This window comes from Marinigracilibium pacificum, from assembly GCF_012926615.1.
In the GTDB taxonomy this organism is placed as follows: Bacteria; Bacteroidota; Bacteroidia; order Cytophagales; family Cyclobacteriaceae; genus Mangrovivirga; species Mangrovivirga pacifica.
This window is the reverse complement of the sequence record NZ_JABBNU010000006.1, coordinates 1-57671: the sequence shown is the minus strand read 5'-3', so window position 1 is coordinate 57671 and position 57671 is coordinate 1. Positions and strand designations below refer to the sequence as shown.

General features: G+C 34.6%; 39 protein-coding genes (1 of these 39 running past the window's edge). 8 read left to right on the top strand and 31 right to left on the bottom strand.

The genetic code is table 11. The features are described 5' to 3' along the window. Together HH304_RS10425 and HH304_RS10420 are read right to left on the bottom strand one after the other, a co-directional pair. On the bottom strand, positions 1-942 hold the 5' portion of the coding sequence (locus tag HH304_RS10425) for a cystathionine beta-synthase (protein WP_169681145.1). It extends 429 nt beyond the left edge of the window; the window shows 942 of its 1371 coding nt (coding positions 1-942); it begins with the start codon at positions 940-942; its stop codon lies beyond the left edge, outside the window. Positions 943-1049: 107 nt separating this feature from the next. Next, the gene (locus HH304_RS10420) at positions 1050-2486 is read right to left on the bottom strand and encodes a pyridoxal phosphate-dependent decarboxylase family protein (protein WP_169681143.1); all 1437 of its coding nucleotides are present in this window, start codon (positions 2484-2486) and stop codon (positions 1050-1052) included. A gap of 152 nt (positions 2487-2638) precedes the next feature. Here HH304_RS10420 and HH304_RS10415 point away from each other — a divergent pair, with 152 nt between their 5' ends. Then, complete coding sequence (locus HH304_RS10415) at positions 2639-3220, top strand: hypothetical protein (protein ID WP_169681141.1); 582 nt, start codon at positions 2639-2641, stop codon at positions 3218-3220. A 71-nt stretch (positions 3221-3291) separates the two neighbouring features. On the opposite strand, the gene HH304_RS10410 is transcribed toward HH304_RS10415, so the two are convergent. The 9 genes from HH304_RS10410 to HH304_RS10370 all read right to left on the bottom strand — a co-directional run bounded on the left by HH304_RS10410 (position 3292) and on the right by HH304_RS10370 (position 15225). Next, positions 3292-3780 (bottom strand): Lrp/AsnC family transcriptional regulator, encoded by a 489-nt coding sequence (locus HH304_RS10410; RefSeq protein ID WP_169681139.1) that lies wholly within the window; start codon positions 3778-3780, stop codon positions 3292-3294. Positions 3781-3939: 159 nt separating this feature from the next. Continuing rightward, on the bottom strand, positions 3940-7455 hold the full coding sequence (locus HH304_RS10405; RefSeq protein ID WP_169681137.1) for a PKD domain-containing protein: 3516 nt from the start codon (positions 7453-7455) through the stop codon (positions 3940-3942). A gap of 9 nt (positions 7456-7464) precedes the next feature. Next, the gene (locus HH304_RS10400) at positions 7465-8592 is read right to left on the bottom strand and encodes a polysaccharide pyruvyl transferase family protein (RefSeq protein WP_169681135.1); all 1128 of its coding nucleotides are present in this window, start codon (positions 8590-8592) and stop codon (positions 7465-7467) included. Then, positions 8585-9718 (bottom strand): glycosyltransferase family 4 protein, encoded by a 1134-nt coding sequence (locus tag HH304_RS10395; protein ID WP_169681133.1) that lies wholly within the window; start codon positions 9716-9718, stop codon positions 8585-8587. The genes HH304_RS10400 and HH304_RS10395 overlap by 8 nt, the downstream gene beginning before the upstream one ends. Continuing rightward, complete coding sequence (locus HH304_RS10390; protein WP_169681131.1) at positions 9694-10941, bottom strand: glycosyltransferase; 1248 nt, start codon at positions 10939-10941, stop codon at positions 9694-9696. The genes HH304_RS10395 and HH304_RS10390 overlap by 25 nt, the downstream gene beginning before the upstream one ends. After that, positions 10934-12142 (bottom strand): glycosyltransferase family protein, encoded by a 1209-nt coding sequence (locus HH304_RS10385; RefSeq protein WP_169681129.1) that lies wholly within the window; start codon positions 12140-12142, stop codon positions 10934-10936. Before HH304_RS10385 ends, HH304_RS10390 begins: the two co-directional genes overlap by 8 nt. Beyond that, on the bottom strand, positions 12142-13530 hold the full coding sequence (locus HH304_RS10380) for an oligosaccharide flippase family protein (RefSeq protein WP_169681127.1): 1389 nt from the start codon (positions 13528-13530) through the stop codon (positions 12142-12144). Before HH304_RS10380 ends, HH304_RS10385 begins: the two co-directional genes overlap by 1 nt. After that, a complete protein-coding gene (gene wecB, locus HH304_RS10375) occupies positions 13531-14670 on the bottom strand; it encodes a non-hydrolyzing UDP-N-acetylglucosamine 2-epimerase (protein WP_169681118.1) in 1140 nt (379 codons plus the stop codon). Positions 14671-14700: 30 nt separating this feature from the next. Continuing rightward, positions 14701-15225, bottom strand: coding sequence for a class I SAM-dependent methyltransferase (locus HH304_RS10370; protein ID WP_169681116.1), 525 nt, complete (start codon positions 15223-15225; stop codon positions 14701-14703). 349 nt (positions 15226-15574) lie between these two features. On the opposite strand from HH304_RS10370, the gene HH304_RS10365 reads away from it, so the two are divergent. Further along, entirely contained in the window at positions 15575-16642 is a 1068-nt protein-coding gene (locus HH304_RS10365; protein ID WP_169681114.1) for a glycosyltransferase, read from the top strand. Here the strand turns inward: HH304_RS10365 and HH304_RS10360 are convergent. The 16 genes from HH304_RS10360 to HH304_RS10285 form a co-directional block, all read right to left on the bottom strand. Beyond that, on the bottom strand, positions 16635-17966 hold the full coding sequence (locus HH304_RS10360; protein WP_169681112.1) for a hypothetical protein: 1332 nt from the start codon (positions 17964-17966) through the stop codon (positions 16635-16637). The two genes, HH304_RS10365 and HH304_RS10360, sit on opposite strands and share 8 nt — an antisense overlap. Next, positions 17966-18598 carry a NeuD/PglB/VioB family sugar acetyltransferase gene (locus HH304_RS10355; RefSeq protein WP_169681110.1) on the bottom strand — a complete coding sequence of 211 codons (633 nt, stop codon included), beginning with the start codon at positions 18596-18598 and terminating at the stop codon, positions 17966-17968. Before HH304_RS10355 ends, HH304_RS10360 begins: the two co-directional genes overlap by 1 nt. An 8-nt stretch (positions 18599-18606) precedes the next feature. Next, a complete protein-coding gene (locus tag HH304_RS10350) occupies positions 18607-19809 on the bottom strand; it encodes a tetratricopeptide repeat protein (RefSeq protein WP_169681107.1) in 1203 nt (400 codons plus the stop codon). A gap of 91 nt (positions 19810-19900) precedes the next feature. Next, positions 19901-21034: a DegT/DnrJ/EryC1/StrS family aminotransferase gene (locus tag HH304_RS10345; RefSeq protein WP_169681104.1), complete on the bottom strand. Its 1134-nt coding sequence runs from the start codon at positions 21032-21034 to the stop codon at positions 19901-19903. Beyond that, a protein-coding gene (gene prfB / locus HH304_RS10340) for a peptide chain release factor 2 (RefSeq protein WP_271711586.1) occupies positions 21031-22144 on the bottom strand; the annotation gives its coding sequence in 2 pieces (ribosomal slippage) (positions 21031-22092 and positions 22094-22144; 1113 coding nt in all). Before prfB ends, HH304_RS10345 begins: the two co-directional genes overlap by 4 nt. Positions 22145-22222: 78 nt before the next feature. Next, positions 22223-22732: a hypothetical protein gene (locus tag HH304_RS10335; RefSeq protein ID WP_169681099.1), complete on the bottom strand. Its 510-nt coding sequence runs from the start codon at positions 22730-22732 to the stop codon at positions 22223-22225. Between the two features lie 137 nt (positions 22733-22869). After that, positions 22870-23934 carry a branched-chain amino acid aminotransferase gene (locus HH304_RS10330; RefSeq protein WP_169681097.1) on the bottom strand — a complete coding sequence of 355 codons (1065 nt, stop codon included), beginning with the start codon at positions 23932-23934 and terminating at the stop codon, positions 22870-22872. Between the two features lie 204 nt (positions 23935-24138). Continuing rightward, positions 24139-24687 (bottom strand): cob(I)yrinic acid a,c-diamide adenosyltransferase, encoded by a 549-nt coding sequence (locus tag HH304_RS10325; protein ID WP_169681094.1) that lies wholly within the window; start codon positions 24685-24687, stop codon positions 24139-24141. Positions 24688-24689: 2 nt separating this feature from the next. After that, complete coding sequence (locus HH304_RS10320) at positions 24690-25403, bottom strand: ABC transporter ATP-binding protein (protein ID WP_169681091.1); 714 nt, start codon at positions 25401-25403, stop codon at positions 24690-24692. Between the two features lie 92 nt (positions 25404-25495). Beyond that, positions 25496-28393 carry a tetratricopeptide repeat protein gene (locus HH304_RS10315; RefSeq protein ID WP_169681089.1) on the bottom strand — a complete coding sequence of 966 codons (2898 nt, stop codon included), beginning with the start codon at positions 28391-28393 and terminating at the stop codon, positions 25496-25498. Continuing rightward, a complete protein-coding gene (gene gatC, locus HH304_RS10310; protein WP_169681087.1) occupies positions 28393-28680 on the bottom strand; it encodes an Asp-tRNA(Asn)/Glu-tRNA(Gln) amidotransferase subunit GatC in 288 nt (95 codons plus the stop codon). Before gatC ends, HH304_RS10315 begins: the two co-directional genes overlap by 1 nt. Next, complete coding sequence (locus HH304_RS10305) at positions 28677-29438, bottom strand: lysophospholipid acyltransferase family protein (RefSeq protein WP_169681085.1); 762 nt, start codon at positions 29436-29438, stop codon at positions 28677-28679. Before HH304_RS10305 ends, gatC begins: the two co-directional genes overlap by 4 nt. A 6-nt stretch (positions 29439-29444) precedes the next feature. Beyond that, on the bottom strand, positions 29445-30341 hold the full coding sequence (locus HH304_RS10300) for an MBL fold metallo-hydrolase (RefSeq protein WP_333908751.1): 897 nt from the start codon (positions 30339-30341) through the stop codon (positions 29445-29447). A gap of 20 nt (positions 30342-30361) precedes the next feature. After that, positions 30362-31726 (bottom strand): M24 family metallopeptidase, encoded by a 1365-nt coding sequence (locus HH304_RS10295; protein WP_169681083.1) that lies wholly within the window; start codon positions 31724-31726, stop codon positions 30362-30364. Positions 31727-31796: 70 nt separating this feature from the next. Continuing rightward, positions 31797-33146 (bottom strand): MATE family efflux transporter, encoded by a 1350-nt coding sequence (locus HH304_RS10290; protein ID WP_169681080.1) that lies wholly within the window; start codon positions 33144-33146, stop codon positions 31797-31799. Beyond that, on the bottom strand, positions 33143-33691 hold the full coding sequence (locus HH304_RS10285; protein WP_169681078.1) for an NUDIX domain-containing protein: 549 nt from the start codon (positions 33689-33691) through the stop codon (positions 33143-33145). The genes HH304_RS10290 and HH304_RS10285 overlap by 4 nt, the downstream gene beginning before the upstream one ends. A 134-nt stretch (positions 33692-33825) precedes the next feature. On the opposite strand from HH304_RS10285, the gene HH304_RS10280 reads away from it, so the two are divergent. The 3 genes from HH304_RS10280 to HH304_RS10270 are packed head-to-tail and all read left to right on the top strand — an operon-like array spanning position 33826 to position 37035. Next, positions 33826-36099: a TonB-dependent receptor gene (locus tag HH304_RS10280; RefSeq protein WP_169681076.1), complete on the top strand. Its 2274-nt coding sequence runs from the start codon at positions 33826-33828 to the stop codon at positions 36097-36099. Positions 36100-36118: 19 nt separating this feature from the next. Continuing rightward, on the top strand, positions 36119-36727 hold the full coding sequence (locus HH304_RS10275; protein WP_169681074.1) for a ribonuclease HII: 609 nt from the start codon (positions 36119-36121) through the stop codon (positions 36725-36727). Further along, a complete protein-coding gene (locus tag HH304_RS10270) occupies positions 36724-37035 on the top strand; it encodes an antibiotic biosynthesis monooxygenase family protein (protein WP_169681072.1) in 312 nt (103 codons plus the stop codon). Before HH304_RS10275 ends, HH304_RS10270 begins: the two co-directional genes overlap by 4 nt. A gap of 50 nt (positions 37036-37085) precedes the next feature. On the opposite strand, the gene HH304_RS10265 is transcribed toward HH304_RS10270, so the two are convergent. Genes HH304_RS10265 through HH304_RS10255 form a run of 3 tightly spaced genes read right to left on the bottom strand, consistent with a single transcriptional unit; the run spans position 37086 to position 53065 of the window. Next, positions 37086-43286, bottom strand: a complete 6201-nt coding sequence (locus tag HH304_RS10265; protein ID WP_169681070.1) for a S8 family serine peptidase — start codon at positions 43284-43286, stop codon at positions 37086-37088. Positions 43287-43322: 36 nt separating this feature from the next. Then, positions 43323-49499, bottom strand: coding sequence for a S8 family serine peptidase (locus tag HH304_RS10260; RefSeq protein ID WP_169681068.1), 6177 nt, complete (start codon positions 49497-49499; stop codon positions 43323-43325). 41 nt (positions 49500-49540) lie between these two features. Beyond that, positions 49541-53065 (bottom strand): discoidin domain-containing protein, encoded by a 3525-nt coding sequence (locus HH304_RS10255; RefSeq protein WP_169681066.1) that lies wholly within the window; start codon positions 53063-53065, stop codon positions 49541-49543. A gap of 614 nt (positions 53066-53679) precedes the next feature. On the opposite strand from HH304_RS10255, the gene gcvT reads away from it, so the two are divergent. Continuing rightward, positions 53680-54771 carry a glycine cleavage system aminomethyltransferase GcvT gene (gene gcvT / locus HH304_RS10250; protein ID WP_169681064.1) on the top strand — a complete coding sequence of 364 codons (1092 nt, stop codon included), beginning with the start codon at positions 53680-53682 and terminating at the stop codon, positions 54769-54771. 3 nt (positions 54772-54774) lie between these two features. After that, positions 54775-55482, top strand: a complete 708-nt coding sequence (locus HH304_RS10245; RefSeq protein ID WP_169681062.1) for a 2-phosphosulfolactate phosphatase — start codon at positions 54775-54777, stop codon at positions 55480-55482. A 259-nt stretch (positions 55483-55741) separates the two neighbouring features. On the opposite strand, the gene HH304_RS10240 is transcribed toward HH304_RS10245, so the two are convergent. Beyond that, positions 55742-56104, bottom strand: a complete 363-nt coding sequence (locus HH304_RS10240; RefSeq protein ID WP_169681060.1) for a single-stranded DNA-binding protein — start codon at positions 56102-56104, stop codon at positions 55742-55744. Positions 56105-56354: 250 nt separating this feature from the next. Between HH304_RS10240 and HH304_RS10235 the strand changes: the two genes are divergently transcribed. Further along, on the top strand, positions 56355-56933 hold the full coding sequence (locus tag HH304_RS10235; protein ID WP_169681058.1) for a PhnA domain-containing protein: 579 nt from the start codon (positions 56355-56357) through the stop codon (positions 56931-56933). Positions 56934-57671: the final 738 nt, after the last annotated feature.

Genomic DNA, 57671 nt, shown 5'->3' with positions numbered 1-57671 from the left:
ATAAATCTTACCTAGGTATCTGGTTCCATGATCAGGAAGAATGATAACCATAAGATCATCTTCTTTCAGATTATCTTTAGCCCAGTCTAAGGCACCCTTAACTGCCGAGCCACAAGACCAACCTACAAATAGCCCTTCCTCTCTTGCTAGTCTACGGGTCATTATGGCAGCATCCTTATCAGTAACTTTCACAAAATGATCAATCAGACTGAAATCAACATTTTTAGGTAAAATATCTTCTCCGATTCCCTCAGTTAAATAAGGGTAAATTTCCTTTTCATCAAATATTCCCGTTTCCTTGTATTTTTTGAATACAGAACCATAACTATCAATACCAACAGTAACAATATCAGGGTTTTGTTCTTTCAAATACTTAGCAGTTCCACACATCGAACCTCCTGTTCCTACACCAGCTGCATAATGAGTTATTTTTCCTTCAGTATCATTCCATATTTCAGGCCCTGTAGTTTCATAATGCGCTGCTGCATTTGATAAATTATCATACTGATTTGGGAAGAATGAATTTGGGATATCCTCATTCATTTTTCTAGCAACAGAATAGTAAGATCTTGGGTCATCAGGACCAACATTAGTAGGACATACAATAACCTCTGCACCCATTGCGCGAAGAATATCTATCTTTTCTTTAGATTGCTTATCAGCCAATGTGAAAATGCACTTATATCCTTTGGCTATAGCACCAAGAGCAAGTCCCATTCCTGTATTCCCTGAAGTACACTCAATAATTGTACCTCCTGGTTTTAAAAGACCATTTTTCTCAGCATCTTCAATCATTTTCAATGCCATTCGGTCTTTCATTGAGTTACCAGGATTAAAATACTCTACTTTTACAGCAACAGTACCTTTTATTCCTTCAGAAACTTTATTCAATTTAATTACAGGTGTATTACCTATTGTATCGATTACTGAATTATAAATCATTGTATTATTGAAGTTTGCACAAAATTAGATAATCAGACAACAACCAGCACATTGATTGGCCCTTTTTACTTACTTATACGTAAATGAATTAAGTTTAACTACAATTTCTAATTGTCTTCTACTTCATTTATCACTTCAGGCAGTGTTTTTTCTATTAAAGCAATAAGAGATTCTATTTGTTTCTCGGTAACATTTGTCTGACCAATAACCACTCTAATGGTATATTTCCCTGAAAGCTTTGTGTGTGTCAGAAAAAAATCACCTGTCTGATTCACTTTACTCATCAATAACGAAGAAGCTCTATCGGCTATCTCTTCAGTCCAGCCAAGCTTAAAGACTCTGAAACAAACTAAATTTGCTACAACTGGTGCGAGTATTTCGAAATTTCCATTCCTTGCAATGAATGATTCGAAATTTTTGGTCAATTTTATATGGGCTGAAATTTTCTTTTTCAATCCTTCAAGTCCAAAACTTCGCAATACAAACCAAAGTTTTAGTGCCCTGAATCTTCTTCCTAGCTGTATCCCCCAATCTCTATAATTATTAACCTGCTTATCAATATCAGTTTTAAGATATTCAGGCATTATTGAAAATGTCTTTTGCAATAGATCTGTATCCTTAACGTAATAGGCAGAGCAATCAAAGTTCACCATCATCCATTTATGAGGGTTGAAAACAAAGCTATCTGCATTTTCAATTCCATTAATCAAGTAACGGTATTCATCTAATATCAATGCAGTTCCTAAATAGGCAGCATCCACATGATGCCAGATATCGTAGGCTTTTGCGATCTGTCCAATTTGATCTATTGAATCACAAGCAGTAGAACTGGTAGTTCCCAGAGCAGAGACAATACATAGTGGTCTGTACCCTGATTTCAGATCCTCTTCAATTTGTTCCTTAAGAGCATCAATATTCATTGAAAAATCATCATTCACAGGGACTTTTATAAGGTTTTCTTCTCCAATACCTGCTATTCTTACAGCCTTATCAATACTGCTATGTACTTGGTTTGAAGAATAAACCCTAAATTTTTCTCGACCGGTAAATCCACTTTTATTTACTGCGAAATGAGAATACTTTTCTCTGGCAGAAAGAATTGCCACTAAAGTTGCTGTAGAAGCTGTATCCTGAATTACACCAGTAAATTCATCAGGTAGACCTATTGCTTTTCGCAACCACAGCATCATGAGTTCTTCGAGTTCTTCAGCTGCTGGTGAAGTAAGCCAGACCATACACTGCGCTCCCATTCCTGCGGTCAGCATCTCAGCCAAAATAGATGGAAAACTATTATTAGCCGGAAAATACCCCATAAACCCAGGGTGCTGCCAATGAGTCATTCCTGGAACAATTTTCTCTTCAAAATCTTTAAATATATCATCAAAAGATTCGGGTTGCTCAGGAAAATCTGTAGCTATCTGAGATTTAATTTCTCCCGGCTGAATATCCGGCTTCACAGGAAAAGATTCAATATTTGTAAAATAGTCTGCAATCCAATCGACTATCTTATAACCCCTTTCTCGAAATTCTTCAGGTGTGTTCATTTAATTGATATTTTAAAAGCTTGAATTTAATCATTACCAGTTAATCATAGGTGTTTATAAATCCAGATAATAAAAAAATTAAAATAACTAATTTTAATATTAGAAAAATACTATTAAATTAGTTCTGTATATCATGAAAACTATCTCCCAAAATGCCAACAAACCACCACACTAACAACATTAAAGTGACCACTCTGAGTGAGAGCTTTAGTCAGGAAGACCTATATCGCGAAATCAATAAATCACAATATGATAACGCTTTACTTTTAGGTTTGCCTTCCATGCTACTTCATTATCCAAGTATTCTAATGACCAAAGATGTGATTAATGTTTTTGACAATACTTCAGTTGAAAACTACAATCAATTTTGCAGCCTGCTTGAAGATCTTGAATCTATAGGATACAGAAACTTATTTGGAGGTGAAATGCATGACTCAGATGAGCTAATAGCCTATGATTACAGTTGCTCAATTATGTATACACTTTGGGCTTATGATAATAAAATCATTGACGAAAGAGAAAACAAAATTCTCGCATGTGACTATGGGTATAAAATCAGACAGGTATATAAATCGACACAAAAATTTATAGATCAATTCTTTCTGGTTGCATATATAGCAGGTTTCAGCAAAGAACTCATTGCTATCCAAAAAAATAAATTAATGAATAAGCAAAATGGAATGCTTAAGGATTTTAACCTGAAGAAAATAAAATTTTCTCAAGTATTATCTTAAGGGGAATTTGATTTCACTCTCTACATATAAATTAAAAAGCCGATGACAATCATCGGCTTTTTAATTTGATATTATTTTAAAACAGCATCAGGAATTGGCATTACTTTACTGTCTTTAAATGTCGATAGTATAACCATTGACTGCAAATTGTCTACAACCTTAATTGCAGAAACCCTTTCCAACATTAACTGCTGGTAAGCGGCAATATCACCAGTTATAATTTTTAAAATAAAATCACCTGAACCTGTTATATGGTGACACTCAATTACCTCATCAATTTTGTTGATCTCTTCAATAAAGATTTCGATAATATCCTTATTGTGACCAGTTAAGCTAACCAATACAAATGTATTAACTCCTAACCCTATTTTGGCAGGATTTAACTGCGCATGGTAAGAATGAATTACTCCCGATTGTTCTAATTTCTTAACCCTCTCGAGTGTCGGTGCCGGTGAAAGACCAATTTCTTTCGACAATTGACTATTTGTGATCTTGGCGTTTGCCTGAAGAATCTCTAATATCTTTCGATCAATTTTATCTAATTTGACTGGTATGCTCATTTAACTCTCTATTTATTACCAAATGTTTGGCAAAGATATAAACAATAGACTAACTAAGCGAATAAATATTTAGTAAATTGTTAAATATTAAAATATTATTAGGTAGCTGATAAATTCACAGTAATAAATTTGCATTAAATTTATTACCTCTACAACTAATTATTGTTTTATAAATTTCAAAACTATCTTTTGGCCATCAACAACTATTGAGATCGGATAAACACCCGGAGATAACTTTTCTGCTTCAAACATTAAATGATTCATTCCAGTTATTAAGTTATATTCCCGATCATACAGTATTGCTCCTGAATATGAAAACACGCTAACTTGCGCTTCACTATTTACTTTACTTGACAATAAAATAAATGCATTATCTGCAGAAGGGTTTTTTGAGAAGTAAGCATTAATAGTGTGATCATTTAAATAAAGACACAGTCTATTATTAGATGGATTCAGGTCATTTGATTCTGACCCAAATGATAAATTTGCACATAGGGTTTTATTATCATTCAAAATTTCATCATTAACCGGGAATAAATAATAATTATTAGAACCTATTTCTATTGGAAATGGCACTACCTTGTTGATTAATTCTCCATTCCCGAGATCCAATTCAACAATAACATTCTCTTCTCTGGTATTTCCATTATTTCTAATTTCTATTGATAGAAATTTACCTTCTTGGTTATTGACTAATTCAATAGAACTTATTTGAAGATCAACCTCAGGATTCACAACAGAAAGATTTATATATCCGGTGCTTTCACACCCATCAGGTGATATGCCTGTTAAGCTAACCTTATAATTCCCTCTAAATTCATATAGATGGGTTGGCTTTTCAATATTACTTTTTACTTTACCATCACCTTCCAGGTCCCAAATAAATGATTCTGCATATTTGCTATTGTTATCAAAACTTACAAGAAAAGGAGCACCTCCCACCTTATTAGCTACAGAAAACTCAATCTCCGGAACTTTATTAATATCAACAATTTTAGTTAAAGTATCCGTACATCCATTATCTGACACAACTACATGTGAAACATTATGATTACCAGCCTTAGAAAACGTCCAATTGACCAGACTCCCTTCTTTTACAACTTGATTATCAAAAATCCAATGGTATCCAACAACATCATTTGCCTCCGAAATAAAATTTGATTCTTCTCCTTCACATGGATTTTCATAACTAAAGGCTGAAATTGGTGATTGCCCAATGTTAAACGTTTTTGTAATTTCATTCACACACAGGTTACTGGAAACAACTCTAAGGCTTGCATAATATTCTCCAACATTAGAATAAAATCTTTTGACATCTTCACTTAAGTACTCCTTCCCATCAATTGTCCACAGCCAACTTTTTATACTATCCTCCCCTACCGAACTATTGTCTAAAAAACTAACATAGCTGTCGGAACAGGCATTTTCAATTTCAAAGTCAACATTTGGAGTATCACTAATTGTTACATCTCTTATTACTACTGATTCACATCCAAACTGTGACTTAACTGTTAATCCTATTTGATATTTTCCAGATGAATCAAATGTTAACGATGGCCTTTTAGAAGAAGAGGCCAATTCATTGTTTATTGTCCATTTCCAGCTTACAATTTCATCTTCATTGATTTTAGTTTCATCATTAAACTGAACAGGCACATTTTCACAAAGTAAGGATGATACAAATGACGGAACTGGATTATCATGAACCTTTAATGTATCATATTTTATATTTTCACATCCATTTTCACTCAATACTTTTAGAGAAATTGCATAATAGCCATCCTCTTTATAGTAAATTTTTGGATTTAGATTTGTTGCCATATCTCCATTCCCAAAACTCCACAATCTTGAAAGAATATTGACACCTGAAGATTTATCCGAAAAACTAATAAATGAATCCTCACATTCTTCCTTGAAAGTAAAGTTAGCTTTCGGCCCTTCATTTACCTCAACCTGAATTGAAGCAGAATCAGAACACCCCGGAATTGAAGTAATCAATTTAACTTCATGAAAACCTGAAGAAACAAACTTATAATCCAAATTTTCATCTTCAGAAATTTTTAATTCATCTACAAACCATGAAAAGCGCTCATTACCTTCGGCCCCTTCAAGAACTGAGCTATTAACAAATGAAACGGTATTGTTTGAGCAAATCAAATTTTCAGAGTATCCAAAATCAGCAACAGGTTTTGGAAAAATCATAACCGTATCAAATACAATATTTTTACAACCGGTTACAGAATTGGCAACATCTAGTCTAATTGGGTAAGAACCATCTGCTTGATATTGATGAACTACATTTTGACCAGAAGAAGAGTTTCCATCACCAAACTGCCACTGCCATGAGTCAACACTGTTATCAGGATACCCACTCAACTCAACATTTGTCCCAATGCAATTTAGAGAATCCATTTTGATGCTGACTTGTGGAGAAATATCTTTACCAACATCAATTGAATCAATTTTATATTCAACATCGCCATTTCCATTTAAATATTTAAAAATCAAATACTTTCTCCCTGCAAAATCAAAACTATTGATTTTAAAACCATTCTGATCAATGAAGGATTTCTCAGCTGTATTGGGAGAATCATAACTGACTCTAACCAGCTGTCGACTTTTTAAATCGATTACAAAAAGATACCATTCCGAATTATCCTGAATCACCTCCAGACTAAATCCTTGATCAGAAGTTGGCAAATTCAATTCTTCATTAGTCAAATTACTTTTAGAAATATCATCTCCAATTTTAACCCGATATGTATTTCCTAAGGCACCCTGAATGAATGCAAAGTATCCTCCAATTTCGTATTTAATATCTATGGAAGCAGGGAAATACAATTGACTTCCTGAAAGATTAATTTTATTTACTTCAGGCTGCGACATTAAATCTGACCCAAAATCCAGCTTCAAAAGTTGATTTTTCGAGTAGGAAAGGACATAACCAGTATAAGTACCACAAAGATTAATAAAATCAATTCCCCGAAGAGTATGTCCTGTCAAAGAATACTTATTTGAAAGAGGGTCATTAGCAATTCCATTTTGAAAATCAATAATCAACAATTCTTCATTACCAGTGACAGCAACATATATATTCTTTCCATCATATTTGATAAATTTTATATCATTTGGAGAGTTAACAGGAGTTTGAACATTGACTTCAGAAATTGATAAATCATTTGAATCTAGTCCCTGGTTAAACTTTACTTTTAAAATATTATTTTTAGTTGTATTGGCAATTAACATAAACCAAATACCATCAACTTCTAATAAATCAAACCCAAAAGGCCCCGATAATAACCCTTGATTATTGTCTATATATGATATCTTGGGGACGTTTTCTAAACTCGGACCAAAGTTTAGTCTTATTATTTTATTACTTGTCTGACTTATAGCAAAACCAACATAATTAGAACCATCCTTTACTATTTTTAATGATCTCGCCCGATAAAATTCATTATCATTTAGAATAAAATCTGTATTTAATTGACCATTTAAAAAATCTCCTGCAGAATAATCAATTGAATAATGATATTGTTGATCCGTAGATGAAATTTCAAACACCTCATTTATACACACAATTTCCGGTGTATCAAAATTTAGATCTTCACATTGTGAAATCACTTCATTCGAAAAAACAACTAAAAAAAGTATTACAACAAAATAATTTCTCATCACCAATGATCACCAATTTTCTTTTACTGCATTAATTAGTAGCTCACCTTGACTTCTATTTATGTCAAGATCTTTATCTACCCCGGAATTTAATGCTTCAATATTTTTAAGAGATTCATCTATCAAATATTTCAATTCCCCATTACCCAATTGATTCAACTTAATTAGTTGTGAAGAACTCTTCAACATTTCATGAACATTCCTTAGTTTTTCTTCAATTTCAATTATGATTGAAGGAACACCTAGATTTGCAGGAATGATAGCACCATGAGCTCTAGAAGTAATTAATAATTTATACTCACTCAGCTTTTGTAAAAAATACGACAAATCACATTCCGGGCTTAATGGATTCCAAACTATAAGCTCATCAAAATGACTTTTATATTTAAATAAATCTTCATCGTAATTCTTATCAAACAGGATTAATGAAATATTGTAACCAAGCTCCTTTACTTGTTCTATATCTTTCAATATAAGATCAATATATTGATTACCTTCATCCCAATTCCTTAAAATAAACCCAATTTTGTCACTGCCTTTATATTGATCTGATTTAGAAGTATTTGGTAACCAAAAGTCCTTTAAAAATGCCAGATCTATTCCTTCGAATAATTTTGTATTCAAGTTATAATCATTGATTCTTTTAAAACTACGCTTATCTCTTACAGCCATAAAGTCAAAAGAACCTAACTCTACCGCTGAATCTCTGAACTTCCTTGAAGACGAAGTGAAAGAACCAACTCCAATGCCAAGACCTAACCTCCTGTAACATGTAATTATTGATCCACCGGTTCTTCTTTTAACGGTATAAAAGAATTTTGAATAGTTATGAAGCCCGAAAATTCTAATAATAGAATTGATAAAAAGGTCTTTTAATCTCCCTTCTTTAAAATCAAAATAAATCCCTCCCCCTCCATGAACTATATAATCAAAATTACCAGAGTAGCGCCAATCAATTATTTCAAATGGATATACAATTAACCTTTCAAGATATTCATTTTGCTTGCTATTAGAAAAAACATACAACTCAGCTTCCGGGCATATTTCCTTGATTAAATTAATGGTAGTGACCATCAACACATCATCTCCAAAATTTCCAAAGCCATAATATCCTTTTACCAGTATTTTTTCAGGCATAACTATCTGAATAAATTTTATAAATCTCGTCTATTGTATTGTCAAGGCTAAATTTCAATTTAACTCTTTCTAATCCGGCTCTACCCATTTTCATTCTCAATTCTTTATCCGCATATAATTGATACATTGCTCTTGTTAATTCATCAATACCATTTTTACCAACCAGGACACCATTTTTTCCCGATTCGATTAACTCTTCGGGGCCTCCACACCTTGTCGCAATTACAGGTTTACTCCTACTCATAGCTTCTAACACAACAAATGAAAATGATTCACTATCACTTAATAACAGTACAATATCAGAATTATCAAACACCTTATTGACAGGAGACGCAAACCCGTTTAATCTTACAGAATCAACTAATCCCAATTCCTCTATTTTATTCTTTAAATCAATTTTATAATTATCATTTAAATGATTATTCATTGTACCACCATAAAAATCCAGTGTAGCTTTTGCTCCATTATCTAACAATCGTTTAAATGCCAACAAAGCTTTATCTTGCCCTTTTCCTGGAGTGTAATTACTTATATATACAAATCTCACAGGACCTTCATTAACTTGGTTAATACTATGAGAAAAGTCGTATTCTAATGGTATTCCATCATATATTAATTTGACATTACATTTTTTTGGAATACTATGATATACAGATTCAGACACACAAATAATTTGATCTGCATACCTGAGAATAATTTTAACCCAATATTTATATAGTTTTCCAACATAAGAGTCAGGTAAAAGTCTAATATGATAGATTAATTTGATATTTGGGTTGAGAATTTTAACACAAACACCAATCATATTATAAAGGTCATTAACATGAATAATTTGAATTTTATTCTTCTTAATAACACTATTTACTTTAAGAGAATTAAGAATAAGCAAAGGGAAATACCATAATAGATTTTGAACCTTCTTGGATATTTCTATCAAGTTCAGACGAAAACCCTTTTTTACTTTTAAGTTTTCTATATTTAAGGCAGACGACTTAGATAAAACCATGTAGAAATCTATCCGATCAGACAATTGATTAACTACCTGACAAATAGCTTTGAAAGCTCCCGTAAAATCTAAGGAATTATCAATGATTAATACCTTTATTTTTTTATCACCTGAAGCCATAAATCAATAATTTTCTCTTTTGAAAGAGTTTGAGACCATTCTTTACCTGAAGAAGATATCCTGCCTAGCAGGTTTTCATCTCCCAATACTTTTTCTAAACCATCAACCCAACTTTTTATTTTAGCCTTGGCGTTAACATCATCAGGTTTAAATGCATCTAACAATACCCCTCTGCTATAAATTTCCGGGTAATCATTAGAATCAGACATAATACAATTATCACTTAACATGTGACGAGGTCCATCGGGACAATCTGAAGAAATAACAGGTGTTCCGACTATCATCGATTCTCTTAACACATTAGGGTATCCTTCAGAAGTAGATGTTAATAAATATGCTTTTGCAGACTTCATCCATTTATATGGATTATCCGAATATCCGATAAAAAATACTTTTCTTTCCTTTATGCTCCTATAGTCTTTTTCATGTTCAGAATGCCAGACATTTTCCTTTCCAAATAAATATTCAGCATGATTGATCAATTCTGTTTTTTGTGCCCCGTCACCTACAATAACTAGTTTATAGACAGAGTTTTTAACCGAGAATTCATTAAATATTTCAAGTAAATAGTTATATCCTTTTTCAGGGGCAAGCCTACCTACAGTAACTAGAATTTTACTTTTATCATACAATTGACCAAATCCTGCTGGTTTTGGCAGTAAACTACTATCTTCAATCTTTTCTGAATCATAAAAATTGACAATTACTTTAATCTTGTTGGTAGATATGAACTTAAATTTTCTTAATTCATTCTTTATACCTTCGTTAACTACAATAATTGATTTTGCCATTGGATATAATAATGGCATCAAAAAGTATTTCCTTGCTAAACCTACTACTCCAGTTATAGTTTGGTCAGAAAATATACTTCCCCGGATACTTATTATTTTATTATTAGCCTTTGATAAACAATTAATATAGTTAGCTCCTTCTAAAAAACTCACTACAATCTCTACAGAGTAGCTAGAAATTATCTCATTAAGTCGATTAAGTCTTTTAAAAAAATTAACTCCTTTGCCAAACAAATTATCTGAAGTGCTATTATCTAGTTCGACAATTTCTACATTATCATTTAGCTTATATCCAAATTTTTCCGGAATGTAGAATACACATACAATCACCTCGTAAATATGAGAGAGTTCGTTAGCAAGTGAAACAAAACTCTTTTGAGCTCCTCCGTATTCTATGTTGGGAATTAAAAGTATAATTCTTTCCTTAGGCATCCAGTAAATATTGAAATTTCTCTAATAAGATTGTTGTCTGATGATTTGCGCTGTAAAATTCCGGCGGAGTACTTTTTATATAGTCATTTAAAGAGTTTCTATCTTTAACAACCCTGATTAAAAAATCAGCTATATCTAAAGTTTGATCATGATTAAAAGCTACTCCAAACTTATCATTAATTAAGTTATAACTCTCACTATATAAAGGAGTCACAGCCAGAATCACTTTTTTCAATACTATATAATCTAATATTTTAGAAGGCAAAAACACTCTATCGATCTCTTCTTCTAATTCCTTATCGATTACAACAAGTAAGTCTGATTTACTATTTAATTCAGTACATTGAGTTTGAGTTATGACCCCCAAATAATTTAAACAAGCCAAATTATATCTATTGATTTCATCCATTACAGGCTCTTGTATATTACCCGCAATATTTACCTCTATCTGTTCATATACTTCTTTATAATTTTCTTCTATATATTTCAGAGCTTCTAGAACTGACGAGAAATTTCTTTTACCATATAAGTTTCCAGTATAAGAAATAATAAATTTTGAATTTTGAAATCCTGTTTTAGTATCTAGTTTCAAGTCATGTGGATATACATTTGGGATCACTAAAAATTTGCTTTTAAAAGAAGGGTACTTATCCTCATAAAACTTTTTAGTTAATTCTGTTGTAAATGAAATCATATCTGATTTCTCTAGGATTGTCTTTTCAGCATTCCTCTTAAACTCATTTTTTTTACTATAAGGATTATAATAAAATGGGTCACTGAAATGAGAAAACAAAGGAACATCAAAGTATTCTTTTAATTTAATCCCCAATAGAATTGATGAAAAAGGAGAAGCTCTTGCATAGATTACATCTGGTTTATGATGAATTTGACCGATAACACTATTCCACTTTTTATAAAATAAAAAATCAGAATCTGGCTTTTGAAGGTAGTCTGCATCAATTAAACTACATATCCGGGTTAAATATTTATTTAATTTAGCTGGAATCTGAATAATTTTATCAAGGTCATCTAGACACTCATTCAGTGAATCATCTGTTTTACGCCATCCTTCATTTACGGGTTCAGTAGTCACTAAAGTAACCTTAGCTTTTTTAGATAAAGTTGCTAAAAACCTTGCAACTTGTAAACTTTCTGCCCCTGTTTTTGGTGGTGCTGAAACACTTATAAATAATACATTCATCACAAATTAAATAAATAACTTATCCCCCAAACAATAGAAAAAGCCATTGAAATAACCAAGATTGATTTACCAATAATAAATAAAATAGATTTATTTGATTTCCCTACGAAACTAAATGTCATATATATCCCAATCAAATACACCAAAACATTTGCTCCTGCATAAAACTTCATAGAAATCATCAAAGAACTGAAATCCAACGACAAAAACAATGAAGTCAATACAATTAGAACTGAAACGATTTGAAAATACAAGAACTGTTTTTCCTTTTGCTTTACCATATAAATTAGAGAGATCGGAATCGCGCAAGTTTGAAACACAAAATAAACAGTCATAATTGAGGCAAGCTCACCAGAGGTTCCCCATTGATCCCCCAATAAAATGGTGAAAATATTTTCTCCATAAATAAATAAAACTGCAAATGGAACAATTACCACATATAACAATTTGAAGTATAAATTTTCCGTCTCTCTTGCCAACCTCTCCTTAACATACTGTAAATCAACGGCTCTCTTCATGAAAACAGAAGCCACAGAATTACCTAAGACATTTAAAGGGATTATTAATAATCCATTTGCCATCGAATAATACCCTACCGATTCAAGGTCGAAATAATGACTAAGAAAATATACAGGAATTTGTAAAATTAAGGCTTGTAGCCAATTTGCTGGCAAGGCAAAAAGAGGATACCTTTTATATTCAACAGCAACTTCTTTTATTTTTGATAGGTTTAAATTAGTTAAAATGAATTTAGTTCTTCTAATAACCCGTTTATTAAGAAGTAAAGAAATAAAGAAAAATTTACCTATTAATTCACCAATCAATATCCCCACATAATTAAAAGGCTTTATAAACCCTATTAGTATGGCTACGCTTTTTCCACTGAGTATACCTACGAACTTCGATTTAGAAATTGATTTAAATTCCCCATTCTTTATAGACCAACTATTAAGAATCTGAAATACACCTGACAAAAAAACCAGAACAGGAATCATATAAAGCCATACATCACTAACTGGTAATTCTATATTTTCAGCAAAAAAATCTTCAAACAACAAAAGAATAAGCACTAGTAAGACAGAAGTAATTAATACCAAAAAGAAACTTATCTGTATAAGACGATAAAACTTGTGGTTTGATTTTGGAAGAACAATAGCATTAGTATAGTTTAATGTTGATAACATAACTAACACAGCTACAATTGAGTTAATAATTGAAAATAGACCATAAGCCTCAGGAGGATATAATCTGGAAATTACAGGGGTTAGTAAAAACCCTATTGCAAACCCTAAACCATTACCAAGAAGAGTGACAAATATTTGTCTGAAAAATTGAGATGATTTTAGCTTCGATATTAAATTAAAGAACTGATTAGCAAACTTCACCATTTAGAAATCTAGTTTCAAAATATCATCTAGTATTCTGTCAGCTGCATTTCCATCACCATAAGGGTTTAACTTTTCAGACATACTCTTATAATAATCCTTATCAGACAGTAGTGTTTCAACCTCTTGAATGATTAATTCTTTATTGGTCCCTACAATTTTTACAGTTCCACTTTCAACTGCTTCAGGTCTTTCGGTTTTTTCGCGCATAACCAATACCGGAATCCCCAAACTAGGAGCTTCCTCCTGGACTCCTCCTGAATCAGTCAGGATTATTGAGGCTTCTGCCATTAAGTAAACAAAGGAGCTATAATCTAAAGGCTCTATTAATTGAACATTTTCAAGATCATTTAAATGATGATGGACTATTTCCTTAACATTTGGATTCAAATGTACCGGATAAATTATTGTTAAATTCGGATTATTTTGTGCTAAATGCTTTAGTGCTGAACAAATAGATAAAAACCCCTCCCCAAAATTCTCTCTTCTATGACCTGTAACTAATAAATAGCTTTTCTTTTTGTTTGAAACTAGATTTCTAATTTCAGGATTAATTTCAATTTTATTCCTTTTTATTTGATCAAGAATATAAAATAAAGCATCAATCACCGTATTACCCGTGATTAAAATTTTGCTTTCAGTAATATTCTCATCTAATAAATTGTTTTTGGAGCTTAATGTAGGCGAATAATTTCTAAAGGCAATAGAAGCAATCAATTTCCTATTTATTTCTTCCGGAAAAGGAGCATAAATATCATTTGTTCTTAATCCTGCTTCAACATGGGCAACTTTAATTTTATTATAAAAAGCTGCCAATGAAGCCCCCATAGCTGTGGTTGTGTCACCATGAACAAGGATAAGATCAAAATCTTCCTTTCTAAATACATCATCAAGCTTGGTTACTACTTTAGAGGTAATTCCTGCCAATGATTGATTTGACTCCATTATATTTAAGGAAAAATCAACTTTAAAGTCAAATAATTGAATAACCTGATCTAATAGTTCCCTATGTTGCCCAGTAGATATAACTTTGACTTTAATTTCTTTGGATGATTTCAATTTTAGAATAACTGGTGCCATTTTGATCGCCTCTGGTCTTGTACCGATCACAACTGCCACCTTCTTAATTAAACTTAATCCCATTTTAGGCTAAATAAGGTTATTTTTTTCTAATTATGACTTTTTATTTTCAAAGACGTATATGGTCTGATTTTTCCAAAAAGCTTTTTCAGACATAACGTAACCACTATTTTCAAAAATCTCGACAAATTGCTGTTCTGTATAACTATTAACCCAACCATGAATTCCTCTTAACTTATTCTTTTCAAGAGTTGCATAAGAAGCTACAATAGTTTTCATTCTTGGAGAAAGAAAATCAACAAACTTTGGAAGCTTATTAACATATTCCAATACTCCACTAAATATTGCATAATCAAAATTATCAAGATCCGGAAGAGGGTATTTATTTAAATCTATTACTAAAGTATTATGGCCTCTTTCCACAATATCAGATGGGGTATAATTACAATTAGCAGGTAAATGATCTTTTAAGACTAATCTTCCTGCTCCAAATTCTATAACGGAGGAATTGGGTTGAACATAAGAAGCCATTTTTATTGTTCTACTATCCCAATTTTCATCAAATGACGATCTTTTCCTCCACCTATCCAAGTCAGATTTATTAAGGGTTTTACGCAAAAAAGTCTTGAAGGATTTTAAATTATGCCTAGCTATATTAGCTATTAATTCTAATTTATTCATCTAATAAAAAAATATAAATACTGTTCCAATTATACTATTCAATAACAAACCTTTACCATTCTCATAAAATCACCTAGCAATTTATTAGTACAGTCATGATCAACTCCTATCCTACATTTCGAAATGAATAACTCTATTAATCCAATTTCGATTATTAATCATTAAGCTTGGTAAGCCAAATATTTCATTATTTTACAATACTTTCAAAAATGCAGCAGTAAATTTACAACAGTTTGTAAATACATAAGCAGTAAATTATCTACCTGATTATTCAACATTTTTTTGTATGAAAGTAGCTTTCATCACTCCATATCCATACAATCAAGCACCCTCACAAAGGTTTAGGTTTGAACAATACTTCAAATATCTAAATAAGGAAGGAATTAAGTACACACAATCCTCATTTTTTTCAGAAAAAGCATGGAATAACTTATACTCTTCAGGAGGTTTTATCATTAAAGTATATTATACAATTCTGGGCTTCCTGAAACGCCTATTCACTTTATTTACACTATATAATTATGACTTTGTTTTTATACATAGAGAAGCTACTCCACTTGGTCTTCCCTGGTTTGAATTTATCGTTTCAAAAATACTAAATAAAAAAATTATTTTTGATTTTGATGATGCAATCTGGTTGCCAGATAAGTCAGGTGTAAATTCTATTGGTCAAATACTTAAAAATCCATCAAAAGTAAAATCAATTTGCAAATGGTCTTATAAAGTCTCAGTTGGAAATCAATATTTAGCTGAATTTGCTTCAAAATTTAATAATAATGTAACTATAATCCCTACAACACTTGACACCTCTTACCATAAACCTGAAAATGATGATGAAACAAACAACAATTTAGTTACTATAGGTTGGACAGGTACTCATTCAACACTTAAGTATTTAATTCCAATTTTTCCTGCTATAAAAGAATTACAACAAAAAATCCATTTCAACTTTCAGGTAATATGTAATGAGGATCCATCGCCTGACTTAAATAATTACACCTTCATAAAATGGTCTAAAGAAAGAGAAATAGAAGATCTTAGTAAAATTGATATTGGCATAATGCCTCTTCCTGATGACCAATGGACTAAGGGGAAATGTGGATTTAAAGCTTTGCAGTATTTATCATTAGGAAAGCCAGCAATAGTTTCACCAGTAGGGGTCAATGAAGAAATTGTTTCTCATGGGAATGAAGGATTTCTGGCTAGAAATAATGAAGATTGGAAAAATTTCATTTCAATTCTTATTTCAAATCACAGTTTAAGAAAAGAAATGGGACAAAAGGGAATTAAAAAAGTGGAGAATGAATTTTCAACAGTTGCTAACAAACAAAAGTTCCTAAATCTTTTCACTTAAACACTAACTGTTTATTAAACTTGCTTTCCTCCTGCCAGTACCAAATAATCAATAATCCTAATACATAGAATGGTAACAAGGGTATACGGTATCTTGACAAGGTACCAAAATTAAAAGTTGAAATCCCTGTAGCAAAAGCAAATGACAAAGAAAAAGCCAAACAAAATAATACCTCAGGTCTTTTCAAATTCACAATCATTTCTTTTAATCCGGTACGGGTAAAAATATATAAAGTAAAAAGCAACATACCTAAACTTTCAACCATAGAAAGTATCATCAAAGGATTACGCACTTCCCATGGATACGGTCTGAATAGCGCTACATTTACTGCCTGAGGAGCTAACTTAAACATGCTAATCCAAGTTCCATCAAGCTCTCCCAAATTATATGTTGACCCGGCCCCCTTTCCAGTCCAAAAGGCAATATCATAAGCCTGTGTCTGTACTGTTTCTGCTATATTATCGAGACTATACTTTTTATTTTGTTCACCAACAATCCGCATTGCATAAAAGGAGCCGACAACTAATATTACACCCAAGAAAGGGAGTGCAGCGGCTTTTAGGATTGGGTCTTTAATCAGTGATATATTTTTTGTTGTCCACCATAATAACAAACATGGAATGGCAATAAGAAATATATATATTTTGACATGAAACAAAGTATATGCTGCTAGTAACGCAAGTATAACAAGAAAAACACTCCTTCTTTTATGAATAAAAAATTCAATAAAAAAATACACTAACCAACATAATGCAATCAGAGTAATCGTATCTTTTAAAATCCCGGAACCCCAGAAAATTATAGATGGAATAAATAATACTGCATAGGCTATATATCTGGATATTGTAGGAAACAACCTTGAGAATGACCTATAGAGCATCCAGTGACTCAAAAAAGCAACAAATGCAAAACAAAAGGCAGTACCTACATAGCTACCAAATGTTATAATATCAAATAATGCTGCTGTTCTCACTACAAAATAAGATGCAGGATCTTTAAATGTCCAGATATTACTGGCATATTCAAATGAAGCAGGCAGATATTCCCCTTGATGGGTCATAAGCTCCCACCAAATCTTAGGGTCATCAAAAAGTGATGACCAGATTATTCTACTTCCATGTCGATGAAAAGTAAACGTGTCACCTCCGCCATAATAAAATTCATATAACAAGCCTAGTGCCAAGGCTCCAAACAATCTGAGTAATAATGCCGGAAAATAATATTTTTGATCTTTTTTATCTGTCACAGAAGGCCTTATAAACCATGCCAATCCTACTGTTAAGATTAGAAATAAAGGACCAACCAACAGATCAATACTTCTCATTAATCAACTTTTTTAACCGGAACACCCAAATATAAACCTGATTCAGGTAAAGACCTGTGTACATACCCGGATGCACCAATAACTGTTTCTTCAGGAATCTCTACGCACTGGGCAGTCCGAGAACCACTTCCCATAAAACTTCTACTACCTAATATTGCTTCACCATTAAGTATCGCTCCGGTGGAAATATGACAATGATCGCCTGTTTTTGCATCATGCTCAATCACTGCATTTGAATTAATAATATTATTATTTCCAATGGTTGCATTCGCATTGACTATTACACCATGTAAAATAACAGTTCCCTCACCAATTTTAGCATACCTGCTAACATGTGCTCTAGGAGATATTATCACTGGCAATTTCCCTCCCAAAGACTTTATTTGATTATAAAATCTTTCTCTAATTTTAGAAGAACTAATCTGACCAATAGTTATCAAAAAATTATCGTACTTCTTAATCAGCTCAGGTAAGTCAGTATCCTTTGCACTGATTTTGTAATCCAGAACATCGTTACCAATCTTTTCTTCAACATCTAAAATTTCAGCAATTTGATATTTCCCCTGTTCTTCGATTACATCTATCACAGATTTACAGTGTCCTCCACCACCGATTAATACAATTTTATCCATAATAGAATTTAAAATATCCCTAAAAATTTACCTTCTTTTTTTTCCTTCCGCCGTTCTTTTAAATATTCCCTCGCTGCCTCATTCGCAGGATGCTTCCTATCAGAATTACTTTTGATATCCTTTACATATGTTTCAGCTGCATCATGATCCCCCTCCTCATCGGCAATTCGTAGTAAGTTTAGCAAACTATAAAGATGATATCCTGACTCTTCCATTTCGCCTACTTCACCAAACTCAACAGCTCGTTCATAATAATACTTAGCATTTTGATTATCTCTTCTTGCTTTATAATATTCTCCAAGAAAAAAAGAAGCATATTTACCTGCCCAAGGCCCATAACCAAATTCGCTACTATCAACTCTGGTCATTATCTTTTTACACTCAGGCTCCATTTTAGACCATTGCCCAGAGTTATACAACAATCGAGCGTAGTACATAAGAAAAACAGAGTTTCTCGGATAGGTATCTGATAAATATTTAGCTACTAACAAAGCCTCACTTCTATCCTTCCTTTCAGAATTAAGTATTTTAACCAGAAAATGCTGAGCCTCTGTCCGTGTATAAAAAGCATTATTTGCTACTTCTCTTAGTTGTTTAATACCAAGATCCTTCTCTCCTTTTTTAAAGAAAATTAAAATTGGTTTTAATGCAGGATAATTCTCCGGAATCCATACTGAATAATAATTATATAATGCATGGCCAAATAAAAACTCTGGACTCAGATTAGTAAATTCTTCTGAATCTTCAAGATACTTTAATGATTTTTTTCCTGCAGAAGCTGCCTTCACCCATTCTTCTCTTTCGCTCAACAGTCTTCCTTTAAAACCATATGCAGCAGCAAGAAAAAAAGAAGCCTCTACTTTATTAGGAGGTCTTTTATATAAATTTTCTGCCAGAATAATAGCTGAATCCATATAAGCATGAAATCTTGCATCTCTGGACTTATCCTGCATATTTGGTAAGATTTTCCACCATTCTGAAAGGCCTCTAAGAAAATAACCCAAAGGATGCCATGGATATTCTTGTTGTAACCATCCAAATTGAAGATCTGCTCTTTCAAATCTATAGTTGTATAAATTATTTACTGCATCGGTCGATTCGATCTGAACCTTTGGATTTTCTAATAGGATAAAAACAGAATCCTTTGCTTGGGCCTTGCTAATATTTGTAAATACTAAGGCTAATAAGAAAGTATATATTAGTTTATTCATTACTTGCTATAACGACAGAAGAAAAAATTATTTCCCTATTCTGACAATTCAATTTACACTGATTAATACTCTTTTCAATAAAATATGTGACCTACTTACAAAAACTATTTATCACCTCTACCACATAATTTGTTTGCTTTTCAGTTAATTCCGCATGAACTGGAATTGATACTATTCTATCCACCAAACAACTATATTCGTCAAATGATTCATTTTGATTCACATATTTTCTAAATGCTGGCTGATCAACAAGCAATATAGGGTAGTGAATCTGCGTGGCTACTCCGTTTTTTTTCAGATATTCTCTAAATTCATCCCTTTGATTTGTATTAAACCTTAACACAAACTGGTGATAGGTATGAAAACTTTGTGGATGTTCATAAGGCAATTCAAACATTCCATTAGATTTAATCAACTCACGGTATTTTACAGCATTCCTTCGTCTAGCTTCAATAAACTCATCCAGAAAATTTAGTTTAGCCTTTAGTACTGCAGCTTGAAAGGTATCCATCCTACTATTTATCCCTGAAATAGCGTGATAATCTTTTTCACTTTGCCCGTGATCAGCAAATATTTTCATCCACTGAAAATATTTATAATTATTTGTCACACAAGCTCCCGAATCACCTAATGCACCCAGATTTTTAGTAGGGTAAAATGAAGTTGCAGAAATATCTCCAAAAGCTCCAGCCATAATATATTCACCTTTTTCATCAGACCACCATCTACTGCCTACTGCCTGAGCAAAATCTTCTAATACCCAAAGGCCATAATCATCCTTCAGCCTGCGAAAATCATCTAAAGGAGATACCTGACCATACAAATGAACTGCAATTACCCCAACGGTTTTTTCGGTTATTAAATGCTCTATATTTTCAGCCTCAAGAGCGAAAGTCTCTGTATTAAAAGGGGAAAAAACCGGTCTGCCTCCACATCTAATGACCGCCTCCGCAGCAGCCGCATAGCCATTTGCCGGGATGATAACCTGATCACCAGGCTTAAGTTTTAAAGCCTTTAAAGCAATAAATAGTGCATCAGTACCCGAATTACACCCTAAACAATAATCTGTTTTTAAATAACCTGATAATAATGACTCAAATTCGCGAACAAAACGACCCTGAACAAACATGGATTCATCCATTACCTTGTCCAGGGCCTGAAATATCTCATCCCGCATTAGGGAATGTTGCTTTTTCAGGTCGACCATTCCGACCTTCATACTCATACTTCTTCGGTATTTTCTCCGTGCTTATCGTATTTCTTCCCCATAAGGAATGCCTTGATATAATCATTTATATCTCCATCAAGAACATTTTGAACATCAGTTCTTTCCACACCTGTACGGGCGTCTTTGATTAGTTTATAAGGATGAAGCACATAATTTCTAATCTGGCTACCAAAATCAATAGCCATTTTCGAACTTTCAACTTCTGCTTTTGCTTTATTTCGCTTTTCAATCTCAATCTGATATAATCTTGATTTAAGCATATTCAAAGCCTTTTCTTTATTCTGAAGCTGACTTCTTTCCTGCTGACATTCAACAACAACTCCTGAAGGAGCATGTCTCAACCTTACGGCTGTTTCAACTTTGTTAACATTCTGCCCACCTTTACCTCCAGCGCGGAATGTCTCCCAGGTAATATCTGCCTGATTTATCTCAATATTAATTGAATCATCAACAACAGGATAAACATACACCGATGAAAACGAGGTATGTCTTCGTCCACCACTATCAAAAGGAGAAATTCTAACCAGACGATGAACACCAGTCTCAGCTTTCAGATATCCATATGCAAAGTCTCCGGTAAATTCCAATGTTGCAGATTTCAGTCCGGCAACATCACCCGGCTGATAACTTACCTCTCGAACACTATACCCGTTTTTCTCACCCCACATTACGTACATCCTCATTAAAATATCTGACCAATCCTGACTCTCTGTACCTCCGGCACCAGGATTAATCTCCATCATAGCACTTAATTGGTCTTCCTCATTTGAAAGCATTCTCTTAAACTCCAACTCTTCAAGAGCATCTTCCAATTTGTCAAAGCTATCATCAACTTCTTTCTCCGTAGCCTCATCCATTGAAAAGAATTCATAAAAAGTCTCAGTATCATCATAAAGACCTTTTACTTTTTCAAAAGCTTTCGTCCATTGTTTCAGAGACCTCATCCCTTTCATCACTTTTTCAGCTTCATTCGGATCACTCCAAAAGTCTGGCTGTGCAGAAAGGTCTTCCATTTCTTTTATTTCTTCTACTTTCTTATCGTAGTCAAAGATACCCCCTCAAGGCCTCTACTCTGGCCTTTGCACTCTTAAGCTGATCTGCAGTCATATATTGTTAAAAATTAATTCTTAATTATTTTCAAGGACAAAGTTAGGCACAAATAAATTAATCATGAAGCATGAAGGCTTATTGATCATTTGAGACATCTTCAAACGAATCAATATTTATCAACTTCAGATCCCAACCTTTGTCCAGACGGTATTTCTTTCGCCTCAAAATCAAATATAATGCTCCTCCACCAACCATGGCTGCACTTGCAACTAAAATACCTGTGCTTGGCTCATAATCTGCATCCTGAACAATCTTGATGTTAATAAAATCAATCGACACTAAAATTATTCCTCCGGCTATCATATATCCGGAAAGCTTATCCATATAATTTCGGTTTACATTATATACCTCTTGAATATCTTCAGGCTTCACACGTTCATAAGTAAGCTGAATTGTAGAGTCAGACACTCCGATTAACTGATCGCGATAGACCGTTTCATCATTGTATAATTTGTATATAAAAGGATCTCCAGTGTTTATCACCTTTCTTTTTGACCCCGATTTATTAGTAATCCGGATAAACTGCTGACTAAAAGCTGCAGTTGCAGTAAACGTAAACAATAATAAAAATATTAGTATTCGCATACAACAGATTTTGTTTATTCTCAAATTAGTGTCCAGGCTGATGATTGAACGGTAATTTAATAACAGAAATGAATTAACGATTATAAAATAAAAAAAATCACGACTGAAAGCCGTGATTTTAATGTTTTTAGGATCTTTTATAATTTATAATTCCAACCGAACTTATCTTCAGTCTGACCATATTTAATCATATCAAGCTCTTTAAGGAATCTATTTGACCACTCTCTGTCTTTCACCGGAGGCAATTCATAATCTACCCCTTCGTAACCGATCTTCTTAATCTGTGCAATGGTAGCTGCAGTTCCGGTACCAAATGCTTCTTTAATACGACCTTCCTGTGCAGCTTTTAATATTTCATCAACAGAAATTTTTCTTTCTTCAACCTTATACCCCCAGTCACGAGCAAGTTGTAATACACTATCTCTGGTAATTCCAGGTAAAACCGAATCTCCAGGGTGAGGAGTAACCAAAGTATCATCAATTCGGAACATTACATTCATTGTTCCAGATTCTTCAATATACTTATGTTCCTGGCCATCAGTCCAGATTAACTGTTGATAACCTTGCTCAGCAGCAAGTTTTGCAGGGTACAAAGAAGCAGCATAATTACCTGCTGTCTTGGCATATCCAACACCACCTTTTACAGCACGTGTAAAATGTGTTTCAATTTTAACACTTACTGGTTCAGCATAATATGCACCTACAGGACAAGTAATTATTAAAAACTTATAGTTATCTGAAGGTCTGATCCCTATAAAATCATCTGTACCAAAAATAAATGGCCTGATATACAAAGACTTACCAACCTCATTTGGAATCCAATCATTATCAATTTCTAATAATGCTCTCATTCCCTGCTCATAAATTTCTTTAGGTATTTCAGGGATACACATTCTCTCTGCTGATTTATTCAGTCTTTCATAATTTGCGAAAGGCCTGAAAACCAACGTTTCTCCGGATTCCGACTTATAAGCCTTTAATCCTTCAAATATTGATTGTGCATAATGGAGTGTGGTTGTAGCAGGATCAAGTTGAAGAGGCCCGTATGGTAAAATTTGAAAATTTTGCCATTTACCATCTTTATAATCTGCCATAAACATGTGATCAGTATAAATTCGCCCGAAGGGAATATTATCAAAATCAACACCAGGCAGTTTAGACTCCTGTATTTTTGTTACTTTAATATCAATCGTTTCGGTCATGTTGGGTACATTTTAGAAGAATCGGCTCTTCAATTAAAATATTTGCAAATCTATCAATTTTAGACATTGAAACCCAAGCTTTTTCAAAAATAAAGAAAAACAACTATGAATTAACCAAAATAAAATATTGGTATACGATAAAATTAATCTAAAAACAAAATTTAATTCTGTATACAGAATTTGAGGCTTAAAATAATATGAGATTTACTTTTTCGGAACCCAGGGAGTTTCTTCAGCATTAAGCTCATGTGCATTCATTCTGGACAACACAAACAGATAATCTGATAATCTGTTAAGGTACTGTATAACCAAACTATTGACTTCCTGATTTTCATTTAATAACACCACAGCCCGTTCAGCTCTTCTGCACACAGTCCGTGCTATATGGACATAACTTACTGACTGATGGCCTCCTGGTAAAACAAAATTTCTCAAGGGAGGTAATTTTTCATCCATTTGATCCATTTCTAACTCCAGAGCTTTTATATCCTCCTCCTTAATTTCAGGAATAACCACTTTTGATTTGACAGGATCTGAGGCGAGATATGATCCAAGGGTAAAAAGTCTGTCTTGAATATTCACCAAGATATCTTTTCTAGATGAGTTAACCTCCTGATCACGAACCATTCCTATCCAGGATAATAATTCATCAACAGTACCATAGGCCTCAATACGGATATGAGATTTTGTTAGACGTGTACCTCCAAGGATTCCGGTAGTTCCGTCATCACCTGTTTTAGTATATACCTTCATTACTAAGCTTCTATTTTTCCGCTACGAATATCGGTATTTATAGTATCAGTTTCAATTAATCCGTCACGAAGTCTGACAATACGATGGGCGTAATGTGCTATATCATCTTCGTGAGTCACCATAATAATTGTATTTCCCTGGTCATGAAGATTTTGAAAAAGATCCATGATCTCATAAGAGGTCTTAGTATCCAGGTTACCTGTAGGTTCATCTGCTAGAATAATACTCGGATCATTCACCAAAGCTCTGGCAACAGCAACACGCTGACGTTGTCCCCCTGAAAGTTCATTGGGTTTATGGTCTGCTCTGTCTCCTAATCCAACACTTTTAAGTACTTCCATTGCTTTTTCAAGGCGTTCTGATTTACTATAGCCAGCGTAAATTAAAGGAAGAGCAACATTTTCTAATGCTGTAGATCTAGGTAAAAGGTTGAATGTTTGAAATACAAATCCAATTTCCTTGTTTCTGATCAATGCAAGTTCATTATCAGAAAGACTTGAAACATCATTGTTATTTAATATATATGAACCTGCTGTAGGAGTATCAAGACAACCAACAATATTCATCAATGTCGATTTCCCAGAACCTGATGGCCCCATAAATGCAACATATTCTCCTTTATCAATTGAAATGGAAATACTCTTTAGCGCTTCCACTGTTTGAGTACCCATTTTATATATTTTAGAAATATTGTTTGTTTCGATAACCTTAGCCATAATCTCTGTTTTATTAGCAACCTAAATAAACTAATGATTGTTCAAATAGGAAACCAATTATTTACAAGCGGAAAGAAATAATGACAATCGGATTATTCCCAGTCTGTTTCAGGTTTAACTAACAATTCATCGATAGACTTTCTTATAGACTGAGCACTGTCCGAAGGAATAGTTTTCTCTATGTCAACAAATGTTTTTCTTGCATAGTCTTCAAGACCAGACTTTGCACAACTCATAACATATTCAACTTGTAATACTTCATTTGAAGGTTGTGTGTTAAAAGCATTTGCCATTACATTATTTGCTTTTAACAATTCACCTCGTTTTTCAAGTTCAGATGAAATTGCAAGTATTATAGGGATTTCATACAAAAGTTTTAATGATTTTGCCTCAAGATCATCAGAAGACATTTTTAAATACTCTGAATAAAATTCATTATAAACTTTTTCTCGAACAGTTACCGGAGCTTCATTTAAGGCCTTACCTGACAACACCATTTGAGATACTCTATCTAAAGGTATATTACCTGACGTAAGCTCCCTTGCACGAGATAACCTTCCTTTTGAAACTTCATATTTCACCAAAAGCCCTATTACGCCATCTGAAATTGAATCCAGACCAATCAAATCAGTAATATTAGAATATGGATTTTTTCTTAAAATAGACTTCAAAATAACTGCTTCATGTTCGGGTGATTCAGGTATTCCCTCAGTTAACAATAAGCGATGGTCTTTTATATATTCAGGAGGAGTTGAGCCTGATTCAATTGCATCTTTATAAATACTTTGCGCTTCTTCTAACTCACCATTTTCTAATAGAGCAAGTATTCCTACCCATGCGCTACCTTCAAAACCGCTAGCTTCTGCTCTTAGGAAATAATCCGCCGCAAGTCCCGGATGAAACATATCACCCATAATCATTCCTTGTAAAAACCGGTAATAGCTACCAGTAGAACTTCCTGCTAATCCTGCTAACTCATAAAGTGCGCTAGTGAAATTTCCCTTCAAATAATTATCAAAAATGCTTAGCTGCTCAATGTCTCCGATAAATTCAGCATTTTTCATTTGATATCGATATGGCTCAAGATCGACAATTGAATCATTTAGATTTATCAATTTATTGACAACCGCATTATTCAACAGAATAAATGAACTTTTATTTAAAACTGAGTCAGAACCAGCATATTTCAAACTTCCAATATCTGCTCTTTTTAGATTTTGTAGAGAAGTCCAGTTCCCATAAAATAAATCTGACCTTATCTCGGAACCTGTGAGTGATAATAATGAGTCAGTATCTTCATCAATATTTAGCAGTCGTTCTACTGCCATAATATTTGATACAGCTTTTTCTTTAAACCCAAGATCATAAGCTCTTTCAAAGCTCCATACAGCCGAATCGTATACCTTGACATTTGCGTAGGCCGCCCCCCTGGTAATCCAATATTGAGGATCATTTTCGAAATACTTCTCTACATCTGTTGCACTAAATAATGCTTCAAAATCACGGCCTTCTTCTCTTAGTAACCTGATAGCGTTGAGCTGAGCCTTCAAATCAGGAGCCAATTTTACAGCTTCGGCATAAAATACCTGCTCACGAACTTTCTCTCCTCTCAAACGCATAAGTGATGCCATCGCCATATTCGCATGAATATTACGATTTGCAATAAATCTGGATCTGCGAAAATAAACTTCAGCCTGTTGCCTTTCATCAAGAAAATAATGATAATCACCCAATAAAGACTGATGTGACGCTTTAGCATATTTTGTAATCAGCTGTCCGCTTAGAAAATACAGCCCTATTCCTATTACTGCTCCAAGAACAAAAACACTTACATAAGGAATTATTTTTGGTCTGTACAAATTATCTCCAATGCGAATTCCTTGCTTTAGAAACTGATTGAAATTAATAAAGACATAAAGAAAGAAACTAAATAAAAGTCCTATCTGAAGGAAAATAATAATATCATTGATAGAATATAATAAGGTATCAATTGCTGTTGAAGCTTGAAATGCTATCAATCCAAATACTACCAGTCCTAACCCTAAATAGAAAAACTTACCATCATTTTCCCATTGAATTATCAACTCCCCTTCTTTGAGCTTAAGTCTCCAAGAAATCCATCCGCCTAAATAAGCACCAACAAGCATCAAAATTGCCGGCGCTAGTATCAGATCACTCTGAAAATCTTCATGAAAACCCAGATATAACAAAATCAGGTTGCCGATTAACAAAATAAAAACAAATACAAAAGGTAAGTATGTTGGATTCGATTTTGAATTACCCCCGATATAATAGGCAGCTAATGTTAAGAGGTCATGAGCAGTAAATAACACCAAAATACCAAAAATGATCAAGTCACCATAAATTAGGTTTGCAGATAACAGCATTAGTGGTCGCTCAACCTCACTAAAATTGATAACCATAAGGATAAACAGTAATATAGTCATCATATTAACCATCCATCTGCGCCCGAATTTTGTCTGTTTTGACCGAAACTTAAAGAAGAATGTCGGTCCCAATATCAATATCACAGATGCGATAACAGGATATTTTTCGATACTTCCAAAAAGCATCAACGCATCTATTTCAGACCATATTAATATTAGCATGGCCAATGAAAGGCCGATATAAAAATAATATTTATTTAAGGCTGGAATAGCACTTAATATTACTGAAAATCCTAGAAAGAAAATGATTAAATGATATAGAAAAGGCTCCTCTTCGATGGTCATCAGTCCTGACCCAAAAGATGTTAGTCCAACAAAATTCTGGGCAAGAATATTAAATTGATTGGTGATAAATGAAAATGAAAAGACAGACTGAGGAGATTTTTGGAGACTGATCATTTCCATCCAAGGAAAAACCTTGTCAGATCCTTGAATGTATGCAGATATACACCAGTATGCTACTCCCAAAAATGCAAGTGCAATTACAAAAATCAGGATTCTTGCGGTAACACTGTTTTTTGTATCAATCAAAAATTTTGTCATTATTCTACCACTTTAGGTACAATAAAGAAATCTTCATCATGCTTAGGTGCATTTTTCAACGCTTCCTCATGAGTGATTTCTATTTGTGTTTCGTCTTCTCTCCACCGATTAACTTCCTGTGAAATATTGATTAGCGGATCAATGCCGTCAGTATCAAGTTCATTTAACTTTTCAACCCATTCAAGGATCTCTGATAGTTTAGAAATCATATTTTCTTCCTGATCAGCACTTAGTTCAAGTCTTGACAGGTGAGCTATTTTTCTAACAGTTTCCTTATCTATTTTCATGCGTTAACGGTTTCTGATTCGATTGCATAAGCAGGAAAATGCTCATCCAACTTATTTTGTATTATACTATAAACCCTTTTCTTCAATTCAGGGATATCCTTTTCAGTAAGATCATGGGTTTCAATTGGTTCATGAACAATCATCTTTTGGCTATGCCAGCTAAGTAAAAATTGGTCATCAGGCAAAACTAACCAATTATAAGGAAGAGTAACCGGGACAAGCGCAACATTTTGCTCGATTGCCAGTCTGAAGGCCCCATCTTTAAACATTGCCATTTGTGGAGGGTTCTTCGCTTTTATCCCTCCTTCAGGAAAAATCGCAAGACTTTTACCTTCTTTAATCTTCTCCAATCCTTTTCGGTATGCGGCATATCTGTCTTTTGCCCTGCTTCTGTCTACCGTAATGTGTAGCTTACGAAACATATAGCCAAATAAAGGAACCCGGGCAATTGATGACTTACCCATAAAAATGAAGTTATTAAATAACCATGTCATCAATGCTATATCCATATAGCTAAAGTGATTCGCTACGAAGATCACCTGTTTTTTAGATGAAAATTTCTTTTCATAAACAACTTTCACAGGCATCCCTACAATAGTAAACCATGTTCTGGCCCACATATGATTAATAAAGTGTAAATACCCCTGTAACGGCTTTATAAAAATCATTATCAAGAAAAAAGGATAGATACACAAAAACACCAAAACGAAAGTAATGGCTGCATAAATAGTATATATCCACTTCAAAAAATTCTTCATCACAAACTATTTATTATCTTTTTTAACCCAGTATCTCTTAAGTCCTGCCACAGACATCCAACTTGGATTTGCAGCCTCATATTGTTCAAGCATACCAATAGTTGCACCATTTTCTTTCAAAATACGATGCATAATTTTTTGAAATTCGGGTATTATCCGCTCATCAGTTTCCTCAGCATCCACATAAGGTTTCATCCATTCTGTCAGTCTGTGCATGTTTTCCTGCAATTGATCAAGATGTGATTTAACGTTTTCTCTACCAGAAATCTCTCCAAAATGAGTGAGATATAAACTTTCCGGAGATGCAGACCTTAAAATTTCTATCGAATTATCCCAGGCTTCAATATCAATATCAGGTGGTGGACAAGGGGCAACTACAGGACCACCATTAATTTTAACACCACCAACATCACCTGTAAATATTGCATCACCAACCTGCCATGCAATATGATGAGAAGCATGACCTGGAGTATGAAGTGCTTTAAAGTCAACTCCTCCCATGGTTACAACTTCTTCATGATCAACAGTAGTAATTCTTTCACTTGGGATTTTTTTCATTTTACCCCATAAAGAATCCATCTGGTCTCCATATATCCTGGTAGCACTTTCCATCAGTCTTTCTGGATTTGCCAAGTGTTTTTCGCCTCTTGGATGAACGTATATTTGGGCTTCTTTATTTGCCAGTTTCCATGCAGCTCCTGCGTGATCAAGGTGAATATGAGTTAATAACACATGCTTTACATCTCTGACATCAAGCCCCCTCATTTTCATTGATGTCCTTAAATATCGGTATGTCGAATGTGGGCCCGTTTCAATTAAAACCGGACCATCATTAGTTTCTACTGTAAAAGCCGCAATAGATTCTCTGATATTCCTGAAGTTGAGATCTAAAATATGTATCATAACCAGTTAGCTGTTCAAACTTATTCAATTAAAAGTAATTCTTCCTGTCGTCCGTCAATATATGTTACTTTATCACCATCGAAATAAGCATCTTCCTCTAACATTATTCTGATTTCCTTACCCCACTGCTCAATATCAACGGCATGATTTAATTCTATACTGTAAGCTGTACGCGGAAATAACGGATAATCACCAGTTCCCGGTACACCACCCTGCGAATCCCACATTCCAATAGTTGGGCCGGCTGCATGACCATGATACCCGATCGGGTGAGTATAAATAGTTGCCTTAATTCCTTCTTCATCTGCTTTAGCTAAAGCCATAGCTAAAATATCATTTCCGCTTCGTGCTGTTATAAACTGACTAGTCAGGATATCTTGTAACCTATTACCTGTTTTTAATGCTTCAACAAGATATTGAGGAGCATTTTCTTCTCCCTCCTTTAAAACATAAGCATGTTGCTGTGTATCAGTATTTAACCTTAGATATGTGATTCCAAAATCAACATGTAGAAGATCTCCCGGCATTATAATTCTATCACCAGGACTGTCAGAGAAACTTCGCAAGTGATCAAAATTTTCTGAATCAGATCTTTGAACACTAACAGTCGGATGAAACCATGATTTTAATCCCAAATCATTAACCCGCTGCCTGAAAAACCACACTACATCATCAGTTGTAGTTTCACCAGGAGTAATTACTTTATTCGAAAATCCTTCAGCAATAATCTTATGAGCTACATTACAAATATCCTTATAAAGAGCCATTTCTTCTGATGTCCTGGTTTCAAGCCATCCTACAGCCAATGCTTCTGCCGACACCAGTTTATTCACATAGTTATCAGGCAATACAGAAACTAAGGCATCATATTCTGTTTTGGGCAGACCATCAGCCAATGCATAATTTTCTGATACATTAATGCCAATTTTATTCGGCCTGTGCTTTTCTATAAGTCGTCTCAAGGCTATCCATTGATCTGGCTCCTCTTCTTTATCCCAAGCCTTCTTAAAAACATCTCCTACATTATATCTGGCGATAGCATAAGTATTAAGACTATCTCCATTATAAGATATCACAAGGATTGTCCTCCTTCTGGCAGACATCCATTCTGCAGGAAGCATTGTCTCTAAAACAGGATCTTCATTATACTCTCTACTGATTAGAATCCACATATCAATACCTGTTCGACCCATTAGTTCTGGCAAAACCCTTTCGACCCTGATCTTTAATAGCGAATCGATAGCCTTGGCTCTTTCTTGCATTGACAGGATACCATAATTATCATCTTCAGATGCCGATGATACAACCTCCTGATTTATATCAGATTTACAGGATGAAAAAATGGCTAAAATGAAGACAAATATGACAATATTATAATTACTCATAACTAAAAAATATTAAACTATAAAGATGCATATTTTTTCTTAAAGACAAATTGCTTCTGTCAGGATATTATTACACCTCCCCTTTATACCTCCTTATCATTCGATTGGTATACCATTCAAACCTGATTAATGATAACACTCCGGCTATAGTCAATCCAATTAGTAATCCATACCAAATCCCCTGAGCTCCATAATCTAGTTTAAAACCAAGAAACCAAGAAACCGGTAACCCAAATACCCAATATGCTAATAAGGTAATAAAGGTAGGCACTTTCACATCAGTCAATCCTCGAAGTGCTCCAAGACAAACTACCTGTAAACCATCAGACAATTGAAATATAGCGGCGATTATAATTAATTGTGATGCAAGGGCAACAACTTCGGCATCATCGATAAATAAGGTAGGCAACCAATGGCTTCCAAGAGTAAATAAAAGAGCACAAACTCCCATGAACAACAGCCCCATTGCAAATAATGTATGAGTAGCTTTCTTTAGTGTGGAAAAATCCTTTTTACCTAGTTGGTTACCAACCCTGATTGTTGCCGCAGCAGACAAACCGGACGCCATCATATAAGATATTGAAGCTAATGAAATTGCAACCTGATGAGCTGCTTGCTCAACCTTTCCCATCCAGCCCATCATTATCACAGCCATTGCAAAGGCTCCAACTTCAAAAGTATATTGGATACCACCAGGTATTCCAACACTCAAAATATTTTTAATTGTTTCTTTTTTGAACCGAGCTTTAAGTGTAAACCTCCTATGGATAACAAACCTTTTGTTTTTAGCAACAAAATACCACAAAGCAATCATCATCAAAACTCTGGAAATTAAAGTTGAGTATCCTGCACCAACTAATCCCATTGGAGGAAGTCCCAATTTCCCGAAAATGAAAATGTAATTAAGAATAATATTAATCAAGTTGGCAGCCAAAATTATCACCATTGCCTCACGAGTAAAGGTCAACCCTTCAACAAACTGCCTCAGAATTTGAAATAACATTAGGGGAATTAATGAAAAACCAATAATAGCAAGATATGGCTTAGCCACTTCTACCACTTCAGGCGGCTGATTAAAATATGGCAATAGTGGAAATACTGCAAATATCAACAGACACAGGATTAACCCACTAGCAATTCCAACCAGCATTCCATTATATAAGAAGCTCCCCATTTTTTTGAAATTCTTTTCTCCATCAGCAGCAGCAACATAAGGCGTAACTCCTATTGATAAACCAATTCCAAATGTTAAAGCAAGACTAAAAATACTATTTGCCAAAGCAGCTCCCGCTAGTGGAGTCTTACCGAGATGCCCCACCATTGCACTATCGGCAACATTTACCATGATATGACCAAGTTGACTGATCATTACGGGCACGGCAAGCTTCAGATTAGTCTTAAAATGATCTATATAATTCATATATCAAAAAGACGCGCAGCCTTTAATATCCCTGATGCTGATATAGCATCGGTAATTTTATCATTCATCACCCATTCTACCGCTTCAGATAAATGAAGCTTTTTAACTTTCAATATTTCAGTATCTTCTGGCTCCGGCTCCTCCTGAGTAAGATCAGTTGCCAGATATACAAACCCCTCCTCATCGGTAACCGAATTACTTGTGTGAATTCTCATAATCTGTTTCCAGTCCTGAGCGATTAAACCGGTTTCTTCCTTTAGCTCTCTTTTTGCTGATTCAAGCATGTCAATCCCAATTGGTCCACCACCCATAGGAATTTCCCAGCAATACTCATCAAGAGTATATCTATATTGACCTACCAGCCAAGTGTTACCTTGCTCATCTACAGGGATTATACCTATTGCCTTATTTTTAAAACTAACTTTTCCATATATCCCTTTTGAACCGCCTGGAGTAAGTACTCTATACTCCACTACTTTTATCCAGGGATTATCATAAACTTCCTTCCCGTCAAGGGTTGTCCAAGGGTTAAATTTCTCATCCATGTCACAAATCTAACTTGTTTTCATTTTGGTTACCGAATTATTAGCATCAAATAATTCATGATTAGTCATATATATTTTTTAGATTTGTCTAAAATTATTTTTAATAATCTAAATTAAAGATTTAGAATAACCTTATGGGTAAACTAAAACTACTGATTATCACATTATTAATAAGTTTCTACAGTTTTGGACAGACTGAAAAAATAAGTGGTATTGTTTACGGCGAAGGGCAACCTGTACCTGGCGCAACAATTAAAACTACTTATGGAACCGGAACAGTAACTGATGAAAATGGAAATTTCAGTTTAGATATTACTGAACATAATGACCTAACGTTAATAGTAAGTTGCATTGGATTTAAGGCCAAAGAAATTGAAGTCTCACCAGGTGATAAAATATCGGTAAATCTTGAAGAAAATATCCTTGGACTTAATGAAGTAACAATAACAGGCTCAATGATGCCTAATACCAGAAAAAACTCTCCTGTAAAAGTTGAAGTCATATCATCCAGACAATTAGAAGAGTTTATTCCATCGGGGGGATCATCATTAATGGAATCATTTAAAATGATTAACGGGGTGAATGAAGTAATTGCTTGTGGAGTTTGCTATACTAATTCGGTAAGTATAAATGGTCTTCCGGGTTCATACACAGCAATACTTATTAATGGCACCCCTCTTTTTGGCAATCTTGCCAGTGTTTACGGACTAAACAGTATTCCGACAAGTATTATTGAGCGCCTTGAAGTTGTCAGAGGTCCTGCATCTACTTTATACGGATCAGAAGCAATGGCCGGGGTAATTAATGTAATCACAAAAGATCAATATCATATTCCAAAATTAGCCTTTGATATTATGGGCAGCAGTTTTGGAGAAGTTTATGCAAATGGAATCTATTCTACCCGTTTAGGTAAAACAAATGGTGTCATTGCAATAAATGGTGGTCATAAACGTCACTTTAGAGATGTTAATGATGATCAATTTAATGATATGGTAGACCTTGACAGGATCTCCATGTATACACTTTGGGATATTAATCAAAAAAACAATAATAAATTTAAACTTGGTGCGCAGGTATATTATGAAGATCGCAGAAACGGTGTTAAAGATTACCTTACTCATAATAATTACCGTGAAACAAGAGGAAATGATTCGATTTATGGTGAGAGCATTTACACAAAAAGGTTTATGTTTTTTGGCGATTATGAATTTGCAAATATCAAAAACCTGAATATAAATTTTTCTGTTAGCAGCCATGATCAAAACAGTTATTATGGCAGTGATTTATATGAAGCTACCCAACACACAGGCTTTGTCAATTTAACTAAAAACTTTTCTGCAGATAATCATAAATTCATTTCCGGACTGACCTTCAGGTATAATCATTATGATGATAATACAGTAGCTACTGAGAGCAATTCTTCAAATGGCATTGAAAACGACCCTTCAACTCAATTTGTACCCGGAGTTTTTATTGAAGATGAATGGTCAATTAATGATTCGTGGAAAATATTAGGAGGTTTAAGATTAGATTATTTTTCACTAAATGGTCTTATCCCTTCACCCAGGTTACATGTAAAGAAAAAATTCAGTCCGGTAACTTCAACCTCCTTGAGCTTTGGAACCGGATTTAGAATCATTAATCTATTTACAGAGGATCATGCATTTGTTTCAGGTCAACGAGAGATTGTAATAGAAGAAGATCTTAACCCTGAAAAATCATATAACATAGCTTTAAACTTTAATCATATTTATACTTTTAATAATAATCAGGGCATGTTTGACGTGGACATGTTTTACACACGGTTTTCTAATCGTATCACACCTGACTATGATACTCCCGGAGAAATAATATATCGAAATACTCAAGGCTATTTTGTTTCCAGAGGAATAAACCTTTCAAATGTGATAGACTTTCACAATGGCATCACTCTGAACCAGGGCATAAATATCCAGGAAGTATATGAAATCAATAATAATGAATATTCTTCCATTGAATTTTCACCTAAGTGGACAGCACTAAGTTCTATTTCATATAAAATGTCAAAAGCTGGACTTACCTCGGGGTTAAATTTAAGACTTAACGGTCCGGTAAGGATGCCATTGACCTATGACATTAGTCAATCTGGTGAACCTGTTGCTCGTCCGCAATGGACTCCAGCCTATCTGGTCGCTGATTTAAAGATTGAAAAATCATTTAATCATGACTTTTCAATTTATGGAGGAGTAAACAATATTTTCAACTATATACAAAAATATTCACCTATTTCGGGAACTGAATCAGTTGATGCTCCATTGGGCTTTGCGGATAATTTTGACACATCATATAATTATGGTCCGGTAGCTGGAAGAAACTTTTACCTTGGATTGAAGTGGGAATTACCATTTGCAGATTCGCATTCTCATTAAAATATTATAGTTTTGTCAGGTGTTAAAATCATATTTTTCAGAAGATACAAAATTTGAAGCTGGCTGTGATGAAGCTGGCAGAGGCTGCCTTGCAGGCCCCGTAGTTGCAGGTGCGGTAATTTTACCGAAAGATTTTGATCACAAAATACTTACTGACAGCAAAGCTCTAAATAAAAAAACCAGAGATTCTCTGGTCAGTGAAATCAAAGAAGCATCAATTAGCTGGGCAGTTGCAATAGTTGAGCCTGAAGAGATCGATAAAATCAACATTCTGAAAGCATCTTTCCTTGCGATGCATAGAGCTGTTGATCAGCTAAAGACTACACCTGACTTATTGCTTATAGATGGAAACAGGTTTACTCCTTACCCTTCGATCAGTCACGAATGCATTGTGAAAGGAGATTCAAAATACTTTTCGATTGCTGCTGCATCTATTTTAGCTAAAACCTATCGAGATAATTTAATGGAGGAATATGCCCAAGAGCATCCATATTACGGATGGGAAAAGAATTATGGTTATCCAACACGCCAGCATCGTGATGGCATCAGAGAATATGGAATTACTCCATTACATCGCAAAAGCTTCCAGTTACTACCCAGACAATTAGATTTGTTCAAAGAAAAATGATAGCAAATACACCAAAGCCACCTTACTATGCAGTAATATTCACATCAGTTCTTAGTTCTGATAATGATGGATATGAAGATACCGCTAACAGAATGGTTGAACTTGCGAAAGATCAACCGGGATTTCTCGGGTTAGAATCAGCCAGAAATGAAGTTGGCATTACAGTTTCTTACTGGAAAGATCTTGAATCGATAAAAAACTGGAAACTTCATAGCGAACATACTATCGCAAGGGAAAAAGGCAGAACTACCTGGTATGCTGATTTCAAATTAAGAATCTCGAAAGTAGAAAGAGATTACGGTAAATAAAGAGCGGCCGCTCCTTTTGGGAACGACCGCCAAACAACCGGGCCAATCAATTATTCTTTTAATATTCTCAAAACAGTCACTTCACCGTCGTAATCGGTTAATTTCAAGAAGTATGTTCCTCTGTAAAGCCCTCCCATTCTAAATGGTAGCTCAACATTAGAACCAGCCTTAAGGTTTATTTCTACTTCTCCATGAGAATTAAATTGTGCATCATAAAGCTCTGCTGTCCATTTACCCTCCTTATTATTATTCAGGCGAAGGTTTACAACATCTTCTGGTGGATTTGGATACAGAAGCACAGCCATTTCAGCTGAAGCAGTTTCTAACTGGCTATCTGGAGTACACACCCCATATACCTCTACTTCATTTACATTGAATCCCCACGGTCCGGAACGGGAAAATGACCACAACCTTATGGCATCTGTACTCACAGAGCCATCAAAACCGATCTTATCAATACCTCCATTGGCACTTAAATCTTTGTAAAACACTCTCCAGACTCCATCAGCATCACGGTATTGAAGTTCATATGAGGTAGCAAAATTCACTCCCCAGTCAATATTTACTTCATGGATATTGTAAGTAGAGCCAAGCTCAACATACCACCACTGGTTATCAGCAAATTTCGATCTCCAATCTGTAGCAGTGTTTCCGTCATTAGCAAAGCCTGCATTAAACGCATTACTTTCAAAACTGGATGCTGTCGATGATTTATTTAAAGAAAGACTTCCCACCAGAGATACTTCACAGTCAGAACTTACCACAGACCCGTTAGCATAACCTGAAACACCATCTGCAATGATCTCTACCTGATAATTGCCATCGGCAATACCAGTTAACAAGCCAGTTTCAGAATCAATATCTACATTTCCAGTAGCATTCCAGGATACCACCGAAGGAATGTATTCATTTCCAAACTGATCTTTTGCTTTAAAATCATATTGCACACTTTCTCCTGAGCTGAGAGAATAGTATTCAGGATTAATATGGATTGAAGTAAGTACAGGATCACCTTCGGCACAACCACCAAACAGTTCAAACTCAAAGAATGAATACCCATACATTGTCGCAGGAGTATTTAGTTTCAATCTGACATATCTCGCTGTAGTCTGTGGAAGTAATAACTCAGTTAATTTTGAAGTATTCGTAAAAGTTGAATACCAAGTAGTCCATTCATCAGTTTCGGAAGATCTCACTAAAATCTCGAAGGATGAAGCATAATTAAAATCCCATAGAATTCTAATGCTATCGATCATGTTTACCTTGCCAAGATCAACTTCATAATACTGATCAGGGTCGAAAGTAGATTGCCATTTTGTGAAAACCAAACCATCATTAGCTCTATCAGGCAGCTGCCATTCAGAATTTGAAGAGGTTGCTGAAGATATGCCCAAGAAGGACTGATTAGTTATTGAAGACAAATTACAGGCCGCTTCAACAATCGAAAATTCATAATTCAAGTTTTCAGTATCCGTTCCATTAAGAACACCAGACTCTAACAACGGTATAATTTTTTGATAATCGCCTTTATTAAGCAATGAACCATCGATCAGCACATTGACATTTGCTGTTTCTCCAGGCATTACCTTGAGCTTTAAGATATCCGGCCTTATAACAGGCATTAATGCATGACCATTCCTGATCATGATGTCATCGATATTTAAATAATTTTGTTCCTGACTACTAGCCGATATTGCTAATGATTTAATTGGTTCATTGTATTCAACTCTATTAAACACTTCATTACCATTCAGAAAAAGTTTATTCTCTTTCGTTGAAGGATTATAACTGAATACTAATTGTTGATACCCTTTACCTACTCTGACGCCTGTTGCCTCCACTCCGGAATTAGACACATAAAACAACTCTCCATCTTCAACCCTGAAATATGGTTTTCCACTTTGAGTTCTTAATTTGGTAGATTGAATATTGATAGAAGAACTTTGTGCTGAATCAAAATTCACAAACATGGAAATGCTTGTCAGGGAATCAATTGAAAAATATATTGGTACATAAGCAGAGCTTGCAATATTTGAATTAGAATTACCATTCATTATAATATGATTAGTACCAGAGTATGGCATTAAAGAAGAAATCGTAACTCCTTCATTCAATCCAATTCCCGCGGCTTTTTTCAACCCACCCAGAGGCCATTGATCAGGATCCATTTTAAATATTACTTCTCCGACATCAAAATTATTATCTACAACAGGTAATTCATATGGCATCTCAATTTCTAAGGGGCTCTCTCCAGAATTTTCAATTGTTAGTGGAATTGACACCGTTCTTCCTTGCTCTACAATAGTCTGGAACCTGGTGTTTTTAAGTATCGGTTTGGCAGGCTCTAATACAGTTAAATCAAAGTTTAAAGTAGTATCAAGATCATAAATCAAATCAAACAAGTGCATCTCAACAGGATACTCACCTGAAAGTAAACCTATTGCATCAATACTTAAAGGCAGATCCACTTCTCCTTCTATAGGAATTGAAATAACACCTAAGGAATTATTTATTAATGAACTTCCTTCGCTATATACCTTAATATTATCTAAACTAACTCCTGACGCATAATCAATTTGATCGCCAACCCACCTAAATTGGAACCTTTTACCGGCTGGTAAATAATCTTTCAAATTAAATTTCACGTGTCGACAACTATAATCCTGAAAGTAATCATCCCAAACTAATATGTCGGTCCACTCGGTTTGATCTTCTTGTTTTATGCTCAGAATCAGAGAGGTTCGGCCTAATAAGTTAGTCATGCTTCCATCATATTCCAGATATAAATCGCCACCGTTATAGCTTATTAAAGGAGAAATCAATTCAGAATTACCAAAGCCATCATAACCATCCATTCCTATATCATTATCATCTATCAAACATTCTTCTGTGGGCTCAGGTCTATTATATACATTCCCGACAGGACCCCAGAGTAAAGAACCTCTAATTGCATTTACTTCCCATCCTAATGGGGGATTTTGTGATTCGAAATTTTCATTGATCAAATAATTCTGTTTCTTCTGAAATTCAGAATTAAATATGTCAGCAAATTCAGTAAATAATAGAAGATTTGTCCCACCGGTATTTTTGACATTCAACATTAAGGTGGTGTCTTGTTGATAATAGACCGATGCATTATTATTCACCTGAATATCTACAGATGGCAGATCATAAATCAATGTTCTTAAGGCAAACAAACCAGCATCAACTTTATAATCAACCGATACATCATTAAAATATTCACCATAATCATGGCCTGAACCAATTACTTTAATCTCCACATTAGATGATTCACCAGGATTTAGAAAGCTTTTTTCACTTACGATCTCAATCTGATCATAATCGAAGCTTTTATATTCACCTCGATAAATTTTATAATCATCTATATCAATTATACAATTACCGCTGCATGGTTCTGGCAAACTAAACCCTACTTCTGAAAATTTAAACCTGTCTTCTTCTTCACTTTCAAGGTATAAAACATCATCGATAAATACTTTTAAATTATGATGACCATTTGTAGCTTCAATTCTTAAATGGTAGTACTGATTCATTTGCAAATCAATATCAACCTCGATAGCATCGAGGTTATAACTATCAAGAATCATCTTCTTGGCTTCCAAATCAATAGTAAGGTTTTCATTCGGACTAATCCTGTCGGCTAATACAAACATCCACTTATTTCCACTAGCTATGGAAAATTTAAATTCCATAACTAAATCCCTCCTTCCAATAGGAACAGTATATAATCGAGGTGTTATACCCCCTGATTCACCGGTATTAAATTCTCCTCGCAGATTATTAATTCCCGTATATGGATTGATTGATGAAACCTTCCAATAAGAGTTAGTTATAAATTTATCACGATTTCCAACCAGATTGCTTCTTTTTTCAAAACCTGTTCCGTAGATATAATCGATTCCTTTTACAAATCCATTATAGAATTCACTTGGCTGTTTTCCAAATTCAATTTCTGTACCGATCTCACCTACATTGGTAACCGTTGTAGAATAAATTTTTATTCCATCTGTCGTCACTTTATCTTCAAAATTATCGGCATCAAAAACAACAGAAGGTCCTATTAATGAAATACTTACAGGCAAAACCAAATTTTCATTTTCCGGATCATTTGAGATGATTTTTATCTCAGAATTATATTCACCTCTGTCTTTAAAGGTTGAATTAATTGTGAATTCAACTTTTAGTGAATCACCAGGAGCAACTATAACTTCAAGAGGATTACTTATACTTAAATTCAAGTTAGGGCGAGTTGATCCAGAAGGAGGATTAATTGATTCAATTGAAGCCTCCAGATTATTTCCACCCTCGTTTTTCAAATAAAAATAACTCTGTGTATCCTCGGAATTTTTAACAACTAAATGAGAAGGAGGATTTACTATTATCATCTTTGGAGGAGTCAGAAATTCACCCTTAACTGGTAATTTCATTTCAGAGTTAATCGGGTCATTAGTTTTAATAATCAAGGTATCTACCCAGGCCCCTATAAATTCTGTACTCCCTTTGAAGGTTAAACTTTTTCTTTCAAACGCTTTAACACTAATAAGATTATTATTAAAGTATTGATCTTGAATAATCCCATTACTTGAAGTTATTGATTCTATTTTTAATTCATTAATCCCCCTATTAGCCAGATGAAATTGAAATTCTGTTGATGGCAGATTAATCACAGAGCCTACGTCTAATAATGAATCAAACAACCAGACATAAGGATTCTTGATAACTTGTTGTTTCATTGCGTTTCCAACATCAAGCCTTCCCCAACCTAATTGAAATGGATAACCAGGATTCTTATCGGAAATATCGTCTGCTGAATTAAACAATTGAGATTTGATTCTCTCCGGGGAATAGCCAATTTTACCATAGGCAGATACAAGTAAGGCAACAGCACCGGAAACATGTGGGCATGCCATGGAGGTTCCTTGATAATAAGCATATCTATTAGACGTGATAGTACTCAATATCATATTATCTTCCCAAAAATCACCCCCTGGAGCAGCAATATCTACCCAGTCACCATAGTTCGAATAGTATGATTTTTTATCTTTCCCACTTGTTGCAGCAACTGCAACTACTGGCTCATAGGATGCTGGAAAATACCGTCTGTAATCATTATCATTTGCCGCAGCAAAGATAACTATACCTCCGTTTAATTTTCCATACTGATTTCCAAATTCATCTTTACCGGCTTCGGCTATAAAGTAATCTATAGCATCAGCAATTGACCTTACAAATATTCCCGGATTATTATAACTCCATGAATTTTGAGAAATTACTGCGCCATTATCAGCAGCATATACAAAACTTTGCTGAAACCTAAATCCTGAATTATTTAAAAACACAGCACAAGACATAACCTTTACGCCATCTCCATTACCAGAACCTCCAGCAATTCCGGCTCCTCCTTTGCCATTATTGGTTACAGCAGCAATGGTACCTGCTACGTGAGTTCCATGGTTTCCCGGAGTATAATTCCCAATGTTTTCTCTAAAACCATAACCATTAACATCATCGATGTAACCATTTCCATCATCATCGATCCCATTCCCGGGAATCTCATCCTCGTTTACCCATAAATTTGCAGATAAATCTTCATGGGTCGATTCAATTCCCTGATCATGGACTGATACAATCACATCATTGTTACCGGTAGTTGTTCTCCAGGCTTTCAATAAATTTATATCTGCTCCTGGTACACCCCCACCTTGACCAGTATTGACATAATGCCATTGGTTATTATACAATGGATCATTAGGAGAGGATATCAAGGGCGCAATAAATTCACTCTCAACAACAATGGGTTCGAATGAACCATCAACAAGCTGAGTTTCAAATTCGGGCTCGGCAAATTCCACAAATTCCAGTTCACCATACTCTTTCACAGCATCAGCGATTGCAACTCCGGAATCAATTAAAACTGTATACCATCTGTGCAATCCATATTTTCTGTGTTTAGCTTCAAAACGCTCGTTATATGGAAACATCCTGGAAATACGCCGGCATTTAAACTGGCTGGACATAGCATCCAGTTCTTCGTTTCCTGAATAAACTGCAAAAGAACTATCCGCAGCGTTAAGAGTACTTTCCAGTTGGTCAGCCATCTCTTCGGAAACTTTAATATTGACAATACCTTTTTTACAATGATCCTGACCAAAGGCAAAATCAGGCAATAGAATAACAACCAGCATCAAAATTATTGATGCCGGGTTGAGGACATGAGTAAATTTTTTCACGACATTAAGGGACTCAGTAGTTAATTTATCGAGGTACTATTCCTTAAACAACTTGACAGTTGTAGAGTACCCTTCTGAATCAACAAGTTTAAGTAAATAGACTCCTGGTGCCAGGGTATTTACATTCATTGGTAATTCAGCCGGGTTGGCACTTAATTCAACTTCTCCATTGTAAACCGTATTAAACTGGCTATCATACAACCACACATTGTATTCACCATTATAAGATTCCCCTACTTTAATTTGCAGTACTCCATCCAACGGATTTGGATATGCTGTCAGGTTAAATGTAACAGAAGAAACACCACTAATATTTTCAGGAGAACAAACTCCATATACTTCAATTTCATCGATATTAAATCCCCATGAGCCTGAACGGGTAAAAGCCCAAAGCCTGATAGCATCTGTACTAACACTACCATCCAGGTTAAGCTCGTCAAGCCCTCCATTGGCATTCAAATCTTTATAAAATACCTGCCATACTCCTTCGGAATCACGGTATTGTAATTCATAGGAAGTGGCATAATTCACACCCCAGTCAACATTGACCTCGTGGATATTATAGACATCTCCTAATTCAACATACCACCATTGGTTATCGGCATATTTTGATCTCCAGCTTGTTGAAATATCTCCATCATTTGCTCTTTGAGCAACAAAAGATCCGCCTTGATCACTAGATGCTGCTGAATACTTATTTAATGACAGGCTGCCAACCAAAGAAACTTTACAATCATTATTGATGACGGTGCCATAGGCAGTTGCAGACACGCCATCAACTGTTACCATAACTTCATATTCACCATCAGAAATTCCGGTTAATAAACCTGTTGACTCATCTATTTCAGCACTACCAATTGCACTCCAAATGATATTTGTCGGAGTGTATGTTTTCCCAAATTGATCCTTAGCTTCAACTTGATATTGCATGGTTTCACCAGCTTTGAGCGAATAATATTCAGGAATTATTTTTAATTCAGATATAACCGGAACTCCGGTAGCACAACCACCAAATAGTTCAAATTCATGTACGGCATAACCGTGGATAGTTGCCGGTGTATTCATTTTGATTCGAACATATCGGGCTTCAATCTCATTTGACAAAGATTCTTCAAACTCCCGACTAGTATGTCCCTGGATATTCAACACTTTCGTCCAATCATCAGTTAAGCCGGATCTGGCATATACATCAAATGAAGAAGCATAATTTGTACCCCATAATATCCGAACTCTTTTAATCATGTTTACCTTTCCAAGGTCTACTTCCAGATATTGATCCGGATTAGTGTCAGATTCCCATTTTGAAACAAACTTTCCATCATTTGCCTTATCAGGTTGAGTCCACTCTGTATTAAATGAACTAGCTTTTAGTGTCCCCAACATCACCTGATTTGTTTTTGAATTCAGATAACACTCCGGTTCAGAAACATTCAGATTTACAGGAAGAATAAAACTCTCCTGATTGTATGAATTATAATTTCCGGATAATGATTCTAAAAGTGTACCGGTTTTAAGTCGGGATGCATCGATAATTACCGGCAGAGTTTTGGACTCTCCAGGATTTAAATATATACTTCGTTTTTCAACCCTTACCGTTGGCATGGCAGCTTTACCATTGTCAACCCTGATTGAATCAAACAAAAGATATCCGGAATTAGATTGTGGCCGTTTTTCATTAATCGCAAAAGCTTCAACTGGATTTGAATAGTTTAATTTATTAATGATTAACCTTCCATCGATATAAATTTTATTCTCCCTGGTAAGCCTGTTATAGCTATATACAAAATGCTTGTACCCAGGATAATCCAGGGACCCAACTGTCGTAGATGATGGTAGCTGTCTGAAACTTACAGAGGCTTTCTCCATCTCAACAAGTGGATACATTATTGTATTTGGTATGTTGTATGGAAATAAAGTCAGGGAAACAGATTGTGCATTATCAAAATTATAAAAGAATGATATCGAGGTTACACTATCCTGTTTGTCAAGATTTATTTTCGATAATTTAGTATTGAAGTAATCTTCTTCAGAAGATGAATTTAATATTAGATGCTTTTCTCCTGAGTATGGAGAAACATCACCTACCTGAGCTGAAGAAGAGGCATTTATTCTGGTGCTTTGTTTCAAGTCTCCGACCGGATATTCATCAAAATTTACCGAGAAGAGATTTTGAATATCTACAAGATTATCCTGATTAGGTAGCTTATAATCAAAATTCAATATTAATGGACTTTCTCCAGTATTTGTAAATTCAACCTCTTTAGTAACAACTTCCTCCTGTTCTATTTCAAGATTAAATTCATTTATATTAACCGAAAGTTCACCCGGAGTCAGAACCCTGATATTTAAATCCTGACTAAATGTTTCTCCGGATTGAAAATCGAAAAAACTAACAGAGCTACTATACAAACCATCATCAATATCACGTGAATTAAATTTTAAAGGGATTTTAGTCTTGGCTCCAACAGGTAAATATTTAGATGAACTGTTTAGAATAATTACACTATTTTCTTCAACAATTTTAAAATTATCCATTGCAACAGAACTGGCATATCCTATATCCGCTGAAAATTTCACATAAACAATATCGCCTGGATCTACATGATCATCTAATAAAATTTTGACTTCTTCACAGTAATGAGGTACATCCCAATTATCCCAATAGAGTACCTGTGTCCAGGAAGCTTTGTCATCAACAGATATATTTACTTCAAATGAAGCCTTTCCAATTAAATTGAAAAAGGAAGCACTAAATGTTAAATAAGTGTTTTCATTTTGGATTTTAATACCCGGGGAAATGAGGTCTGCTTTGCCTCCAAACTGAGTGTCATATAATCCAATATAATTATCAACCAGACATGAAGAAGGATCGTCATTGGAATGGTAGGTTCCGGGGTTCAATACCCATTTTGAATTATAACCTTCATAGCCATCATTATCTACTTGCTCCCAGCCATCAAGTAAATAGGGAGAATCAAAAGTTTCTTCATATATAACAGATTGCTTTGGAGTAAACGGGTATTCCTCATTATCAATTACTGAAGTGGAAATAATCAAATCCTTTCCCCCTGTATTTTCTATATCAAAATAGATGGTGCTATCTGAGTTATAATAAATATCAAAATCTGTTTGATCAAAACTCACATTAAAGGAAGGATTACCTTCTACTTGTGTTACCAAAGAATGTATTAATTCCATTGAGGAATAATCAATCTTTATATCATTGTAATAATATCCATATCCGGAATTTAATCTCTCAAAAGGAATGGAGACCAACTTTGATGAACCTGTAGATAGCATACCTGAAGCTAACTCACCTTCAAAATAACTTTTATCAAGAGATCTGTAAGCTCCTTTATAAACTTGATAGTTATCTACATAAACCTCACACCCTCCCTGACATTCATTGAGTGCAGCTATAAAAACCCCAAATATGTTTTTGGGAAGATCAAGCCCTTCAAGGAAATCATCATTAGTTAAAGTATATACTAAATCTCCATTGATATAAATCCGATGCTCATTTCCAAACTCGTTATTTTCAATAGCTAATTTGAAATATTCTCCAATCGGATATTCATAATCCAATTCGATGAGATCACCATAAAATATATTTAATTCCAGTTTATTTTCAGATGTATTAAAAATGATCCTTCTTAACTCACCAATATTTGTTGCTGGTAACGATACCATCCATGATGCTCCTTCTGAAATTTTCAAATCCATTTCTAAAACATAAGATTCACCTATTGGGGGAGTAAAACTTGTTCTAATCCCTAATCCGAATCCGGAATCAATTTTACCATAAAGAGCTTTTCTCCCTGTACTTGGGCTATTTTCATTAATAGTCCAATTTCCATTGATTGAGCTGGCCCATTCTTCCAAATATTCACTGGAATTATCAACTTCAAACCCTGTTGCAGTAACAAATTTACTTGCAGTATCTGTTTCATTGAAACTCATACCCGGTAACATATTGACTGAATACCGGACATTAGTTTCACCAATATTCTTCAGCTCAAACTCAAGCATACCAGGCTGATTATCAGCAACCTTAATAAAAGAAGCAGTAGGAGTAATCGTTAACTCCGGACCCAATACTTTGACATCAAAAAACAAAGTATCAACATTTCCACCCAACTGGTTAGTTTCAAACCTGACACCGTATGAGTAGGTACCTCGAGGTACACCCCGGGCATCGATTTTCATTCTCACCTGGTCTGATGTATTCACCGGTGTTTGTCCGGTAGTATTTACAATAGTATTTATCGGAAACCCTTCGCCTTGTGGGCCTACTAATGAAAGTTTATATTCTAATTTAACATTTCCAACATTCGCAAATTCAAAAGTGAATTCATCTATGGTTTTATTATCAATCTCTACCGCAGGGTAACTTTCTTTTAATTCAAGTACAGCTGAAGACAATATATTTCCTGTAATTGTAACTTGCTTTGATGGAATTAGAGGGTCATTAGATTTTATTACAACTAGTTCATTGAATGGCCCGACCTTATTGGGAGTAAAGCTAATTCTAACAAAATCTTTATCAAAAACAGCAATTGGGCTTCTTGGAAAAGTAGTTGATTTTAACGCATCACTTATTGTTTCAACTGATAAAATTCTTAGTGGCTGTAAACCTATATTTCTAACATTAATTATAAGCTCCTCATTATAGCCAAGTGGTATATTACCAATATCTAAAATATCACTTGAAAGATTTATAGCAGGATCATTATAAACTTTTGCTTTTAATGATGATGCCAGATTTAGTCTTCCCCAGCCAAGTTGATTTTCAAATTCAGGATTTACTTGATCAATATTATCTGCTGATCCATACAATAATGCTTTGACTTTTTCGGGGGTGAAGCCTTGTTTACCAAATGATGAAACAATTAGAGCTGCAGCTCCTGACACATGTGGACATGCCATTGATGTTCCTGAAAAATAACTATAATTATTACCAGTTACCGTACTTAAAATACTAACTCCCGGAGCAGATATATCTATCCAGTCTCCATAATTCGAAAACCCAGCTCTTACATCAGCATTATTAGTTGCGGCTACCGCAATTACCTGTGGTAGATACGAAGGAAAAAACTGCTCTCCGCTATTTTCATTCCCGGCAGCAAAGACTACCAGACCACCAGCCATCGGACCAACCTGATTTCCAAATTCATCATTACCTGCCTCATTGATAAAATAATTTATCGCATCTTCATAAGATTTGATGTATATATTTGGTGTTAAAAATCGCCAGGAATTTTGGGTAATTACGGCTCCATTATCTGCTGCATAGACAAAACTTTCCTGAAAACCGCCTGTACCGTTCGGACTAAATGCGGCGCATGACATTAATTTCACTCCAGGAAGTGTACCAGAACCTCCGGCAATACCGGCTACCCCAATTCCATTATTGGTAGCTGCAGCAACAGTTCCTCCTACATGAGTTCCATGATTATTTGGTGTGTATTCTCCTGTTCTTTCTCCAAACCCAAACCCGTTATAATCATCAATGTATCCATTATTATCATCATCAATACCATTATTAGGTATCTCATCTTCGTTTATCCATAAATTAGGCGCAAGATCAGGGTGTGTTTGTTCTATTCCACCATCGATAACCGCAACAATTACATCAGGATTTCCGGTACTTTGTTTCCAGGCTAGCAATGCTGATACATCTCCACCTATTGGATTGTTCACATTTTCAAAAGAATATTGAAATCCAAAAAACGGATCATTATTACCTGTTGGCAGAGATCCTGTTTTAGATGCATCGAAAGAAGACTCTTCTACATCATAGCTTACCGGTAACATAACCGGCTCGGCAATCTCAACATATTCTAATTCGCCATAATCATGAATTGCTTGTTCAATAGGGATACTTTTATCAATTCTTATTGTAAACCAGCGATGAAGATCATACTTTCGATGTTTTTCTTCAAATCTTGGGTTATAAGGGAATAACCTTTTGATCGAAGAGCACTTAAACCCTTCTGAAACAGCATCAATTTCCGGAACGCCAAATCGTGTAACCACTGCTCTATGGTTCTGAAGTGATTGTGATAATTCCACAGCCATTTCTTCAGACACTTTAATGTTGACAACTCCTTTTTCGCAGTGATTCTGGGCTATACCCAATTGATTAAAAAAAATAAAAAATACAAGCAGATAGAGCAAATTCACTCTATCTGCTATAGTGGTAGAATTTTTCATGATTGATAAAAATACTAATACTTAACTTAACAAATTTCTTCTCATTCCTTCACCAGCTTAATACTGGTTGACACTCCCTCTTTGCTTACCATTTTTAGAATATAAACACCAACCGGAAGTGTCGATATATTGATGGGAAGTTCTATGGGATTCATTCCTAACTCAAATTCGCCGTTAAAATACAAATTAAAATTACTATCGTACAATTTTAATTGATATTTTTCTGTTTTTTCTGTATTTAATTTTAGCTGAAGTGTTTGTCCTAACGGATTTGGGTAAGCAGACACCCCGGTTAACAGCAATTCACTTGAAGCTCCTGTAGAAGGGCAACTTCCAAATACCTGAAATTCATGTATTGAAATTCCATAAGATGTATTTCTTTCAAATCCCCACAAACGGATGGCGTCAGTGATGATACCGGTTTCAAATTTTAAAACATCAGTTCCGCCATCAGCATCAAAATCCTGATAAAATACTTTCCACACACCTTCGCTATTTCTGTATTGAAGTTCATAAGAACTGGCTGCACTATAATTCCAGACAATGTTTACTCCAAAAATTTCATATTCGTCACCAAGCTCAACATAATACCACTGGTTATCTGCATATCTGCTAGACCATCTGGAAGAGAGGTTTCCATCGTTGGCTTTTTTAGCCTCGAAGAACTGACCTTCCTGGCTTGAACCAAATGAAGGCATATTTAATGCAAGGTTATCAGACGGAGATATCGCACAATCATCGGGAGAGACAAAACCGTCCCGGGTTAATATTAAAGCTCCAATGTGATATTCTACAGTAAATGCTCCAGGACTCAAAGCAGTTAATAAACCATTTACATCAACATTTACATTTCCACTATTTGTAAACCACTCTCCATCAGGCTGATCAATGACATTTCCCTTGCTGTCAACTACATTAGCTATCAATTGAACTTCATCTCCTGGTTTCAAATTGAGAGTAAATGGGAAAATTTCTCCACTGGCAGGTACGATAGGCTCTGTCAAACAACCTCCATAAACTTCCAGCTCCTTAATTGAATATCCATAGGTTGTAAACGGAACGGAACATACTATTTTCAGGTATCTCGAAGAAACATCAGTGAATAATAGCAGGTTGTTTACCTCTAAATTATTCATATCTGAGTAGATCAATGTCCAGGCGTCAGTATCGATTAGTTTTGAATAAACAGAATAACTTTTAGCTCTTGCATAATCCCAGAAAATTTTAATCTCATCCAAATTAATATCTTGATTCAAGTCGACAATAATCTCCGCCTGGTTTGCAGTTGTTGACCAACGAGTATTCTGGGCACCATCAATCATCCGGTCTGGTTGCCACCAGGAGGCTGCACTTGAACTGGCACTTATATCACTGTTTAAACTTAAATTTTGATCTGTCAGAGCACAATCTACAGTGAGCACATCAGCTTGCAATCTGGTTTTTGCAACATTAGGAATTGTGTCATTGCCAACAATTTCGTCAAGGTAAATAGCTACATTATGCAAACCAGGTATTGCTTTAAAATTCGGATTCATTTGAACCATTTCTGTAGCATTAGCAGCGGTAGTTGATACTAGTGGAGCAAATAACGGGAATCTATCTCTGAAAATAAAAATCCTGTTGTTATCAAACTGGACTGTCGGATCCATATTTCTATAAGCATATTCAGTTCCATCCTTACTTTCAATCCCTGCTGTTTTTCTAATGGAAGGGAAATCATCAAAATTACCAGCCTTTTCAATTATAAAATCACCGTTTCGTAAAATCAATAACCTGCAGGTCAATATAGTTTCACTTCCATCTGGTTTAAACCTATTGAAATAAATCGCTGCAACTTTTTGACCTTCAATTATCAATTCATCATAAAAAATACCCGATAAATTATCAGATGGATTAAAGGTAATTTCACCCACAAATGGAGCGATTATTCCATTTGGCTCAGACATATCACCCGGATCAAAATCATAAGGAGGATAATATTGTCCTGGAGGAGGATTATAGTTAGCAAAATAGCCATATTCACTAAGCATAAAATCTTTGAGGTGAACCTCTTCATCAAAGAAAGTAAATTTAAAGGTACTATCCTGTCTATTATTATATTTTAAGATGTCACCGAATCGGGCATAACTACCTCCAAGAGCAGTGTAAAAACCGGGGTAATCAAGTTTATTTTCTGGTATAACTATATTAGGAAAGATATAATTTTTAGTCAAAAATTTGTTGTTCCCAACCTCATTCCCAATATAAAAATCATCTGTATCAAATGGTAAATACATTCTATCTGAAACAATAAATTTATCTGTGGCACCTTGATTACTAAATGAAAAATCAGAACGAATAATGAAATTTCTTTCCTCATTTATTAAGTTCTTGATTTTAATATCAAGCATATCAGATGTAATAGAACCTGATCTCCAAATCATCTTAGACAAGGTAGATATTTCAACTTCATTTGAATATACCGTTGCAAAGATTGGAATCTGGTATATTTCAGAGTTATCATCTGAAATTTTAATATTAGTTGTATAGTTTCCGGGGCCCAGATTTTTTCTAGGATAAAAATCGATGGTAGTTTCTTCTCCCGGATTAAGTGTTACTGATTTAATATTTGGATATAAAATTCTCTGAGGTAAATAATTATAGGAAACAGATATATCTTCTAGAACAATTTTTTCATCATAAAAGCAATAAGGTCCCGGTGTTTCATTATTATGAGTACGAATACCATCTAATGACTCCAGTCCCATAAAAGTTGCAACATTATTACAAGTAGGGCTAAATTCCATAAGCTTATATAAAAACTTGATATCCCCATTTTTATTTACCTTAATTTGATAAATAAAATCATCATCAGGTCGAGACCAAAGTTTATAAAAGAATTGTATAACAGCAAAATCGGGATATTCTTTATAATATACTTCTAATATTTGAGGCACAACAGAAAGCAATGGGTAAATAAATCCATCAGGATAATAACTATCTACAGGATATTCATAAGAAAAGAAGTCTCCATCCTTTTCAGGAAAATAACCTATACCTCCTTGCTCAGCCAAAGCAAAATCTCTTAATGAAATAACTTCTCCAAAAAAAGGAAAATAAAAATCTTCTTCTCCGGGATTATTTATTAACTCTTTTATTGGAGTCGGTGGAGGATCAAACTTACCTCCCGGGATATCTAGTTCCCAAATCAAATTTTCATTACTAACGATTTCATACCATTCGAATTCTGAAGCTCCAGTGTCTAAAAACACATAATCAGTCTGGTAAATCAATTTTCCATATTGACCATCTATTGAATCGGGTTGATCAACATCATTTACAACTTTAATCTGGTAGGTAGTAGTTTCTGAGGTGATATTTTTAAATTTCAAGGAATAAACCGATTCAGCATCGTTTCCTTCATTCCACATTACTTCATTGCCTGTCGCTTGAAGTTCAATTTTATTTTCTCCCTGCTGGGCATAAATATTTACGACATTAACTAATGAAAGAACACAAGACAAGAACAACACATCATATAAGATAATTATATGGGATTTTAGATTGGGTAAAATTGAAAGTTTCATGATATGGGGCATTAAGAATCATAATGATTAATATTTTGGTAATAAAATGTAACCCTGAAAAACAGGTATGAAAGGCGCTCTCTAATTCTTATACAATTTACTTAAAATATATCACTATTTTAAGAATACGTACCGATAATACAAAAAAAAACCGCCTGTTACCACTCAGGCGGTTAGCTTCTCAGCCATCATGAAAATTAAACCTATACCACACCACAGTTTAATTATCTTTTTAAACCTCAAAGGGTTATAAATGTTTTCACTTTTTAAAAAAAAATTAAATTAATTCTGGAATTAGTAAAAAAGAATCGGCGGTACCTTCCTTAAAAGGTACCAATATCCAGAAAAACAACTGAGTTGAATGGGATCAATCCGAATATATGCCGATATGAGTATCTTATTTAGATTTAAATACTAACGGATTCGAGTATTTGATAGTTCGAAAACAAGAAGATTATTTCACGAAAGTCTGACAAATAATTTTTAAATGCAATCATTAGACATTAAATAATTGTTACCAATTACTGTTTAAACAAGCGTTAAAAGTAAAATTCCTGAAATAGAATTGTTCATTTTTTATACCTTTACGGCGATTTTCAATAAACACAAACAACATGGAGCTCAAAAAAATTGCATTAAATGACGTTCATGAGCAATTAGGTGCTAAAATGATGCCTTTTGCCGGATATAATATGCCAGTTCGTTATTCTTCTGACATTGAAGAACATAAAACAGTAAGAGAGGGCGTAGGAGTTTTTGACGTATCACACATGGGTGAATTCTGGGTTGAAGGACCAAAAGCCCTTGAACTGATTCAGAAAGTTACTTCAAACGATGCTTCCAAACTGGTAGACGGACAGGCTCAATACAGCTGCCTTCCAAATGAAACTGGTGGTATTGTTGATGACCTTATCGTTTATCGATTTGGTGATGAAAAGTACCTACTTGTTGTAAATGCAAGTAACATAGATAAAGACTTCGCTCACATAAGTAAATATAATAAGTCTATTGGAGCTGAGCTTCGAAATGAGTCTGATGATTATTCACTTTTTGCCGTTCAGGGTCCAAAAGCAACAGAAATTTTACAGAAGTTAACAGAAGTTGACCTGTCATCAGTGAAATTTTACCACTTTACCACTGGCTCTATCGGTGGCGTTGATGATGTAATCATTTCAGGAACGGGATATACCGGATCAGGTGGATTTGAGCTTTATGTTAAAAACGAAGATGCCTTGAAATTGTGGGATGCAATCTTCGAAGCCGGTAAAGATGCTGACATCAAACCTATTGGTCTTGGTGCCCGTGACACGCTTCGACTAGAAAAAGGTTACTGTCTGTATGGTAATGATATTGATGACACCACCTCTCCTCTTGAGGCAGGATTAGGCTGGATCACCAAATTCACCAAAGATTTTATTAATTCTGAAAACCTTCAGAAGCAAAAAGAAGAAGGAGTATCCAGAAAACTTGTAGGTTTTATTCTTGAAGACAGAGGCATCCCTAGAAAGGATTATTTGATTGAAGATGCTGATGGTAACGAAATTGGAATAGTAACATCAGGGTCTCAGTCTCCTATGCTTGAAAAAGGTATCGGACTCGGATATGTCACTAAAGAAAATGCTACTGCAGGTACAGAAATCTTTATTGTTGTGAGAAACAGAAAGCTGAAAGCAATAGTAGAAAAACTACCTCTTTATAAAGGATAAAAAATGAGCAAAACGATTGATGTATGTCTGTCTCCGGAATTATTACACCTGTATCCGGTTGAAAACAAATTAGTTGTAGTGGTGGATATTCTTAGAGCCACATCATGCATGACAGCAGGTATTGCAAATGGTGTTAAAAGTATAACTCCAAAGGCTGACCTCGAAGAATGTAGAAAACTAAAAGAAAAAGGATACATCATTGCTGGTGAGCGTAATGGAAAACATGTGGAAGGCTTTGACCTGGGTAATTCTCCATTTGGCTATATGAATGAAGAATACAAAGGAAAAAAGATCGGGGTTACCACTACAAATGGCACTGTTGCTATCAATAAAAGCAAAAATGCGAGTGAAGTAATCATCGGATCTTTCCTTAACCTGAGTGCTGTTGCTGAACATTGCAAGAAAAGTCCATATGATGTATTGATACTTTGTGCCGGATGGAAGGGCAAAGTCAATATGGAAGACTCACTGTTTGCCGGCGCATTGGTTGAAGCACTAAATGAAACTCACAAAAGTGCTTGTGATCCGCCATTGATGATGGAAAAGATGTATCAGGCTGCAAAGAGTGATCTTTTGGGTTTTGTACAGAAATCATCGCACGTTAGCAGACTACAGAAAATCGGAATTGGTAAAGACATCGAGTTTTGTCTTGAAATAGATAAATACACTGAAATTCCTGTATTGAGAGGTGAAGAGCTAATCAAACTATAGAATTTTAAAGGAATAATATGTTAAGAAACCGGACAGGATAATGTCCGGTTTTTTAATTGAAAACAGCTCAATTAGTTAACGCCCGGACTGACACCATATTGTTTGCTTTTCGTTGCTATTTATATCGATCAAATAGTGCCGATAATATCAAACCAGTATCTATAAGTTTAACTGCTGGAGAGAAGCATGCAATAATAGAATTAAACACGCCCCTGAACCGGAGCGTGTTTTGAATGAAACAATTGGTATTCAAAGTGGATTAATCCAAATCAGCAACTGCTTCTTTTTTAGCTCCATTCAACATTAGAAGATCCTGGGCAACTACTTCAGATATAAACCTTTTATTACCCTGCTGATCTTCGTATGACCGGTGAATTAATTTACCTTCGATCACTACCTCACGTCCTTTTGACAGATATTTGCCAGCTATCTCAGCAAGCTTGCCCCAAAGCACAATTCGGTGCCATTGCGTGTCATTTACACGCTCACCTTTTGCGTTAAGATAAGATTCTGAAGTAGCCAGACTTAGCGTTGTCATTTTGTTTCCTGAATCAAACTCTTTCATTTCAGGGTCAGTTCCAAGGTTTCCGATTAACTGCACACGATTTCTAATTGAATTCATAGTTAGTATGTTTTTATGGTTGAACACAAATGTTAATTGATTGAGCTACAAATGAAAAGAGCTTTTTGGGCAATAAAAAAATATAAACAGCTACTTTCCATTTACTTTCGTTTACAAACGATTACAACCGTTTACAAACGGATAGCCTGAATTCCGAATGACAATAAAACATGATTAAAACCGCTTTTTGGAGGCAAAATCAATATCCAACTAGTAAAAAGCAGTAAATTGTGGCATAAAATAAACAACAATGGAAATCAAAGAAGAATTATTAGTCCGCAGTCAAAACAAATGTGAATTGTGTGAAGCCAGCAACCCCGAAAACATCTATACAGTTCCACCGGCAACCGAAGGCGAAGTTGACAGTTCCATAATAATATGTAATACCTGCCTGGAGCATATTGAAGATCCGGTATCAGGAAACATCAATCACTGGCGTAGTATAGGCAATACCATGTGGAGTACAGTGCCGGCTGTACAGGTAATGGCCTGGCGTACGCTTAATAAATTAAGAGACGAAAGCTGGGCACTTGATTTACTTAACATCCTATATCTGGATGAAGAGACTAAAAGCTGGGCTGAGGCTGGCCAATCGCAGGGCAGTGAAGAAAGTGTCGTTCATAAAGATAGTAATGGAGTAACACTTGAAGCAGGAGATACAGTAGTATTAACAAAAGACCTTTCGGTTAGTGGAGCAGGGTTTACAGCAAAGAGAGGAACAGCCGTAAGAAATATTAGCCTGGTTTATGATAACGCAGAGCAGATAGAAGGAAAAGTAAATGGCCAGCAGATCGTAATATTGACCAAATACGTTAAGAAAACGAAATAAATTAAGCGTGAGATTAAACGTTTATTATACGTATATATACGTTTAATCTCACGGCTGATAAAGATTATCAGACTATATTGAAAGGAGTAGTAAAGGAACCTTTCGAGTTCAAAAAAAGCGAATAAAGACAATAGGAATTACAGCGAACCTGAGATCTACATTAATTATTTGGTGTAAGACAGACAAAAAGGATTGAAATTCAGAAAGTAGGCTAGTTCAAAATAATAAAAAGGTAAAAGAGCAGGAAAAGGAGAATGCCGAGCGCGACATTTTGTTAAAACAGATTTTTGTAAAGAGTGAATTGGAGCTTTTATTACCAGAAAACAAGTAAACCGATTACATCATCAAAAGTTAGTCGATCGTAAACGGTTGTAAACGTTTAGATACAGAATTAAAAATTCTATAGTTACATACGTTTACAAAGGGGTATTTATTAAGAAAATATTTGATTTTATTCAACCAAGAGCTATTTTAGAATTTTTAAAGGGAATTATTAACAAAACAAACAACGAAGTTATAAAGGAAATAAGAGCAATAGAGTCGCGCTTATTCCTTCGTTAGCTGCAACCATAATAGAAATCTAAAATGGGAACATTTTCACAGACAAATATAAAGTGTAAAGAGATTGAGACAGTTTTAAACAAGTTGAAAAACAACTTGCCAATAGGTAGAGAATTGTGGTTGGATACAAGAAAAGAATGGTTTTATAATTTACCACATGATGATAACTCTTCTGTG

What these genes read in the sequence shown, in the direction of transcription:
- HH304_RS10420 (WP_169681143.1), bottom strand. Translation starts at nt 2,486, where the DNA reads ATGAACACACCTGAAGAATTTCGAGAAAGGGGTTATAAGATAGTCGAT.
- HH304_RS10415 (WP_169681141.1), top strand. Translation starts at nt 2,639, where the DNA reads ATGCCAACAAACCACCACACTAACAACATTAAAGTGACCACTCTGAGT.
- HH304_RS10410 (WP_169681139.1), bottom strand. Translation starts at nt 3,780, where the DNA reads ATGAGCATACCAGTCAAATTAGATAAAATTGATCGAAAGATATTAGAG.
- HH304_RS10405 (WP_169681137.1), bottom strand. Translation starts at nt 7,455, where the DNA reads ATGAGAAATTATTTTGTTGTAATACTTTTTTTAGTTGTTTTTTCGAAT.
- HH304_RS10400 (WP_169681135.1), bottom strand. Translation starts at nt 8,592, where the DNA reads ATGCCTGAAAAAATACTGGTAAAAGGATATTATGGCTTTGGAAATTTT.
- HH304_RS10395 (WP_169681133.1), bottom strand. Translation starts at nt 9,718, where the DNA reads ATGGCTTCAGGTGATAAAAAAATAAAGGTATTAATCATTGATAATTCC.
- HH304_RS10390 (WP_169681131.1), bottom strand. Translation starts at nt 10,941, where the DNA reads ATGCCTAAGGAAAGAATTATACTTTTAATTCCCAACATAGAATACGGA.
- HH304_RS10385 (WP_169681129.1), bottom strand. Translation starts at nt 12,142, where the DNA reads ATGAATGTATTATTTATAAGTGTTTCAGCACCACCAAAAACAGGGGCA.
- HH304_RS10380 (WP_169681127.1), bottom strand. Translation starts at nt 13,530, where the DNA reads ATGGTGAAGTTTGCTAATCAGTTCTTTAATTTAATATCGAAGCTAAAA.
- wecB (WP_169681118.1), bottom strand. Translation starts at nt 14,670, where the DNA reads ATGGGATTAAGTTTAATTAAGAAGGTGGCAGTTGTGATCGGTACAAGA.
- HH304_RS10365 (WP_169681114.1), top strand. Translation starts at nt 15,575, where the DNA reads ATGAAAGTAGCTTTCATCACTCCATATCCATACAATCAAGCACCCTCA.
- HH304_RS10360 (WP_169681112.1), bottom strand. Translation starts at nt 17,966, where the DNA reads ATGAGAAGTATTGATCTGTTGGTTGGTCCTTTATTTCTAATCTTAACA.
- HH304_RS10355 (WP_169681110.1), bottom strand. Translation starts at nt 18,598, where the DNA reads ATGGATAAAATTGTATTAATCGGTGGTGGAGGACACTGTAAATCTGTG.
- HH304_RS10350 (WP_169681107.1), bottom strand. Translation starts at nt 19,809, where the DNA reads ATGAATAAACTAATATATACTTTCTTATTAGCCTTAGTATTTACAAAT.
- HH304_RS10345 (WP_169681104.1), bottom strand. Translation starts at nt 21,034, where the DNA reads ATGAGTATGAAGGTCGGAATGGTCGACCTGAAAAAGCAACATTCCCTA.
- HH304_RS10335 (WP_169681099.1), bottom strand. Translation starts at nt 22,732, where the DNA reads ATGCGAATACTAATATTTTTATTATTGTTTACGTTTACTGCAACTGCA.
- HH304_RS10330 (WP_169681097.1), bottom strand. Translation starts at nt 23,934, where the DNA reads ATGACCGAAACGATTGATATTAAAGTAACAAAAATACAGGAGTCTAAA.
- HH304_RS10325 (WP_169681094.1), bottom strand. Translation starts at nt 24,687, where the DNA reads ATGAAGGTATATACTAAAACAGGTGATGACGGAACTACCGGAATCCTT.
- HH304_RS10320 (WP_169681091.1), bottom strand. Translation starts at nt 25,403, where the DNA reads ATGGCTAAGGTTATCGAAACAAACAATATTTCTAAAATATATAAAATG.
- HH304_RS10315 (WP_169681089.1), bottom strand. Translation starts at nt 28,393, where the DNA reads ATGACAAAATTTTTGATTGATACAAAAAACAGTGTTACCGCAAGAATC.
- gatC (WP_169681087.1), bottom strand. Translation starts at nt 28,680, where the DNA reads ATGAAAATAGATAAGGAAACTGTTAGAAAAATAGCTCACCTGTCAAGA.
- HH304_RS10305 (WP_169681085.1), bottom strand. Translation starts at nt 29,438, where the DNA reads ATGAAGAATTTTTTGAAGTGGATATATACTATTTATGCAGCCATTACT.
- HH304_RS10300 (WP_333908751.1), bottom strand. Translation starts at nt 30,341, where the DNA reads ATGATACATATTTTAGATCTCAACTTCAGGAATATCAGAGAATCTATT.
- HH304_RS10295 (WP_169681083.1), bottom strand. Translation starts at nt 31,726, where the DNA reads ATGAGTAATTATAATATTGTCATATTTGTCTTCATTTTAGCCATTTTT.
- HH304_RS10290 (WP_169681080.1), bottom strand. Translation starts at nt 33,146, where the DNA reads ATGAATTATATAGATCATTTTAAGACTAATCTGAAGCTTGCCGTGCCC.
- HH304_RS10285 (WP_169681078.1), bottom strand. Translation starts at nt 33,691, where the DNA reads ATGGATGAGAAATTTAACCCTTGGACAACCCTTGACGGGAAGGAAGTT.
- HH304_RS10280 (WP_169681076.1), top strand. Translation starts at nt 33,826, where the DNA reads ATGGGTAAACTAAAACTACTGATTATCACATTATTAATAAGTTTCTAC.
- HH304_RS10270 (WP_169681072.1), top strand. Translation starts at nt 36,724, where the DNA reads ATGATAGCAAATACACCAAAGCCACCTTACTATGCAGTAATATTCACA.
- HH304_RS10260 (WP_169681068.1), bottom strand. Translation starts at nt 49,499, where the DNA reads ATGAAAAATTCTACCACTATAGCAGATAGAGTGAATTTGCTCTATCTG.
- HH304_RS10255 (WP_169681066.1), bottom strand. Translation starts at nt 53,065, where the DNA reads ATGAAACTTTCAATTTTACCCAATCTAAAATCCCATATAATTATCTTA.
- gcvT (WP_169681064.1), top strand. Translation starts at nt 53,680, where the DNA reads ATGGAGCTCAAAAAAATTGCATTAAATGACGTTCATGAGCAATTAGGT.
- HH304_RS10245 (WP_169681062.1), top strand. Translation starts at nt 54,775, where the DNA reads ATGAGCAAAACGATTGATGTATGTCTGTCTCCGGAATTATTACACCTG.
- HH304_RS10240 (WP_169681060.1), bottom strand. Translation starts at nt 56,104, where the DNA reads ATGAATTCAATTAGAAATCGTGTGCAGTTAATCGGAAACCTTGGAACT.
- HH304_RS10235 (WP_169681058.1), top strand. Translation starts at nt 56,355, where the DNA reads ATGGAAATCAAAGAAGAATTATTAGTCCGCAGTCAAAACAAATGTGAA.